The 56,814-nt window shown below is 69.0% G+C and carries 51 protein-coding genes and 1 tRNA gene; 33 read left to right on the top strand and 19 right to left on the bottom strand.

What is annotated here, in order from left to right; all coding sequences use genetic code 11:
- The first annotated feature begins 181 nt into the window (after positions 1–181).
- The 7 genes from ACFW0G_RS27340 to ACFW0G_RS27310 all read left to right on the top strand — a co-directional run bounded on the left by ACFW0G_RS27340 (position 182) and on the right by ACFW0G_RS27310 (position 8,322).
- Entirely contained in the window at positions 182–1,078 is an 897-nt protein-coding gene (locus ACFW0G_RS27340) for a class I fructose-bisphosphate aldolase (RefSeq protein ID WP_378328260.1), read from the top strand.
- A gap of 62 nt (positions 1,079–1,140) precedes the next feature.
- Positions 1,141–2,271, top strand: a complete 1,131-nt coding sequence (locus ACFW0G_RS27335) for a hypothetical protein (protein WP_378328259.1) — start codon at positions 1,141–1,143, stop codon at positions 2,269–2,271.
- Between the two features lie 83 nt (positions 2,272–2,354).
- Positions 2,355–3,329, top strand: coding sequence for an L-lactate dehydrogenase (locus ACFW0G_RS27330; RefSeq protein WP_378328258.1), 975 nt, complete (start codon positions 2,355–2,357; stop codon positions 3,327–3,329).
- Positions 3,330–3,729: 400 nt separating this feature from the next.
- Complete coding sequence (locus ACFW0G_RS27325; protein ID WP_378328257.1) at positions 3,730–5,142, top strand: amino acid permease; 1,413 nt, start codon at positions 3,730–3,732, stop codon at positions 5,140–5,142.
- A gap of 35 nt (positions 5,143–5,177) precedes the next feature.
- Positions 5,178–6,398 carry an arginine deiminase gene (locus ACFW0G_RS27320; RefSeq protein WP_378328256.1) on the top strand — a complete coding sequence of 407 codons (1,221 nt, stop codon included), beginning with the start codon at positions 5,178–5,180 and terminating at the stop codon, positions 6,396–6,398.
- Between the two features lie 29 nt (positions 6,399–6,427).
- Positions 6,428–7,423: an ornithine carbamoyltransferase gene (gene argF / locus ACFW0G_RS27315; protein WP_378328255.1), complete on the top strand. Its 996-nt coding sequence runs from the start codon at positions 6,428–6,430 to the stop codon at positions 7,421–7,423.
- Complete coding sequence (locus ACFW0G_RS27310; RefSeq protein ID WP_378328254.1) at positions 7,420–8,322, top strand: carbamate kinase; 903 nt, start codon at positions 7,420–7,422, stop codon at positions 8,320–8,322. The genes argF and ACFW0G_RS27310 overlap by 4 nt, the downstream gene beginning before the upstream one ends.
- A 37-nt stretch (positions 8,323–8,359) precedes the next feature.
- Here ACFW0G_RS27310 and ACFW0G_RS27305 read toward each other — a convergent pair whose 3' ends face one another.
- Complete coding sequence (locus ACFW0G_RS27305; RefSeq protein ID WP_378328253.1) at positions 8,360–8,668, bottom strand: hypothetical protein; 309 nt, start codon at positions 8,666–8,668, stop codon at positions 8,360–8,362.
- Between the two features lie 13 nt (positions 8,669–8,681).
- Between ACFW0G_RS27305 and ACFW0G_RS27300 the strand changes: the two genes are divergently transcribed.
- From ACFW0G_RS27300 to ACFW0G_RS27290, 3 genes are all read left to right on the top strand, one after another.
- Positions 8,682–10,301 carry a hypothetical protein gene (locus ACFW0G_RS27300; protein WP_378328252.1) on the top strand — a complete coding sequence of 540 codons (1,620 nt, stop codon included), beginning with the start codon at positions 8,682–8,684 and terminating at the stop codon, positions 10,299–10,301.
- 104 nt (positions 10,302–10,405) lie between these two features.
- Positions 10,406–10,864 (top strand): nitroreductase family deazaflavin-dependent oxidoreductase, encoded by a 459-nt coding sequence (locus ACFW0G_RS27295; RefSeq protein ID WP_378328251.1) that lies wholly within the window; start codon positions 10,406–10,408, stop codon positions 10,862–10,864.
- Positions 10,865–11,166: 302 nt separating this feature from the next.
- Positions 11,167–11,547 (top strand): hypothetical protein, encoded by a 381-nt coding sequence (locus ACFW0G_RS27290; protein WP_378328250.1) that lies wholly within the window; start codon positions 11,167–11,169, stop codon positions 11,545–11,547.
- Between the two features lie 42 nt (positions 11,548–11,589).
- Here ACFW0G_RS27290 and ACFW0G_RS27285 read toward each other — a convergent pair whose 3' ends face one another.
- Entirely contained in the window at positions 11,590–12,960 is a 1,371-nt protein-coding gene (locus ACFW0G_RS27285; protein ID WP_378328249.1) for a wax ester/triacylglycerol synthase family O-acyltransferase, read from the bottom strand.
- A 166-nt stretch (positions 12,961–13,126) separates the two neighbouring features.
- Here ACFW0G_RS27285 and ACFW0G_RS27280 point away from each other — a divergent pair, with 166 nt between their 5' ends.
- Both ACFW0G_RS27280 and ACFW0G_RS27275 read left to right on the top strand, forming a co-directional pair.
- Positions 13,127–15,451: a heavy metal translocating P-type ATPase gene (locus ACFW0G_RS27280; RefSeq protein ID WP_378328248.1), complete on the top strand. Its 2,325-nt coding sequence runs from the start codon at positions 13,127–13,129 to the stop codon at positions 15,449–15,451.
- A gap of 406 nt (positions 15,452–15,857) precedes the next feature.
- Positions 15,858–16,070, top strand: coding sequence for a hypothetical protein (locus tag ACFW0G_RS27275; protein WP_378328247.1), 213 nt, complete (start codon positions 15,858–15,860; stop codon positions 16,068–16,070).
- 87 nt (positions 16,071–16,157) lie between these two features.
- Here ACFW0G_RS27275 and ACFW0G_RS27270 read toward each other — a convergent pair whose 3' ends face one another.
- Positions 16,158–18,881 carry a cation-translocating P-type ATPase gene (locus tag ACFW0G_RS27270; RefSeq protein ID WP_378328246.1) on the bottom strand — a complete coding sequence of 908 codons (2,724 nt, stop codon included), beginning with the start codon at positions 18,879–18,881 and terminating at the stop codon, positions 16,158–16,160.
- A gap of 70 nt (positions 18,882–18,951) precedes the next feature.
- On the bottom strand, positions 18,952–19,395 hold the full coding sequence (locus ACFW0G_RS27265) for a hypothetical protein (protein WP_378328245.1): 444 nt from the start codon (positions 19,393–19,395) through the stop codon (positions 18,952–18,954).
- A gap of 208 nt (positions 19,396–19,603) precedes the next feature.
- Here ACFW0G_RS27265 and ACFW0G_RS27260 point away from each other — a divergent pair, with 208 nt between their 5' ends.
- Positions 19,604–21,280 (top strand): SulP family inorganic anion transporter, encoded by a 1,677-nt coding sequence (locus tag ACFW0G_RS27260; protein WP_378328244.1) that lies wholly within the window; start codon positions 19,604–19,606, stop codon positions 21,278–21,280.
- Between the two features lie 222 nt (positions 21,281–21,502).
- On the top strand, positions 21,503–21,682 hold the full coding sequence (locus ACFW0G_RS27255; RefSeq protein WP_378328243.1) for a hypothetical protein: 180 nt from the start codon (positions 21,503–21,505) through the stop codon (positions 21,680–21,682).
- A gap of 37 nt (positions 21,683–21,719) precedes the next feature.
- Here the strand turns inward: ACFW0G_RS27255 and ACFW0G_RS27250 are convergent, their stop codons facing one another.
- Genes ACFW0G_RS27250 through hypF form a run of 5 tightly spaced genes read right to left on the bottom strand, consistent with a single transcriptional unit; the run spans position 21,720 to position 26,745 of the window.
- Positions 21,720–21,971 carry a PLD nuclease N-terminal domain-containing protein gene (locus ACFW0G_RS27250; protein WP_378328242.1) on the bottom strand — a complete coding sequence of 84 codons (252 nt, stop codon included), beginning with the start codon at positions 21,969–21,971 and terminating at the stop codon, positions 21,720–21,722.
- A 30-nt stretch (positions 21,972–22,001) separates the two neighbouring features.
- Entirely contained in the window at positions 22,002–23,060 is a 1,059-nt protein-coding gene (hypE, locus tag ACFW0G_RS27245; RefSeq protein WP_378328241.1) for a hydrogenase expression/formation protein HypE, read from the bottom strand.
- Positions 23,057–24,166: a hydrogenase formation protein HypD gene (hypD, locus tag ACFW0G_RS27240; protein WP_378328240.1), complete on the bottom strand. Its 1,110-nt coding sequence runs from the start codon at positions 24,164–24,166 to the stop codon at positions 23,057–23,059. Before hypD ends, hypE begins: the two co-directional genes overlap by 4 nt.
- Positions 24,163–24,426 (bottom strand): HypC/HybG/HupF family hydrogenase formation chaperone, encoded by a 264-nt coding sequence (locus ACFW0G_RS27235; protein ID WP_378328239.1) that lies wholly within the window; start codon positions 24,424–24,426, stop codon positions 24,163–24,165. Before ACFW0G_RS27235 ends, hypD begins: the two co-directional genes overlap by 4 nt.
- 6 nt (positions 24,427–24,432) lie before the next feature.
- A complete protein-coding gene (hypF, locus tag ACFW0G_RS27230) occupies positions 24,433–26,745 on the bottom strand; it encodes a carbamoyltransferase HypF (RefSeq protein WP_378328238.1) in 2,313 nt (770 codons plus the stop codon).
- Positions 26,746–26,923: 178 nt separating this feature from the next.
- Between hypF and ACFW0G_RS27225 the strand changes: the two genes are divergently transcribed.
- From ACFW0G_RS27225 to ACFW0G_RS27200, 6 genes are read left to right on the top strand one after another with little or no spacing between them, the layout of a single operon-like run.
- Positions 26,924–28,033: a 4Fe-4S dicluster domain-containing protein gene (locus ACFW0G_RS27225; protein ID WP_378328237.1), complete on the top strand. Its 1,110-nt coding sequence runs from the start codon at positions 26,924–26,926 to the stop codon at positions 28,031–28,033.
- A complete protein-coding gene (locus tag ACFW0G_RS27220; RefSeq protein WP_378328236.1) occupies positions 28,030–28,845 on the top strand; it encodes an FAD/NAD(P)-binding protein in 816 nt (271 codons plus the stop codon). Before ACFW0G_RS27225 ends, ACFW0G_RS27220 begins: the two co-directional genes overlap by 4 nt.
- Positions 28,845–29,603: an oxidoreductase gene (locus tag ACFW0G_RS27215; RefSeq protein ID WP_378328235.1), complete on the top strand. Its 759-nt coding sequence runs from the start codon at positions 28,845–28,847 to the stop codon at positions 29,601–29,603. Before ACFW0G_RS27220 ends, ACFW0G_RS27215 begins: the two co-directional genes overlap by 1 nt.
- The gene (locus ACFW0G_RS27210) at positions 29,600–30,892 is read left to right on the top strand and encodes a Ni/Fe hydrogenase subunit alpha (RefSeq protein ID WP_378328234.1); all 1,293 of its coding nucleotides are present in this window, start codon (positions 29,600–29,602) and stop codon (positions 30,890–30,892) included. Before ACFW0G_RS27215 ends, ACFW0G_RS27210 begins: the two co-directional genes overlap by 4 nt.
- Positions 30,889–31,341 (top strand): hydrogenase maturation protease, encoded by a 453-nt coding sequence (locus ACFW0G_RS27205; protein ID WP_378328233.1) that lies wholly within the window; start codon positions 30,889–30,891, stop codon positions 31,339–31,341. The genes ACFW0G_RS27210 and ACFW0G_RS27205 overlap by 4 nt, the downstream gene beginning before the upstream one ends.
- Positions 31,342–31,350: 9 nt before the next feature.
- Complete coding sequence (locus tag ACFW0G_RS27200) at positions 31,351–32,001, top strand: hypothetical protein (protein ID WP_378328311.1); 651 nt, start codon at positions 31,351–31,353, stop codon at positions 31,999–32,001.
- Here the strand turns inward: ACFW0G_RS27200 and ACFW0G_RS27195 are convergent.
- The gene (locus ACFW0G_RS27195; RefSeq protein ID WP_378328309.1) at positions 31,949–32,242 is read right to left on the bottom strand and encodes a Scr1 family TA system antitoxin-like transcriptional regulator; all 294 of its coding nucleotides are present in this window, start codon (positions 32,240–32,242) and stop codon (positions 31,949–31,951) included. The genes ACFW0G_RS27200 and ACFW0G_RS27195 overlap by 53 nt on opposite strands.
- A gap of 52 nt (positions 32,243–32,294) precedes the next feature.
- Between ACFW0G_RS27195 and ACFW0G_RS27190 the strand changes: the two genes are divergently transcribed.
- Together ACFW0G_RS27190 and ACFW0G_RS27185 are read left to right on the top strand one after the other, a co-directional pair.
- Positions 32,295–32,813, top strand: coding sequence for a hypothetical protein (locus ACFW0G_RS27190; RefSeq protein WP_378328232.1), 519 nt, complete (start codon positions 32,295–32,297; stop codon positions 32,811–32,813).
- 249 nt (positions 32,814–33,062) lie between these two features.
- Positions 33,063–33,665, top strand: a complete 603-nt coding sequence (locus ACFW0G_RS27185; protein WP_378328231.1) for a DUF6801 domain-containing protein — start codon at positions 33,063–33,065, stop codon at positions 33,663–33,665.
- Positions 33,666–34,151: 486 nt separating this feature from the next.
- On the opposite strand, the gene ACFW0G_RS27180 is transcribed toward ACFW0G_RS27185, so the two are convergent.
- From ACFW0G_RS27180 to ACFW0G_RS27155, 6 genes are all read right to left on the bottom strand, one after another.
- On the bottom strand, positions 34,152–35,117 hold the full coding sequence (locus tag ACFW0G_RS27180) for a PDR/VanB family oxidoreductase (protein WP_378328230.1): 966 nt from the start codon (positions 35,115–35,117) through the stop codon (positions 34,152–34,154).
- 201 nt (positions 35,118–35,318) lie between these two features.
- On the bottom strand, positions 35,319–36,158 hold the full coding sequence (locus ACFW0G_RS27175; RefSeq protein WP_378328229.1) for a helix-turn-helix domain-containing protein: 840 nt from the start codon (positions 36,156–36,158) through the stop codon (positions 35,319–35,321).
- Positions 36,159–36,263: 105 nt separating this feature from the next.
- Positions 36,264–37,094, bottom strand: a complete 831-nt coding sequence (locus tag ACFW0G_RS27170; RefSeq protein ID WP_378328228.1) for a hypothetical protein — start codon at positions 37,092–37,094, stop codon at positions 36,264–36,266.
- Between the two features lie 17 nt (positions 37,095–37,111).
- Positions 37,112–37,768, bottom strand: coding sequence for a helix-turn-helix domain-containing protein (locus ACFW0G_RS27165; protein ID WP_378328227.1), 657 nt, complete (start codon positions 37,766–37,768; stop codon positions 37,112–37,114).
- A gap of 132 nt (positions 37,769–37,900) precedes the next feature.
- Positions 37,901–38,620 carry a YcnI family protein gene (locus ACFW0G_RS27160; RefSeq protein ID WP_378328226.1) on the bottom strand — a complete coding sequence of 240 codons (720 nt, stop codon included), beginning with the start codon at positions 38,618–38,620 and terminating at the stop codon, positions 37,901–37,903.
- 717 nt (positions 38,621–39,337) lie between these two features.
- A complete protein-coding gene (locus ACFW0G_RS27155) occupies positions 39,338–39,733 on the bottom strand; it encodes a hypothetical protein (RefSeq protein ID WP_378328225.1) in 396 nt (131 codons plus the stop codon).
- Positions 39,734–40,017: 284 nt separating this feature from the next.
- Here ACFW0G_RS27155 and ACFW0G_RS27150 point away from each other — a divergent pair, with 284 nt between their 5' ends.
- The 4 genes from ACFW0G_RS27150 (at position 40,018) to ACFW0G_RS27135 (ending at position 46,327) form a co-directional block, all read left to right on the top strand.
- Positions 40,018–42,270 carry a YncE family protein gene (locus tag ACFW0G_RS27150; RefSeq protein WP_378328224.1) on the top strand — a complete coding sequence of 751 codons (2,253 nt, stop codon included), beginning with the start codon at positions 40,018–40,020 and terminating at the stop codon, positions 42,268–42,270.
- Between the two features lie 179 nt (positions 42,271–42,449).
- On the top strand, positions 42,450–43,127 hold the full coding sequence (locus ACFW0G_RS27145; protein ID WP_378328223.1) for a DUF1775 domain-containing protein: 678 nt from the start codon (positions 42,450–42,452) through the stop codon (positions 43,125–43,127).
- Positions 43,124–44,872: a copper resistance protein CopC gene (locus ACFW0G_RS27140; RefSeq protein WP_378328222.1), complete on the top strand. Its 1,749-nt coding sequence runs from the start codon at positions 43,124–43,126 to the stop codon at positions 44,870–44,872. Before ACFW0G_RS27145 ends, ACFW0G_RS27140 begins: the two co-directional genes overlap by 4 nt.
- Positions 44,873–44,902: 30 nt before the next feature.
- Positions 44,903–46,327, top strand: coding sequence for a PepSY-associated TM helix domain-containing protein (locus ACFW0G_RS27135; protein ID WP_378328221.1), 1,425 nt, complete (start codon positions 44,903–44,905; stop codon positions 46,325–46,327).
- Positions 46,328–46,349: 22 nt separating this feature from the next.
- Here the strand turns inward: ACFW0G_RS27135 and ACFW0G_RS27130 are convergent, their stop codons facing one another.
- On the bottom strand, positions 46,350–47,180 hold the full coding sequence (locus tag ACFW0G_RS27130) for a carbon-nitrogen hydrolase family protein (protein WP_378328220.1): 831 nt from the start codon (positions 47,178–47,180) through the stop codon (positions 46,350–46,352).
- A 1,327-nt stretch (positions 47,181–48,507) separates the two neighbouring features.
- Positions 48,508–48,581 (bottom strand) — tRNA-Leu (locus ACFW0G_RS27125).
- 175 nt (positions 48,582–48,756) lie between these two features.
- Here ACFW0G_RS27125 and ACFW0G_RS27120 point away from each other — a divergent pair.
- The 7 genes from ACFW0G_RS27120 to ACFW0G_RS27090 all read left to right on the top strand — a co-directional run bounded on the left by ACFW0G_RS27120 (position 48,757) and on the right by ACFW0G_RS27090 (position 55,812).
- Complete coding sequence (locus ACFW0G_RS27120) at positions 48,757–49,368, top strand: ANTAR domain-containing response regulator (RefSeq protein ID WP_378328219.1); 612 nt, start codon at positions 48,757–48,759, stop codon at positions 49,366–49,368.
- A gap of 446 nt (positions 49,369–49,814) precedes the next feature.
- On the top strand, positions 49,815–50,984 hold the full coding sequence (locus ACFW0G_RS27115; RefSeq protein ID WP_378328308.1) for a branched-chain amino acid ABC transporter substrate-binding protein: 1,170 nt from the start codon (positions 49,815–49,817) through the stop codon (positions 50,982–50,984).
- A 104-nt stretch (positions 50,985–51,088) separates the two neighbouring features.
- Positions 51,089–52,096, top strand: a complete 1,008-nt coding sequence (locus ACFW0G_RS27110) for a branched-chain amino acid ABC transporter permease (RefSeq protein WP_378328218.1) — start codon at positions 51,089–51,091, stop codon at positions 52,094–52,096.
- Entirely contained in the window at positions 52,093–53,199 is a 1,107-nt protein-coding gene (locus tag ACFW0G_RS27105; protein WP_378328217.1) for a branched-chain amino acid ABC transporter permease, read from the top strand. Before ACFW0G_RS27110 ends, ACFW0G_RS27105 begins: the two co-directional genes overlap by 4 nt.
- On the top strand, positions 53,196–54,116 hold the full coding sequence (locus ACFW0G_RS27100) for an ABC transporter ATP-binding protein (protein WP_378328216.1): 921 nt from the start codon (positions 53,196–53,198) through the stop codon (positions 54,114–54,116). The genes ACFW0G_RS27105 and ACFW0G_RS27100 overlap by 4 nt, the downstream gene beginning before the upstream one ends.
- Complete coding sequence (locus ACFW0G_RS27095) at positions 54,103–54,816, top strand: ABC transporter ATP-binding protein (RefSeq protein WP_378328215.1); 714 nt, start codon at positions 54,103–54,105, stop codon at positions 54,814–54,816. The genes ACFW0G_RS27100 and ACFW0G_RS27095 overlap by 14 nt, the downstream gene beginning before the upstream one ends.
- 183 nt (positions 54,817–54,999) lie before the next feature.
- Positions 55,000–55,812: a prolyl oligopeptidase family serine peptidase gene (locus ACFW0G_RS27090; protein ID WP_378328214.1), complete on the top strand. Its 813-nt coding sequence runs from the start codon at positions 55,000–55,002 to the stop codon at positions 55,810–55,812.
- On the opposite strand, the gene ACFW0G_RS27085 is transcribed toward ACFW0G_RS27090, so the two are convergent.
- Complete coding sequence (locus ACFW0G_RS27085; protein ID WP_378328213.1) at positions 55,778–56,758, bottom strand: LysR family transcriptional regulator; 981 nt, start codon at positions 56,756–56,758, stop codon at positions 55,778–55,780. The two genes, ACFW0G_RS27090 and ACFW0G_RS27085, sit on opposite strands and share 35 nt — an antisense overlap.
- Positions 56,759–56,814: the final 56 nt, after the last annotated feature.

The following is a 56,814-nucleotide window of genomic DNA, read 5'->3' as shown; positions in this document are numbered from 1 at the left end:
TCTGAAGTCCTTTGTGGATGGTCGAGGCCGTTCGGTGCGCCTTTCCTGGGACAGCATCGCCGCGCCGGCCCGGCCCGGCGAGGGTCGTTGGTCCCCGGGACCGGTGCCCTCCGGCCCCGGCGGCGGCCGGTGGCCGGGAGTTCACTGGCGGGGCAGCGCTACCGCCAATCTGGAGGCCGTCATGACGCACCGTCCCCAGCTGAGTGAGCTCGGGCTGAACGCCGGCAAGAAGACCAGGCTCCACCGGATCCTGCACGAGCACGGGCTCCGGAACGGGACGGCGTTCTTCCTGCCGTACGACCAGGGGCTCGAGCACGGCCCGCGCGACTTCTTCGCGAATCCGGCGGCTGGTGATCCGCGGTACGTCGTCAAACTCGCGATCGAAGGCGGGTTCAACGGGATCGCGATCCAGATCGGCTTGGCCGAGAAGTTCTATTGGGATTACGCGGGCGAAGTCCCGTTGGTGCTGAAACTGAACGGAAAGACCGAAATCCCGTCCGACAGCGAGGCGCTTTCCCCGCTGCACGGCAACGTCGAGGAGGCTGTGCGGCTCGGCGCGGACGCTGTCGGTTACACCCTCTATGTCGGGACTCCGGCGCAGGAGCGCGATTTCGCGCAGTACCGGCAGGTGCGGGCGGATGCCCGGCGCCTGGGGATGCCGCTGATCGTGTGGGCGTACCCGCGTGGTTCCGCGGTCGAGGCGAAGGGCGGCCGGGATTCGTTCTACGCCGTCGACTACGCGGCACGGACGGCGGCCGAGCTTGGCGCCGACGTCGTGAAGGTGAACTTCCCTCATCCGGAGAAGACCGCCGGTGTGCCGGAGCGCTACACCGGTGAGTTCACCAGCCAGCAGGCGATCGACGCGGTCGTGCGGTCCGCGGGCCGGACGCTGCTGCTGGTCTCGGGCGGGGGCAAGGCGGGGGACGAGGCGATGCTGGAGAAAGCACGCGAATCGATGGAGGCCGGCGCGACCGGGCTGATCTTCGGCCGCAACGTCTGGCAGCGTGAACACGACGAGTCCCTGCGTTTCGTCTCCGCGCTGCGGGAAATCCTCGCCAAGTACCCGAGCGCGAAATGAGCAGGCCCGTGCTCGGATTCCGGAAAAGGCAGACAATGCTCGCGAGAAGTTCCGGTTCCTTGGTGTTGCTGGCGAGTAGCGTACTCGGCCTGAATTTCCTCGCTCTGCCGACGGCCGAGGCCGCCGCGGTACCTTCCGCCGAGTACGTTCCCCTTCACCTGACGCCGATGCCCGGCGACTCGGGAACCTACGCCAATGCCGTGAACGACGCGGGGACGGTGGTGGGACAGTCCGGCCGGCGCCCGGTCCGCTGGGACCGGGATGACCGCGTATCGGCCCTTCCGCTCCCTCGCGGGTACACGGGAGGCTCACCCACGAGTGTCAACGATTCCGGCGAGATAGGCGGAAACGTCTACCTCGGGGACTGGGAATCGCTGCACCCTGTCCGATGGAATCGCGCGGGGCGCGTCGAGGAACTGCCCCTGCCGCCGGGCGCGATATCGAGTGCCGGTGCGGTGATCAACGCGCGCGGGTCGGTCATGGGCAACGCCATGACCCCGGACTACCGTTATCACGCGGCGCGCTGGGACGCGCGCGGACGGCTTGTCACGCTGGAGGCGCTGGACGGCGGAGAGTCGCAAGCCGTGGCTATCAACGACCGCGATGAGATGGCCGGGATCGCGCGCGACACCTCCGGCTACCTCGTCGGCGTGAAATGGAGCGCGGATGGCAAAATCACGAAACTGCCTCCGCCGGAGGGCTACTACCCGCTGAGTGTGAACAATCGTGGATCGATCCTGGGGACCACGATCGTGTGGGATCGGCGCGGGCACGTGACCCGGCTGGGTACCGATCCCTCGCTCCAGGGTGCCTCCGGTGCCAAACTCAACGACCACGACGAGGTGCTCGGCCAGGGCAGGGACCTGAACCAGCGTGCCCGATGCGTGCGATGGGACCGGCTGGGCCGGATAGCGGTGCTGGGGTCGCTGCCCCAAGACGCCGAGAGCCGCTGTTCCGACCTGAACAACGCGGGCATGGTGGTCGGTGAATCCAGCCGGGCCAACCCCGGAGAGCGCAATCCGCTGCCGGTCTATTGGGACCGCCGGGGAACGATCACCGCACTTCCCCTGCCGCCGGACCTGCCCGACACGTTCGAGGCACAACACGTCAGCGAACGCGGAAACGTGATCATCGGGATCGGCTACGACGGCGCGAGCAGCACCTATCGAGGAGTCGTGTGGCGACGGAGGTAGCCGGGAGATGGCGGCCGGAGCGCGGACGAGGCGCTCGCCCAGGCCGCGTTCGAAGGCTTGGTCCGCCGAGTGAGGAGAACGGAGTGTCCCAGTTGTTCCCCGTACATCGGGCGCCGCATGGCACCAAGGTCGCGATCGTCGGCGCGGGCGCGGTCGGTTCCACGATCGCCTACGCCTGCCAGATCCACGGTGTGACACATACGATCGCGCTGTACGACACCGACGCGGCCAAGGTGCGTGCCCAGGTACTCGATCTGCGGCACGGCAGCATGTTCACCCCGGCCGCCTCGATCGTCGGCGGCGACGACATCGGCGTGTGCGCGGACGCCGACGTCGTGGTGATCACGGCCGGAGCCAAACAGCGGCGCGGCCAGAGCCGGATGGCGCTCGCGGAAGCCAACGTGGCCATGGTCCGGTCGCTGGTGCCCCGGCTGCTGGCGGTGGCACCGGAGGCGATCCTGCTGCCGGTCACCAATCCGGTCGACGTCATCACCCACGCGGTGCTCACCGTCAGTGGCCTTCCGGCGCACCGCGTCGTCGGCTCGGGAACGGTGCTGGACTCCTCCCGGCTGCGCTCGCTGATCTCCGAACGCGCCGGGGTCGGTGTGCCCAGCGTGCGTGCCTACATCGCCGGTGAGCACGGCGACAGCTCGGTGCCGCTGTGGTCGGGAGCGTTCATCGGCTCGGTGCCGGTGGCCGACTGGGTGGTCGATGGCACGCAGGTCTTCACCCCCGCGGTCCGGGACGACATCGCCAGGACTGTGGTCAACGCCGCGTACGAGGTGATCGCGGGCAAGGGCGCCACCAACTACGCCGTCGGGCTGGCGGTGGCCTACGTGCTCGACGCGATGATCGGCGACCAGCGGCTGATCCTGCCGGTCAGCAGCCTGGTCCGCGACTTCCCCGGCATCGGCGGGGTGTGCATGTCCCTGCCCCGGCTGGTGGGCAGGGACGGTGCGGGAGCGGCCGAGCCCGCGGCGCTCTCCGGTGACGAACTCGCCCGGTTGCGCGCCTCGGCCGAGCAGATCGGCAAGGTCTGCCGCGAACTGCACCTGTGAGCCTGCCGGGCACGGCTCGACGGAATCACGGATCGGTGGTCACCGACGCCGCGCGGGCACCCGGCGTCCGTCCACTGTGGTGAGTGCCGCGTCGGGTGGCCGTCAGGGGAGGACGGCCACCCCTTCCCCGGCGGGGGGCGGGGAGCGGTACCCGGGGAAGGTCCAGCGGTGCGGCGGCCCTGGACTGTCTTCAGGATGCCGCGGTGGGTTGTTCACGCACAGGGCCGAAAGGCTCGTCCTCGGGTGACGAAGGTTCTGGTGTGCGCCGGACGGGTTCGCCGACGGACGTAGGGCAAGGCCGGGTGGTTACTTTGGTCCTCGGAGGAGGATCAAAGGTCTCTGGGCGGGGTGAACCCGGTACGGGTCTGATGAGGGCAGCCGTTCTCACCGAGGGAGACCGATGTCCAGATCGAAACCCGCCCGGCCGTCCGCGCCCGCCGGGCGCCGAGCGTGGTCGCTCGGCCTGCCGTCCGCGACCGGACTTGTCGTCGGCAGCGTCATCGGCACCGGGGTTTTCACCATGCCCGCCGTGCTGGCGGGCGCGGGGACCAGCTCACTGGTGGTGCTGTCCGTCATCGCCGCCGGTGCGGCCCTGCTCGCTGTCCTTTTCGGACAGTTGACGCGGCGGGTGCCGGACGCCGACGGCGGTCTCTACGCCTACGCACGGAACGAGTTCGGTGATTTCGCCGGGTATCTCACGGGCTGGTGCTACTGGGTTTCGGCGTGGGTCGGCAACGCCGCGATCGTGTCCTCGTGGGTGCTCTACGTCGATTCCCTGCTGGGGATCGACAATCCGGCCGGCTGGACCAACTGGGGGATAGCGCTGCTCGGCTTGTGGGTTCCGGCACTGGTGAACCTGAGCGGTGTCCGGCAGATTGCCTGGTTCGAGAACCTGACCGTGGCGGTGAAGTTCCTGCCACTGCTGCTGGTGGCCGTGGTCGGCTGGTTCTTCGTTTCGAACGCCAACTTCGGCGCATTCAACGCCTCGGGCGGCAGCCTTTACAGTGCCATCGGCATCACGGCGGGTGTCGCGCTGTTCGCCTTCATCGGCGTCGAGGTGGCCGCCGTCACCGCGAAGCGGGTACGGGATCCCGGTCGCAACGTCGGCCGTGCCTCCCTGCTGGGGACCGCGGCGAGCGCGATCCTGTACGTGGCGGTGTCGGCGGCGGTGATGGGCCTGGTCCCGCACGACGTCCTGGTGAACACCGGAACCCCGTTCGTCCCGGCCGTCGAGGCGATCTTCCCGCACGCGGCCTGGGCGGGGAAACTCGTGGCCGCGCTCGCGGTGGTCTCCGGTATCGGCGCGCTCAACGGCTGGACGCTGGTCACCGCCGAGGTTTCGCGGGCCGCGGCGAACGACGGCCTGTTCCCGCGCTTCTTCACCTGGGCCGATCGCAAGGACACCGCGTGGCTCGGTGTCCTCGTCGCGGCGGCGCTGCCGTCGCTGCTGATGCTGTGGCGGTACACCGCGACCTCGGGGCTGGCCGTTTTCACGTTCCTGGTCAATCTTTCCGTGGTGACCATCGCCGTCCCGTACTTGTTCTCGGCCTGTGCCCAGCTGTCCTACCTGGTGTCCCGGCGCCGACGGGTGCGGGGATGGTTGCTGGTCCGCGATCTGCTGGTCACCGGTGTGAGCGTCCTGTTCTCGCTGTGGGTGACCTTCGCGGCCGGCTACGCCGCCGTGTACCAGGCGATGTTCCTGATGCTGCTCGGCCTGGTGCTCTACGCCTTCGTCAAGGCGCGCCGGGAGCGGCGCCACGAGGCCGGGGACGGCGCCACCGGGCCGGGTGAGCAGTGGCCGCGAGCGGCATGACCGGCGACGGATCGACGAGGAACGGAGTGTCCGTGATGGGATTCGGTGTGGCGTCCGAGGTGGGCCGCCTGAGACAGGTCGTCCTGCACCGGCCGGGTACCGAGCTGGCCAGGCTCACCCCGCGCAATGTCCGCGAGCTGCTGTTCGACGACGTGATGTGGGCGACGAAAGCCAAGGAGGAGCACGACGTTTTCGCCGAAGCGTTGCGTGAGCGGGGTGTGCGCGTGCACTACTTCGGGCAATTGCTCGCGGAAACGCTCGACACCGACGCGGGCAGGGCGTTCGTGCTCGACCGGGTCTGCGCTCCGGACATCGTCGGTCCCGCGCTGGTCGGGCCGTTGCGGGGACTGTTCGGCGACCTGGACGGCACCGGCCTCGCCGCCGCGCTGATCGGTGGCGTGCTGAAGGCCGACCTGCGTCCACTGCGAGCGGAAAGCCTGAAATGGCACACGCTGCGGGCCGACGACTTCCTGCTGCCCCCGCTGCCCAATCACCTCTTCCCGCGCGACAACTCCTGCTGGATCTACGACGGCGTGTCGATCAATCCCATGGCGAAACCCGCGCGGCAGCGGGAAACCCTGCACGCGCGGGCCATCTACCGCTACCACCCGTTGTTCGCCGAGGGCCGGTTCACCGCGTATTACGGCGATGACGACGACGAGCACTTCCCGGCCACCATCGAGGGCGGCGACGTGCACGTCCTCGGCGGTGGTGCCGCGCTGATCGGCATGGGTGAGCGGACCACGCCGATGGCGGTGGAAATCCTTGCCCGCGCGTTGTTCTCGAGTGGCCAGGCCCATACGGTCGTCGCCGTCGAACTTCCGCGCTCCCACGCGATGATGCATCTGGACACGCTCATGACGATGGTCGACAAGGCCACGTTCGTCCTCTACCCCTACTTCGACCGGAATCTGCGGTCCTGGACCGTGACTCCCGGCGAGGAGACCGGCACGGTCGACGTCCGGCAGAACCGCGGCCTGTGGGAAACCCTCGCCGCGACGCTCCGGGTCGGAGAAGTGACCGTGCTGTCGACCGACGAAGACGTCCGCGCCGCCGAGCGGGAGCAGTGGGACGACGGCAACAACTACCTCGCCGTGTCGCCGGGCGTGGTGGTCGGCTACGACCGCAACGTCGCCACCAACACGATGCTGCGCAAGCACGGTATCGAGGTGATCACCGTGCCCGGCGGGGAACTCGGCAGGGGACGGGGCGGACCACGGTGCATGAGCTGTCCCATCGAACGCGACCCGGCCTGACCACTGTCACCGAAGCCCAGGAGAAGCCCATGGACCTGCGCGGACGCAATCTGCTCAAGGAAACCGATCTCACCCGCGAAGAGTTCCTCCATCTGGTGGAGTTCGCCGCGGAACTGCGCCGGGAGAAGCGCTCCGGCGCGCGGCCGCGGCGGCTCGACGGCCGCAACATCGCCCTGGTCTTCGAGAAGAGCTCGACCCGGACCCGGTCGGGATTCGAGGTCGCCGCACACGACGAAGGCGCCCACATCACCTATCTCGGGCCCGAGGAATCCCATATCGGGCACAAGGAGTCGGTCAAGGACACCGCGCGTGTGCTGGGACGCATGTTCGACGGGATCGAGTTCCGTGGTTCGGACCACGAAGCCGTCGAGACACTGGGCGCGTACGCCGGTGTCCCGGTGTGGAACGGCCTCACCGACGCCTGGCACCCGACACAGATGCTCGCCGACGTCCTCACGATGCGCGATCACTCGGCCGCACCACTGGACGAGGTGGCCTACTGCTACCTCGGCGACGGCCGCAACAACGTCGCCAACTCGCTGCTGGTCACCGGCGCGCTGCTGGGCATGGACGTCCGGATCTGCGCGCCACGGGACCTGTGGCCCGCCGGGACGGTCCGGGACCTCGCCGCGTCGCTCGCCCACGATTCCGGGGCGCGGATGCTGGTGACCGACGACGTCGCCGAGGCGGTGCGGGATGCGGATTTCGTCTACACCGACGTGTGGTTGTCGATGGGCGAGCCCGAGGAGACCTGGGGACGTCGCATCGAGCAGTTGCTGCCGTACCAGGTGAACGCGAAACTCCTGGGAGCCACGGGAAATCCCGCCGTCAAGTTCCTGCACTGCCTGCCCGCCCTGCACAACCGGGACACCGCGATCGGGCAGCGGATCGGCGAACGGTACGGGCTCGACGCCCTGGAGGTGACCGAGGAGGTCTTCGAGTCTCCGGCGTCGATCGTGTTCGACCAGGCGGAAAACCGGATGCACACGATCAAGGCCGTCATGGTCGCCACGGTCGCGTCATGAGGATCGTCGTCGCGCTGGGCGGGAACGCCTTGCTGAAACGGGGCGAAGCACCGGAATCCGAGATCCAGGAAAAGCATGTCATGGCCGCGGCCGAGGCGCTGGCCCCGCTCACGCGCGAGCACCAGCTGATCATCACCCACGGCAACGGTCCTCAGGTCGGCCTTCTCGCAGTGGAGAACGAGGACGATCCGGTGCTGGATCACCCTTACCCGTTGGACGTACTGGGCGCTCAGACCCAGGGCATGATCGGCTATTGGCTGGTGAACGCCCTCCGTGCCGCCGCTGGGCTCAGCGCGGTCTGCGTGCTGACGCGTACCCGGGTGCGCGCCGACGATCCCGCGTTCGCCCGGCCGACGAAGTTCGTGGGTTCCGGTTACGACGAGCCGATCGCGCGGGATCTCGCCGCGCGGCGGGGATGGCGGGTCGCGCGGGACGGCACCGCTTGGCGTCGCGTGGTTCCCTCGCCCGAACCGGCGGGTTTGGTCGAGCTGCCCGTGGTGGAGCTGCTGCTCGGCGCGGGACTCACGGTGGTGTGCGCCGGGGGCGGGGGCATTCCCGTCGTCGAGGACGGACACAGCGGCCTGCACGGCGTGGAAGCGGTGGTGGACAAGGACTTCACGGCGGCGTTGCTGGCGCGGGAGACCGGTGCGGACGCCTTGCTGCTGCTGACCGACGTCGATGCCGTCCACGAGGATTTCGGTACACCGCGGGCCCGTCCGATCCACCGGATCACCAGCGCGCGGTTGCGGTCACGGACGTTCCCCGCCGGGTCGATGGGCCCGAAGGTGACGGCGGCGTGCCGGTTCGTCGACGGTGGCGGGCGGTTCGCGGGAATCGGCCGTCTCGAAGACGCGGCAGAGCTGGTGGCGGGCACCGCCGGGACCATCGTGCGGGCGTGAGGTCGTCGCGTGCCCCGCCGCCAGGGGCAGTTCGGCTCTAGTGGCGCGTCGCCGCGTTCCGGCACCGTCGAAAGACGGCGAAGGTTTCGTGGCCCCGCTTGGCATCTAGGAAATCCCAGTGGAAGGGGTAGCTCATGGCGCGTTTGCTCCGGTCTGCCGGTGCGGTGTTGTCGGCGGCCGCACTCTGTCTCGCCGCTTCGGCGGGCCCCGTGTCCGGCGAACAGCTGCGGCCGGAGGTGCCGCCGTCCCCGGCCGAGCGCACGGAGAAGCCGGTCACCCCGACTTCCGGCTCCACGACGAGTCCTCCGCCATCGGTGACCAGAACGGCAGCGCCTTCGTCGAGCACGTCTCCTCCGACAATGCCTTCCCCCACAACGACTTCTCGCTCCGCCAAGGCGGAGCCGCCCTCGTCCGGACCGAGCGGTACAACGTCTCACCTCCCGCGGCGGACCGCGGCCGCGCAGGAGAAACCGGACCTGCGGCTGGCGGTGTGGTTCGACAAACCTTCGTACCTCGGCCACGAGCCGATCACCGTGCACGCGGTCGTCACCAACGTGGGCACCGTGGTGGTGAGCGAGGCCGACGTGGTCTCCACCGGGAACCTGTCGAGCCAGATGTGGACGCCGCTGTTCCCGCCGACCGGCGGCCGGCTCGAGCCGGGGCAGACCGTGGAGAGCAGGAACACCGGTTTGGTGACGACCCCGGCCGGGCCGTTGACCATCACCGTGACGGTCCGGCTGGCCGGCGAGGCCCAGGACGCGAATCCGGCGGACAACACCGTCACCGCGTCGGTCCCGGTCACCTTCGTCCGCGGCGGCTACCACGGAACGGTCTACGGTGACCGCAACGGAAACCACGTGATGGATCCGGGCGAGGCATTGGCCGGAATCCGGGTCGGTACCTCGGGAGGTAATCCGAACGTCGTCCGGAGCACCGTCACCGACGCGGACGGGCGGTTCGCGTTCCCCGACTTGCCGGCGGGCGGTTACTGGATGTGGTTCGACAGCACCGAGTGGTCGCTGGCGCATCCGAGCGTCGAGGTGACCGGTGCCGACGAGCCCGGCGTGCTGGTCCGTGGGGAGCCGTTGCTCAGGGCCTGGCTGGCCGAGTCGGCGGCATTCACGAGGCCGGCGTACCGCGTGAACGACATCGCGCACCTGGCGATGAAATTGACCAACAACGGTACGGCGCTGTTCACGGGACTGACCGCGGACTGCTGGACGAGCGGGGCGGGGCGTATCGATGCCGGAGAGCTGGCCGCGGGCGGGCCGGGCGTCGCGGTGCCCGCCGGTACGACGCGGACGGTGGACATGACGGTCCGGGTCACGGATGACGCGGCCGCGGTGGGGCACCTACGGGTGTGGTGCACGATCCACGGGCCGTCGAACGTCAACTGGTCGGACCTCATCACCGCGACAGCGCGGATTCCCGGGGGTGTGGCGCCCCGGGCCATGGGCGGCCTGGCGCGCTTCCGCTACAAACCCCAGCTCGGCCTTCCGGTCGGCGATCCCCTGCCCGGTGTGAAGGTGTACCTGCGCAACCAGGTCACGGGGAAGGTCGTCGCGCGTGCGGTGACCGAAGCCAACGGCAGCTTCACGTTCTACAACCTGCCCGCCGATCTGTACGACTTCGGCATCGTCGGGCCGTGGCGGCTGGTCTATTCCGAGCCGGAGTTCATCGCACGGGACGGGGAGACCGAACCGGACCGGAGCCTGCCCTGCCATCGGTGCTACTACGTCGTCCCCGGTCCGGAGCAACCCGACCCGGACCCCGTGACCCAGCCCGGCGGCGATGTCCCGGAAGGGCCCCCGGCAGCCGGGTCGCCGCAGCCGGTGGCCGCGCGACCGACCGGACCGGTCAGGACGGGAGACCTGGCCACGACCGGGTTCGAGGTGACGTGGCTGGCCCTGGGCGGGCTGCTCACACTGGCCGTCGGTGCGGGGCTGGTCCTCGGTGCGGCACGGCGGCGGTGGCGGTAGCCAGTATGTCCGAAGTAGACAGACGCGAGGAGGGCCCTGGTTCGGTGCTCGCGACGCGAACTCCGCGGCGTATGGCCCACTGGTGGGCACGGTATCACCGGTGGATGTACCGGGGCGGCCGCCCGAACCGGTGGGCGCGGTGGCAGAACCGGCTCTCCGCCACGCTGTTCGCGGCCAGGCCCGGTGGACGGGGCCGGTTGGTGACACTGGAGGTGCCGGGACGCCGCACCAGCCGTGTCGTTGCGTTCCCCTTGGTCGTCGCGGACTACGAGGGCGAACGTTACCTCGTGGCCATGCTCGGCGAGCGCACGAACTGGGTGCGTAACGTCCGCGCGGCGGACGGCCGGGCCGTGTTGCGACGCGGCCGCCGCGAGGCCGTGCGCCTGTGCGAAGTCGATCCCGGTGTGCGGGCACCCATTCTGCGCCGGTACTTGGCCGTCGCGCCGGGTGCCCGCCCGCACGTGCCGGTGGACCGGCGTGCCCCGCTTGCCGAGTTCGAGCACATCGCGGCACGGATTCCCGTCTTCCGTGTCATTCCGTATTTCACGTCCGCCGGGCGATGAAACACCGTCGGCGCGGATAGTTCCTTTCGGTATAGGTATTGACAGACCATTGCGGCCGGTTTTCCGGGGCGCCGGAAAACCGGCCACTGGCGGCGGCATCGGTATTCCTGGCAAGCTGGTCGCTGCCCGTGGACGCACCCATGGCGTCCCTCGGACTTCCCGCCCACGTCGACAGCATCGCCTGACGTCGCGAACGCTCCGTTGCCGACGATTAAAATGCCGAACATAGCGGTGGGGGCCATCCCAGGAAGATACAGTTGGGGGGGATATTCGGTGGGGAACGGAGAACTCTTCTTCTGGGTATGCTGGTTTTCCTGGTACTCGGCCTCACCGGAGCGACCGGTGGAACCGCCACCGCGGCCGCCAGGGAATCGGTGCACGGTCCCTGGGTGGAACCCGCGGGTGTCGATGGCCAGCAGATCGTCTTCGTCAACGATCTCCGTTTCGTCATCATGGCGTGCCTGACCGGGGTCAACCAGGAGGGCAAGACCGTGACCGATTGCCGGATCACGCCGGACCGGATCACCCGCTTCACCGGCTGGCGGTGGGTCGGCACAGTGACGGTCAGCCAGTACATCAGTGGCTTGATGTACTTCACAACTCAATACGCCCACGTGCCCAGGGCTTCGCTGACGGACTGGTGGTGCTTCAGCAACGTCTTCGGCGATCTGGGCCCCTGCTGAGGGACACGTCCGGTTCGCCGGCTGCGCGATGCCCGGTCCGGATCAGTCCGTCATGGCGAGCAGGGCGGCCAGTTCGTGCTCGACGGCTTTGCCGAGGTAACCGCGCTCGGGCGCGCTGTCGAGGTCGGTGGTGATCCCGAACGTCAGCCGGTCGCAGTAGGTCAGTACCGCGACGCCGGTCCGCACCCGAAGCGCGATCGGCACGTACGGGTAGAGGTCGACGAGGGGCCGGCCCAGGACGGACAGCGGCGACCGCGGACCGGGGACGTTGGTGGCGACGGCGACGACACTGCGCTGGGGGAGGCGTGCTGCGGCGCGCATCCCGAAGGACAAGGGCGCGAACGGCACGAGGCGGGCGAGGCCGGTCAGCGCGATGCCACCAGCGGTCTCACCGCTGGTTTTCAGCGCTGACATCCGGTGGTGGACCGCGGTCAGCCGCGCCGCCGGGCTCGGCAGGTCGACCGGGAGGCGGGGAAGCATGACCGAGATACGATTGTCCACAATGGCCGGTTCGGTACCGGTGCGCGCCGAAACCGGGACGAGCGTTCGCAGCGAACCGGGCCGGGGACGCTCGCCCCGGCGTCGCAGCAGGTCCCGGAACGCGCCGGCGACGGCGGCGAGCACGACATCGTTGACCGTGACGCCGAGGGCGGAACTCGCCGCGTGGACCTCGGACAGCCGGGCATGGGCGAGCTCGTAGCGGCGGTCCGTGCCGAGCGGGCCGGACAGGGACGACGCGGCGGCGGGCACCAGTGCCTCCGACAGCGCGCCGAGTCCTCGGGCGGCGTCGGCGAGCCGCCGGGCGAACCGCGCCGGGCGACGGAGTTCACCGGTGAGCGACCACAGGAGGTCCGCCGGGCCCCGCGCCATGTCCCGCACGGCGTCCAGCAGGAGGGGGAACACGCCGGAGTCCGGCAACTCGCTGGGAACCGGGACCCCTCGCGGCGAGCCGGTGAGCAGGGTTTCCAGCAGCGTGGCCCCGGAAACCCCGTCGGCGAGGCAATGGTGGATCTTGGACAGGATGGCCCAGCGCCCGTCCGCGAGGCCTTCCACCACCCAGGCCTCCCACAACGGACGCGCGCGGTCGAGCCGCTCGGCCATGAGCAACGCCACCAGTTCGCAGAGAGCGTCCTGGTCGCCGGGAGCCGGAACCGCGACGCGGTGGATGTGCGCGGCCGGGTCGAACCGGTCGTCGTCGACCCAGATCGGGGCTCCCAGGTCGAACGGCAACCGGCGGATCTTCTGGCGGTACCGGGGCATCAGCGGAAGCCGTGTGGTGAGCGCGTCGACGAGTTCACGGTGCGGCGGCACGGGTCCGTCGAGCACCGCGACAGAGGCGATCGCGAGCGAGACGTGCGGGTCGGCGTCTTCGAGTTCCAGGAAGACCGCGTCGAGCGGGCTCAGCCGGTCCATCGCCTTCTCCTGTCCACTGTGGACTAACGGCGGCTCCGCCGCGCCGCATGCTCCGGAGCCGCCCACTCCAGGTTCGTCCCGGGCCGGCCACTGCGTAAGGGCAGAACGTCCCCGTCGTCGGGGGCTCGATGCCCTGGCGCCCCTCCACAGCCGTGGGGAAGCTGAGATGCGGGGGCCCGGGGAAGAGACGGTGGTGTCGGTGGGTGAGACGCGGCGACGGATTCCGGCCGAATGGCTGCTGCTCGCGGGTGTGGTGCTGCTCCTGGCCGCCGGTGGCGTCGCCTGGTGGTGTTCCGTGCCGTCGGCGGCGTCGATCCTGTGGGCTGTGGCCGCCGGGGCCGCACTCGTGCCCACGGTGGTGTGGGTGGTGGCCGACCTGCGAGCCGGGCGCTGGGGCGCGGACCTGCTCGCGGTCCTGGCACTCGGTGGCACGGTCGCGGTCGGCGAATATCTGGCGGGCGCCATCATCGCCGCGATGGTCGCGACCGGGCGGGTGCTGGAATCGAACGCCGCGCGGCGGGCGGGTCGTGATCTTTCGGCGCTGCTGGAGCGGGCACCGAGCCGTGCGCATCTCCGTGTGGGCGACCGGGTGGACACCGTTCCGATCGCCGAAGTGCGTGCTGATGATGTCGTGGTTGTCCTGCCGGGGGAAATCGTGCCGGTGGACGGTGTCGCGCTCGCGGACGGGCAGTTCGACGAGTCGGCGCTGACCGGTGAAGCGGCTCCGGTCCAGCACGCCGCGGGGGCCGCGGTCCGCAGCGGCGTGCTGAACGCCGGTGGCGTGGTCGATCTCCGCGCCACCACGACGGCGGAAGGCAGTACTTACGCGGGGGTGGTCCGGCTGGCGGAGCAGGCGGCGGCGGAAAGCGCCCCGGTGGCCCGGCTGGCGGATCGGATAGCGGCCTGGTTCCTCCCGGCGGCGCTGCTGATCGCCGTGGCGGCCTGGGTACTCACCGGAGATCCCGGACGCGCGGTGGCGGTGCTGGTGACCGCGACCCCCTGCCCGCTGCTGCTCGCGGTTCCCGTCGCGGTGACCGGCGGGTTGTCGAGGGCGTCGCGCTCCGGCGTGGTGGTCAAGGGCGGGGCGGCGTTGGAAACGCTCGGGCGGGTGCGCAGCCTCGCCATGGACAAGACCGGCACGGTGACCGCGGGACGGCCGGAGGTGGTCGACATCGCGTGCGCGCCTGGTGTCCGGCCGGAGGAGGTCCTCGCCGAGGCGGCGGGTGTGGAGCGGTATTCGCCGCATGTGCTGGCGGATGCGGTCCTGCGCGCCGCGGGGCGCGCGGGCGTGGAGCCCTTGGCCGCGGAGTCCGTCGTGGAGCGCGCCGGGCTTGGCGCGAGTGGCGTCGTCGGAGGACGCCTGGTGCGGGTCGGCAAGTTCGAGGACACCGCCGCGTTGCCGCTGTGGGCCGCCGGTGCCGCACGGCGCGGAAGGCTTGATCTCGCCACGGTGATCTGGGTGATGGCCGATGGCGTGCCCCAGGCCGCACTGCTGGTTCGCGACCGCTTGCGCCGGGACGCCGCCCGTACGATCCGCCGGCTGCGCGCGGCCGGGCTCTGGCACATCGTGCTGCTGACCGGCGACCGGGTGGACAACGCCACGGAGGTCGCGACGCTGCTCGGCCTGGACGAGGTCGAGGCCGAGGCGACCCCGGCGGACAAGGTCGCCGTGGTCCGCGCCGAGCACGAGCACGGCACGACCGCGATGATCGGTGACGGGGTCAATGACGCCCCGGCGCTGGCGGCGGCCGACATCGGGATCGCGCTCGGCTCCCGGGGATCGACGGCCGCCGCCGAGGCGGCGGACGCCGTCATTGTCGACGACCGCCTCGACCGGCTCGCCGACGCCGTCGAGATCGCGCGCCGCGCCCGGCGGCTCGCGGTGCAGAGCGCCGGCATGGGAACCCTGCTCTCGGTGGCCGCGATGGTGCTGGCCGGGCTCGGGTGGCTCGTTCCCGTCGTGGGAGCGCTCGTACAGGAGGCCATCGACGTCGCGGTGATCCTCAACGCGCTGCGCGCACTGCACGGGCCGCTGTCGTGGCATCGCGCGTCGCAGCCGACGGTGCTGTTGCGCCGGTTCGCGGACGAACACGAGACCCTGCTGCCGACGCGTGCCGCGGTACGGCGAGCGGCGGATGCCCTCGCCGACGGTGCCGGGCCCTCGGCGGAGGCCGCCGTGCGGGAAGCGCACCGGCTGCTGACCGAGCAACTGCTGCCCCATGAACTGGCCGAAGAGACCCAGCTGTACCCGGCGCTGGCCGGCGTGCTGGGCGGGCCGGAGGGCACCGTGACCATGAGCCGGGCCCACGCCGAGATCGACCGGTTGGCGCGGCGGCTCGGCAGGCATCTGGCCGAGTCGCCGGCGGGTGTCCAGCCCGACCAGGTCGACGATCTCCGGGCCACCCTTTACGGGCTGGACGCGATCCTCACGCTGCATTTCGCCCAGGAGGAGGAAGCCTACTTCACGCTCGCTCCGCCGGTCCGAGACTAGCTCGGAGACCGGTGCGGACGGGGCTTCCCAGGTCTCCGCGGCCCGTCCGCACCGGCGTGTTCAGGGGTGCCGGGCGCGCGGTGAAGGCGGCGAGCGCGGGCGAAAACTCCCAGCGGCGAACTGTCGCATGACGAGTCGGGTTCCCTTCGTGACCGCCCGGTTTCTCATGCTGCGCCGGAAAAGATCGGCTCACAAGGGGCCAATTCGCGCACGGGAGGTGCCACGGGAGACGACCGTCCACAGTGTCCTGTCGCTCAGCGCGAGCAGCGGACGGATCGCGGCGTGTCCCACGGCGAAAGGCTGTTCGCCCCTATCGGTCCGCCGGTGCGTCCGGCAACGTCGAAGTGGGCGACGCAGTTTGACGGCTCTGCCTGGTGTACCGGAAAACTCAGCGGGAGGGAAGCTCATGTCACCATCGGTTCGGCTGATCGGAGCGGCGTTTTCGGCCATCGCGTTCTGTCTCGCCACATCGGCGGGACCGGCATTGGGCGAGGATGCCCGAGCGTCGTCCTTCGCCGAGGGCCGGCCCGAGATGAGCTGGCAGATTCGGGTCGGCCTGTTCGCGCTGGCCATCGGCATCGGACTCGTTCTCGGGATAGCGCAACGGCGACGGCGATAGCCTTGGCCCCCGGCCAATTCTGCGGTGGACTCAACGGGTGATCGGTGAGCTTCGGGTTCCTCGGTGAGGACATCGGTGCGTCACGGCTCAGACAAAGCGCCGTTCTTCGCGAAGGCGGCGATTCCGGCGCCAGAGTTCGTCGGCTCCCCACACCAGGACCGGGAACAACGGCAGGATGGCGAGGTCCCGCGCCGAGGGAAGCGCGGTGCCGAAGACGTGCCGCAGCGGTGGGAGGGTGACGACCGCCGCCGCGAACAGCACCTCGAACGCGATACCCCAGAGCAGCAGCCGGTTGCTGAAGGGTCCGATCGCCCGCAGTGACGCGTGCTGGGTGCGCGCGGCGAACGCGGTGCCGAGCTGGCAGGCGACGATGCCGAGGAAGGTCATGGTGGTCGCCTGCTCCCAGACGTGGTGCAACGACTGGCCGTCGCCGACGGGCGCGCCCGGATACCAGCCGCCGCTCAGGAGCGTCAGGAAGAACCCGCCCAGGACGAGAACGGCGGAGATGCCGCCGAGCAGGCCCCAGGCCCTGCCGAGCATACGGGCGTCGATGACGCCGGCGGTGCGTCGTCGTGGCGGGCGGCGCATCAGCCCGGGTTCGGCGGGTTCGCGGCCCAGTGCGAGCGCGGGCAGTGTTTCGGTGCCGAGGTCGATCGCCAGAATCTGGAGGACGGTCAGTGGCAAGGGGATCTGGCCGCCGGACAGGGCGAACAGCAGGAACGGGACGACTTCGGGGGTGGCGTGGGCGAAGATGTAGACGATGAACTTGCGGACGTTGTCGTACACCCGCCGTCCCTCTTGGACGGCGGACACGATGGTCGCGAAATTGTCGTCGGTGAGCACCATCGTCGACGCCTCGCGTGCGACGTCCGTGCCGGCGCGTCCCATGGCGACCCCGATGTCCGCCCGGCGCAGCGCGGGCGCGTCGTTGACGCCGTCACCGGTCATCGCGACGACGTTGCCCTGGGCGCGCAACGCGTCGGCGATGCGCAGCTTCGCCTCCGGTGACGTCCTCGCGAAGATCAGTTCCTGGCCACCGCCGAGGAGTTCGTCGAGTTTCTCTTCGCTCATCGCGTCGAGGTCGGCGCCGGTGAGCACGGTGCTGCCATTGCGGGCGATGCCGACCTGCCTGGCGATTTCGGCGGCGGTCAGCGGGTGGTCTCCGGTGACGACGATGAGCCGGACTCCTGCGGTGTGGCAGCGGGCGACCGCGTCGGCCACCTCGGGGCGCGGCGGGTCGAACATCGCCACCACGCCCAGGAGGACCAGGTCGCGTTCGGCGTCGTCCCGGTTTTCGGGGAGCGGGTCGTCCGGGTGGAGGTCGCGCCGGGCGATCGCGAGAAGCCGCAACCCACGCGAGGCGTACTGGGAGATCAGCTCGGTGGCCTCGGCGCGGTCTGCGGGGCTCAGCGGCTTGGGGGTACCGTCCGCCGTGACGATTTCGGTGGTCCTGGCGAGTACTTCTTCGGGAGCGCCCTTGACGTTGACCGTTCTCCCTCGCTCGTTACTATCCACAGTGGACATGAGACGCAGTGCGGGATCGAAGTGGAACAGCCGCAGGCGGCGCTCGTCCCGGTGGGCGACGGAGACATCGGCGCCCCACTCCGCGGCGATGCGCAGCAGGGCGATCTCGGTCGGATCGCCGGTGGCTTTCCCGGGGTGGTCCGGGTCGAACTCGGCGCTCGTGCACGAGGTGAGGACGTCGGCGAGCAGCCTGGCGGCAGGGGAATCGGGAGTGTCTCCCGGTTCGATAAGACCGTCCGGAGTCCAGACTTCGGTGACCCGCATGCGGTTCTGGGTCAGGGTCCCGGTCTTGTCGGTGCAGATCACCGACGTCGAGCCGAGTGTTTCGACGGCGGAGAGCCGTTTGACCACGGCCCCGCTTCTGGCGAGTACCCGGACACCGACGGCCAACGCCAGCGTGATGGTCGGCAGTAGTCCTTCCGGGACGTTCGCGACCAGCAGCCCGATCGCGAAGTTGACGGCGTCGGCGATCGGCAGCCCGGCGAGGAAAGCACCGAGCGGCAGGAAGGCGATGCCCGCTCCCACCGCGACGATCGCGATGAGCCAGGCGACGCGTTTGACCTGTTTTTCGAGCGGGCTTTCCTCCCGGCCGACGCGCTGGGAGAGCGCGGCTATGCGACCCAGTTCGGTCTGCATGCCGGTGGCGAAGACCACGCCGGTGGCTTCGCCGCCGGTGCAGCTGGTTCCGCTGAACAGCAGATCACGGGCGTCGAGCAGGGAACCGTCCACATCGGTCAGATCCGCCGCGCGGTACGCGGGCAGCGATTCACCGGTCAATGTGGACAGATCGACCTCGACGGCGCCCTGGAGCATCCGGACATCGGCCGGGACACGGTCGCCTTCCTCGACGAGCAGGATGTCGCCGGGCACGAGGTCGCGGGCTTCCACCACGGTGCGCGCACCGTCGCGGATCACCTTGGCCTTGGTCGAGAGGTAGCCCGCCAGCGCCTCCACGGCCCGTTCCGCCTGGCGTTCCTGGAGAAACGCGAGCGCCGCGTTGAGCACGATGACGGTCACGATCGCGATACCGAGCGCCGTCGTGCCGGAGACCATCGCGAGCGCCGCCGCGAGCCACAGCAAAAGGGCGAGCGGGTGAGTGAACTGCCGGAGCAGCCGCGTCGCCCAGTTGCCCTGGCGGCGTCGGGACAGTTCGTTCGGCCCGTGGACTTCGAGTCGCCGGGCGGCTTCCCGGTTCGTGAGTCCTTCCGGACGGGTTCGCAGGTCTCGCAGCAATCGGTCGGTCGGTTCGCGGGGATCCTCGGCACGGACGTCGGTGTCGATCGTCATGTGCCGAGAATCCCGGTGATCCGGCCCTGCCGGATAGGGACCAAGGCCCATCCGACTGTGCCGGAGTGCCTTATCGGCAGGGGGCCGCGCTGTCGTGTGCTGCGGCGAGACTGGCGCGGCAGGCACGGACGATCTGTTGTGTCGGCCTGGTGAGCGGGGCCGGTCCACAGCGCGGGCAGGAAAGGGCCACGTCACCCGCGAGTTCGTCCACGGCGACCGTGAGCGCCCGGGAGCACATGCGGCACCAGCGATGGCCGGTGACCACGATGACGTGCAGCGGTGAGGAGACGCAGTGGTGCAGCCAGCTGCGGTGCGCTCGGCAGGTGATGCGTTCGAAGGGATCCAGGCCGTTCGCCTCGGCATGGTCTTCGGCGGACAGCGTGGCGGCGAGCCGCCGATCGCGCAGATCCGCGTATCGCGGCTCGACGTGGTCCGCCGGACGCAGGGCGAGCCGGTCATGGCGGTTTCGTCGCAGCGAGGCCGTGGTCACCGGTGCTTCGGGTGGGCGGGACATGGCGGCCTCGTCTCAGTCGGGTGGTTGACCTCTCCAGCGTGCCGCTGCGTGTGGCGTGGCTCACAGAGGCGTACTGCCTGGTTTCGCCGCCGACAGGCCCTGCGGTCCGGGCAGCGCAGCGGGGCCGAAAGTCCCGGTGTGCTGTTGCCGCCGGCGCCGGGACTTTCGGCTCTGGGCCGCCGGGAACGGCGCCCGGACACTGCGAGCTATGCGATGGTCCGCGGTGGTGCCTGGTGTCGTCCGCCTGCGCGGCTATCGGCGCGGCTGGATGCGCGCCGATGTCGTCGCGGGTGTGACGGTGGCGGCGTATCTCGTGCCGCAGGTGATGGCCTACGCCCAGGTCGCCGGTGTTCCGGCGGCGTCGGGATTGTGGGCGGCCGTGGTCGCACTGGGCGTGTACGTGGTGTTCGGCTCGTCTTCGCAGTTGTCCGTCGGCCCGGAGTCCACGACGGCGTTGATGACCGCGGCCGTGCTCGCTCCGTTGACAGTGGGCGATCCCCGGCGGTACGGATTGTTCGCGGCCGTGCTCGCGGTGCTGGTCGGTTGCCTGTGCCTGCTGGCGGGGCTGGCCCGGCTGGGCGTGCTGGCGGAGTTGCTGTCGAAACCGGTGCTGGTCGGCTACCTCGCCGGGATCGCCCTCATCATGATCGTCGGGCAGCTGGGCAGGGTGACCCGGGTGCCGCCTGGCAACGGCGAATTCGTGGACCAGTTGCGGTCGTTCGTCGCGCGGGCGGGTTCGGTGCACGTGCCGACCCTGGTCCTCAGCGGCACGGTTCTGGCGTGTCTGCTGTGCGCCCGGCGCTGGGTTCCCCGCGTACCCGCCCCGTTGCCGGTGTTGCTGCTCGTGACCGCGGTCGTCGGCGTGTTCGGGCTGGCGCGGTACGGGATCGACGTGGTCGGGGAGGTTTCGCGCGGGCTGCCCCCTGTCGGTGGGAAGATCGGCATGGGCGAGGTGGGCGAGCTCGTGTTGCCTGCCGCCGGGATCGCGATCGTCGGCTTCTCGGACAACGTGCTGACCGCGCGGGCGTTCGCCGACCGGCGTGGCGAGGTGATCGACGCGCAGCAGGAGCTGCGGGCACTCGGCATCGCGAACATCGCCGCCGGACTGGTGCACGGCTTTCCGGTGAGCAGCAGCGGAAGCCGGACCGCGCTGGGCGCCGCCGCGGGCAGCCGCACCCAGCTCCATACCCTCGTCGCGCTACTGGCCGTGCTCGGCGTGCTGGTCTTCGCCGGACCGGTACTGGCGGCATTCCCGACCGCCGCGCTCGGCGCGCTGGTCGTCTACGCCGCGTTGACGCTCATCGACGTCCGGGAGTTCCGGCGGATCGCCCGGTTCCGGCACAGCGAGTTCGCGCTCGCGGTCCTGACCACGGCCGGGGTACTCGCGCTAGGTGTGCTGTACGGCGTGCTCGCGGCCGTCGGACTGTCCATTTTGGATCTTCTGCGCCGGATCGCCCGTCCGCACGCGGCTGTCCTCGGCTACGCGCGCGGGGTGGCGGGAATGCACGACATCGACGACTACCCCGAGGTGCGGACGGTCGCGGGGCTGGTCGTCTACCGCTATGACGCTCCGCTGTGCTTCGCCAATGCCGAGGATTTCCACCGTAGGGCATTGGCCGCCGTCACGACGGCGGAGGGGCCGGTGCGCTGGTTCGTACTCAACGCCGAAGCGATCGTCGATCTCGACGTCACCGCGGCCGACGCCCTCGACCGGCTCCGGACCGAGATGACCGCCCGCGGTGTCGTGTTCGCGCTGGCGCGGGCCAAACAGGAGCTGTGCCACGACCTGGCCCGGTTCGGGATGATCGAGGCGATAGGCACCGACCGGGTCTTCCCGACCCTGCCGACCGCCGTCGCCGCTTACGAGCGGTGGGCTGGCGGGTGAAGCCGCCGGTGCCGGACGTTTGCCACGGACACCGGCCGCGGGCCTCACTCGGCCGGTGTAGGTAAACCCACTGTCGGTGGCGGTGGCGGCCATCGCTACTGCCCGGCTGCCGTATCCACAACACGGTGGGTCTCCCGCTACCGTCGGAAACGACTTCCGAGCATCCCGCCCTGGCCCCCGGCGGCGCCTGTACCAAGCAGCGACATCAGCCGAAGGGGGATCATGGGGAGGTATTCGCGAGGTGTGGCGGACGAGGTCGATGTCGCGGAACTGAGCCAGGAACAGCGCCGTCGCGGCGTGCGTACAGTCGCCTCGGCGGCGCTCGACGCGCAGGACTGCGCACTGTTGCTCGACATTCTCGGTCTCGACGCCGCGGACGGCGTCGTGAAGGACACGGGGTGATCGGGCAGCCGTCCCTTTCGCTTCGTGTCTTGTGGGGTCAGGCAGGAGACCTTCCCGGCGCGGTGGGATCGATCGGTCGCCTGCCGTAGGTGAGGTAGGCCAGCGGGCCCGCGAAGTTGATCGCGATGATCCACGCCCACCGGCGTTTTGGCCCGCGGATCTCGGCGGCGGGCCGCAGCGCGAGATCGGTCCAGGCGACCGCGGCGAGAGTGACCTGGATTCCGGCGGCGAAGGCCATTCCGAGGTTTTTGCGGGTGAGCTGTTTGGACGACCTGGTTCGGGCTGTCATGACACCTGCTCGGGGTGGGAGGGGATGGGGTCAGCAGATCCGGGGGAGTTGTTCGCCGATGAGCATGTCGACCACGCGCGTCGCGCCGACCAGGGTGCGCGCGGTGACGCGGGGCAGGTCACCGGCGGTTTCGCGGACCACACCGATGGCGCGGGCGTGCCGTCCGGCGGGATGCGTGCGCATCGCGGCGAGGACTCTGTCCGCGGCGGTCGGTGCGACGAAGGCGACGAGACAGCCTTCATTGGCCACGTGCAGGGGGTCGAGGCCGAGCAGTTCACAGGCCGAGGCGACCTGGATCGGCACCGGTACGTCGGCGTCGTTGATCTCGATGGCGACATCGGACGCTTCGGCGAGTTCGTTGAGCGCGCTCGCCAGCCCGCCCCGTGTCGGGTCCCGTAGCGTGTGCACCTGCGGACCGCCCGCGGCGATCATGGCGGCCACGAGGTCGTGCAGGGGACGGCTGTCGGAATGGATCTCGCTCTCGAAGCCGAGCCCTTCGCGGGCGCTCATGATCGCGGTGCCGTGGGCGCCGATCGGCCCGGAGATCAGGACGATGTCGCCGGGGACACCGCTTGACGCCGAGGGGTAGGCGTCGAGCATGCGGACGCCGATGCCGGTGGTGGTGAGGTAGACGCCGTCGGCGGCGCCGCGGCCGACGACCTTGGTATCGCCCGTGACGATCCGGATCCCGCAGTCCCGGGCGGCGGTGGCGACCGAGGTGGTGATCGCGCGCAGCTCGGCGATCGGCAGGCCCTCCTCCAGGATGTAGGCCAGCGCCAGCGCCACCGGACGGGCGCCGCGCATCGCCAGGTCGTTGACCGTGCCGTACACGGCGAGCGAACCGATGTCGCCACCGGGGAAGACACGGGGGGTGACGACGAAACTGTCCGTGCTGAAGACGAGCTCGGTGTCGCCGACGCCGACGAGTGCCGCGTCCTCCAGCGGTCCGGTTTCGCCGAGCCCGCCGGACACGACGTCGTCGAGCAGTTCGGCCATCAGGCGGCCGCCGGAGCCATGGCCGAGCAGGACCCGCTCGCTCTCGGCGGCGGGGACAGGACAGGTGGCCCTCAGCGGGTCGATCGTGCTCATCGTGTTCCCTCCATTGTGGATGGTCGGCGGCCGGCGGCGAAGAAGGCGGCGCAGGTGCCCTCCGCGGACACCATCGGCGCGCCGAGCGGCGTGCGTGGCGTGCAGGTGGTGCCGTACGCGGTGCAGCCGGTGGGCTCGGCGGTGCCGCGGAGGATGTCCCCGGCGATGCAGTCCGGGTGCTCGGCGGCCCGGAGGCCGGTTGTGGCGAAGCGGGTGTCGGCGTCGAACGCGGCGAACTCCGGTGTCAAGGCGAGCCCGCTGTCCGCAATCGGCCCGATCCCGCGCCAGTTTCGTTCGGTGACGCGAAAAACCCGGCGGACGACGTCCTGCGCGGCGGTGTTCCCGGAACGGCGTACCGCCCTGGCGTACTGGTTCTCGACGGTGGCGCGGCCCTCCTCGAGCTGGCGTGTCGCCATCACGATGCCCTCCAGCAGGTCGAGGGGTTCGAACCCGGTGACGACGATCGGGACCCGGTAGCGCGCCGCGATCGGTTCGTACTCGGTCCAGCCCATCACCGCGCACACGTGACCGGCGGCGAGGAACGCCTGGACCTGGTTGTCGGGGGCGTCGAGGATGGCGGTGATCGCGGGAGGTACCAGGACGTGGCTGACGAGCACGGAGAAGTTCCCGATCCCGGTGCCGGCGGCGTGGGCGACGGCCATCGCGTTGGCCGGTGCGGTGGTTTCGAAGCCGACGGCGAAGAACACCACCTGCTTCCCGGGGTTCTCCCTGGCGATCCGGACGGCGTCGAGCGGGGTGTAGACGACGCGGATGTCGCCGCCTCGCGCTTTCACCCCGAGCAGGTCGCCGTGGGTTCCGGGCACGCGGAGCATGTCGCCGTAGCTGGTGAAGATCACGTCGGGCAGCGAGCCGATGGCCACGGCCTTGTCGATCATCTCCAGCGGGGTGACGCACACCGGGCAGCCGGGCCCGTGGATCATCCGCATCCCGGCGGGCAGCAGCTCGTCGATGCCCTGCCGGACCAGGGTGTGCGTCTGCCCGCCGCACACCTCCATGATCGCCCACGGCCGGGTCGCGAGGGTGCCCAGCTCGGCCAGCAGCCGCCGCGCCAGGATCGGGTCCCGGTACTCGTCGAGGTATTTCACGCGGTCACCTCCGGTCCCAGTTCGCCCGCGAGCGCGTCCGGGATCGCGCGCAGCACGGCGAGGGTCTTCTCGGCTTCGAGCTCGTCGACCACGCTGATCGCGAAACCGACGTGCACGATGACGTAGTCACCGATATCGGCCTCGGGCGTGTAGGCCAGGCACACCTCGCGGCGGACACCGTCGAAGTCGACCGTGCCCATGCGCGGACCCTCCCCGGTCACGGACACAGCGGCTATCCGGCCGGGTATTCCGAGGCACATCGCGGCTCACCTTTCGCGCAACCGGGCGCAGGCGATCGCCGCCTGGCCGTAGCTGATTCCGCCGTCGTTCATCGGAACGCCTTCGCCCGCCAGCGGATGCAGGCCCGCATCGTCCAGCCCGTCGAGGACGAGCGTGGTGAGCAGAGCGTTCTGGAAGACTCCGCCGCCGAGACACACCACGTCGGTGCCGAGCGCGGCCGCCGCCTTCGCGGCGAGCGCGACCACGGCCTCGGCGACGCTCCGGTGGAATCGCGCGGCGATCTCGCCGACCGTTGTGTCCTTTGTGGACTTCAGGGCGGCACGCAGGGTGGGCGTGGGGTCGTAGACCCACAGGCCGTCGCGATAACGCAGCTCCCATTCCAGTGCGCCGGATGCGGTTTGCCCGGTCGCGGCGGCTTCGAGGCGAGCGGCCGCTTCGCCTTCGTAGCCGTTGTCGTCACACAGACCGAGCAGGGAACCGAGCGCGTCGAACAGCCGTCCGGCGCTGGACGCCCTGGGGCAGTTGATGTTCCGCTCGATCATCGTGCGCACGACGGTGATCTCGCGTTCGCCCATGCGTTCACGGAGGCTCTCGGGAAGCGGCAGCTCGCCGCCGTCGAAGTTCTCGGCGCCGTAGAGGTAACCCAGCGCCATCCTCGCCGGGCGGCGCACGGCCGCCGCGCCGCCCGGCAGCGGTGCTGTGGCGAAGCGGCCGAACCGCCGGTAGCCGGTGTAGCTCGCCAAAAGCACCTCGCCACCCCAGAACGTGCCGTCGTCGCCGAGCCCGAGCCCGTCGAGCGCGACGCCGACGAACGGGCCGGTGACGCCGTGCTCGGCGGCGGTCGCGGCGACGTGCGCGTGGTGGTGCTGGACGGCGATCCGTTTCCCGGCGGGCCACCGCTCCGCGTACTGCGTCGACAGGTAACCGGGGTGGAGGTCGTGGGCGCAAAGGCCAGGGTCGGTGTCGTGCAGGCGGCACAGATCGCGCACCGACTGGCCGAACGCCGCCAGGGTCTCGGCGTCCTCCAGGTCACCGCCGTGCGGCCCGAGATACGCCAGATCGCCGCGGGCGAGGGTGATGGTGTTCTTCAGCTGGGCGCCGAGCCCGACAACGGGTTCCGGGCAGCTGGAGGGCAGTCGCAGCGGGGCGGGCGCATACCCGCGTGCCCGGCGGATCATGCTCGTACGACCGGCCGCGGCGCGCACGACCGAGTCGTCGTAGCGGGACCAGATCGGCCGATCATGACTGAGCAGGCCATCGGTGATCGGGCCGAGCACGCGGTGCGCGACCGCGTCGTGGGTGACGATCGGCCCACCCGCCCGGTTGCCGCTGGTGACCACCAGCGGGCGGCCGAGGTCGGCCAGCAGCAGATGGTGCACCGGCGAGGTCGGCAGGAACACGCCGACCTCGCGGAGCCCCGGCGCGATCCCGGGGGAGAGGGCCGCGTCCTCGCGCAGGGGCAGCAGGACGATCGGCGCGGCGGCGGAGGTCAGCAGGCGCTCGGCCGCCTTGTCCACAAAGGACAGATGACGGGCCGTGGACAGGTCCGGCACCATGACCGCCAGCGGTTTCGACGGCCGGGGCTTGACCTCTCGAAGCCGCCGTACGGCCCGATCGTCGCCGGCGTCGCACACCAGCTGGTAGCCGCCGAGGCCCTTGACCGCGACAAGACCGCCGCCGTCGATGACCTGGCAGGCCTGGGCAAGGGCATCCTCTCGGTGCGCGGTCGCCGTCGGGCCCGGGAACCACGAGAGCCGCGGTCCGCACTCCGGACAGGCGATCGGCTCGGCGTGGAACCGGCGGTCCGCGGGATCGCGGTACTCCGCTTCGCAGGCCGGGCACAGCGGGAACGCCCGCATCGCGGTGCTCACCCGGTCGTAGGGGAGCCTTTCGATGATGGTGGCCCGCGGGCCGCAGGCGGTGCAGTTCAGGAACGGGTAGCGGTAGCGGCGGTCGGCCGGGTCGAACAGCTCCCGCACGCACTCCGGGCAGGTCGCGAGGTCGGGCGGCACCTCGGGAGCGGCCGCGCGGCCCCGGACGCTCTCGACGACCCGGAAGCCCGGCAGGAGCACGACTTCCCCGGGCAGCGGCGCCACGTCGACTCCGGTGACCTTCGCCTGCGCCGGGGCGGAACCGGTGAGCGCTTCGACGAACCCGGCGAGCCGGGGGTCCGGGGCCTGGGCGCGGATCACGACGTATCCACCCGCGTTGCGCACGTCGCCGTCGATACCGAACCGCTCGGCGAGGCGGTAGACGAACGGGCGGAAGCCGACGCCCTGCACGGTTCCGCGCACCTCGACGAGTGCCCGGCGCTTCCCAGGCTCCGGCCGGATCTCCATGCCACCTCCCACCCGTTCGCCGATCACCACGGTGCCGTCCGCCGGTCCGGTACGGACAGGGCAGGACGTACCGCGCGTGGAGTCTTTGGTCCCTATTCCCGGGTCGGCGGGCTGCCGGTGACCTTCGGCCCTAGGGCGGACCGCCGCGCCCTCGGTTCAGTGGAACCGGAGGTGGGCCATGACGAGCCGGGAACCGGCGATACTGGATCGGGCAGGACTGGACGGCCTTGTCGACGTGCTGATCGGCGCGGGGTACCGGGTGATCGGGCCGACCGTGCGAGACACCGCGATCGTGCTGGACGAACTCACCTCGGGCAGGCAACTTCCCGCGGGCTGGGGCGTCACCACCGGCCCGGGACACTATCGCCTGCGCCGCCGTGACGACGCGGCGGTGTTCGGCCATTCGGCGGGCCCGCAGTCGTGGAAACGCTACTTGCACCCACCGCGCCGTAAGCTGTTCGACGCCGATCGCGACGGCGTCTTCACCCCCGCGCCGGACGAGGCACCGAAGTACGCGTTCCTCGGCGTGCGTGGCTGCGACCTCGCGGCGATCGCCGCGCTCGACAAGGTGCTCGGTGCCGGGCGGCACCCCGACGGCTCGTACGCGCGACGCCGCCGGTCGTTGTTCGTCGTCGCGGTGAACTGCACCGAGCCGGGGGAGCTGTGCTTCTGCGCGTCGATGGGCACAGGGCCCGCCGCCGGGCCCGGCTACGACCTCGCCCTGACCGAACGCCTCGACGACGCCGGGCACCGCTTCCTCGTCGACGTGGCGACCGATGAGGGCGCCCGGATCCTGGGCCACGTGCCCACCATCACGGCCGCGTCGGCGGAGGTGACTGCGGCACGCAAGGACGTCGCCGCGGCCGCCGGGCGCATGGGCAGGGCGATGCCCGACGCCGATCTCCCGGCGGTGATCCGCGACGCGCGCGAATCCCCGCAGTGGGAGGAGATCGCGAGCCGTTGTCTCACCTGCGCCAACTGCACCATGGTGTGCCCGACCTGCTTCTGCACCACCACCGAAGACGTCACGGAGCTGACCGGCGACCACGCGGAACGGTGGCAGCGCTGGGTTTCCTGCTTCGAGCTCGACTTCTCCTACGTACACGGCGGCAGCGTCCGCACGTCTGGTTCGAGCAGGTACCGGCAGTGGTTCAGCCACAAGCTCGGCACCTGGCACGAGCAGTTCGGCGGCTCCGGGTGTGTCGGTTGTGGACGGTGCATCGCCTGGTGCCCGGCGGGCATCGACATCACCGAAGAGGCGGCGAAGCTGGCAGGGGGCGCGCGATGACGTGCGCCGAACCGATGATCCCGACGCCGTACCGGGTGGCCGCGCGTGCCGTCGAGACGGCCGATTCGGTCACCCTGCGGCTGGAACCGGTCGCCGCGCCGCTGCCTCCAGCGCGGCTCGGGCAGTTCATGATGCTCTACGCCCACGGCGTCGGGGAGGTGGCGATCTCGGTCAGCGGACCGGGTCCCGCGCACACGATCCGCGCGGTCGGCGCGGTGAGCCGCGCGCTGCACGCCATGACGCCAGGCACGGTGCTCGGCGTCCGCGGGCCGTTCGGGACCAGCTGGGACATCGAGGACGCGGCCGGGAACGACGTCGTCATCGTCGCGGGCGGGGCCGGACTGTGCCCGCTGCGTCCGGTGCTGCTCGACGCGCTCGCGCACCGGGGCGACTACCGGCGGGTGATCGTGGTCGCCGGTGCCCGTACACCCGAGGACTTCCTGTTCCCGCGCGAACTCGACGCGTGGGCCGGGCGGCACGACGTCGAGCTCGTGCGCACGATCGACCGCCCGGCGCCGGGCTGGACCGGGCCGGTCGGCTTCGTGACCGAACCACTGTCCGGGCTCAGTCTCGAACCGGAGCGGACCCGCACCTTCCTGTGCGGCCCCGAGCCGATGATGTGGTTCTGCGCGGAAATCCTGCTGGACAAAGGAATTCCCCCGAAGGCCATCCGGGTTTCCCTGGAACGGTCGATGAAATGCGGCATCGGGTTGTGCGGTCACTGCCAGCTCGGCCCGCTGCTGGTCTGCCGTGACGGCCCGGTGGTGGACTACACGGTCGCCGGCCCACTGCTGGCGGTGAAGGAGCTGTGATGGGAAAGCCGACGCTCGCCGTCTGGAAGTTCGCCTCCTGCGACGGCTGCCAGCTGACCTTGCTGGACTGCGAGGACGAGCTCCTCGCACTGGCCGATCGAGTACGGATCGCCCATTTCCTGGAAGCGTCCAGCGAGGTGCTTCCGGGGCCCTACGACGTGTCACTCGTCGAAGGATCCATTACCACGCAAGCGGATCTGCGGCGTATCCGGCGGGTGCGCGAGGAGTCGAAGGTGCTCGTGACGATCGGCGCGTGTGCCACGGCGGGTGGTGTCCAGGCACTGCGCAACTTCGCCGACGTCAACGAGTTCGCTTCCGTCGTCTACGCCAACCCCGAGTACATCGACACGCTCGCCACCTCGACACCGATCGCCGCCCACGTCCCGGTGGACCACGAACTGCACGGCTGCCCGATCGATCGCGGGCAACTGCTCGAAACCCTCAGCGCACTGCTGGCCGGGCGCAAGCCGGATCTGCCCGGCACCAGTGTGTGCACCGAATGCAAACGCCGCGGCCTGAGCTGCGTCCTGGTCGCCGAGGGCACGCCATGCCTCGGGCCGGTCACCAGGGCGGGCTGCGGCGCGCTCTGCCCGTCGGTGCGTCGCGGCTGCTTCGGCTGCTTCGGGCCGATGGCGAAGCCGAACACCCCGGTATTGATCCCGCTCCTGCGCTCGCGTGGCATGTCCGGCGACGACGTGGACCGCGTGTTCAGCACGTTCACCGTGACCGAAACCCACCGCGGAGGGGGACAGGGATGAGCCACCGCAGCAGGCAACTGCGGGTCAGTTCGCTCGCACGGGTCGAAGGCGAAGGTGCCTTGCGGGTGATCGTCGAGGACGGTCGCGTGGAGCGGGCCGAGTTGAACATCTACGAGCCACCGCGGTTCTTCGAGGCGTTCCTGCGCGGCCGCGCCCACACCGAACCGCCCGACATCACCGCGCGGATCTGCGGCATCTGCCCGGTCGCGTACCAGACCAGCGCCTGCAACGCGATCGAACAGGCCTGCGGCGTCACCCTCGATCCCGCGCTCGCCGAAGTGCGCCGACTCCTCTACTGCGGCGAATGGATTTCCAGCCACGCCCTGCACATCTACCTGCTGCACGCACCCGACTTCCTCGGCCATCCCGACGCGGTCAGCCTCGCCACCCGGCACCGTGACGTCGTCGAACGCGGCCTGGCGCTGAAGAAGGCGGGCAACACCCTGCTGGAGACCATCGGCGGCCGGGCGATCCACCCGGTCAACGTCCGCGTCGGCGGCTTCTACTCGTTACCGGCCCGCGCCGAGCTGCGGCCGCTGGCCGAAACCCTGCGCCGAGCCCTTGACGACGCGCTCGGCACCGTGCGCTGGACCGCCGGCTTCGAGTTCCCCGACCTGGAACTCGAGCACGACTTCCTCGCCGCCCGCGAACCCGGCCGGTACGCGATCGCCGACGGCGTCCTCCACTCGACGTCCGGCGCCGCGTTCGCCCCCGCCGAGTTCTCCCGGCACGTCGTGGAGAACCAGGTCCCGCACTCCACCGCGTTGCAAGCGGCCCTCGACGGCCATCGGTATCTCACCGGACCACTGGCCCGCTACACCCTGAACTCCGCCGAACTCTCCGAGACCGCCCGCCAGGCCGCCACCGAGGCCGGGCTGGGGCCGGTGTGCCGCAACCCGTTCCGCAGTCTGCTGGTCCGTGGTGTCGAACTGGTCTATGCGATCGACGAAGCCTTGCGGATCATCGACGCCTACGAGCGACCCCCGCGCCCGGCTGTCGACGTTCCCGCGCAAGCGGGAATCGGCCACGGAATCAGCGAAGCGCCGCGAGGCACCCTCTACCACCGCTACGAACTCGACGCCGACGGCCTGATCCGTTCCGCGACGATCATCCCGCCCACTTCCCAGAACCAGGCCGCGATCGAGGACGACCTGCGCCGGGTCGTCGGCGCGAACCTCGACCTCCCCGATCCCGAACTCACCGCGCTGTGCGAGCGCACGATCCGCAACTACGACCCGTGCATCTCCTGCTCGGCCCACTTCCTCGACCTGCGGCTGGAGGGCCGATGACACCGCGTCGCGTGGTGGTGATCGGCGTCGGCAACGAATACCGCCACGACGACGGCGTCGGCCTCGCCGTCGTCACCGAGCTCGGCAGTGACCCGATCCCGGGCGTCACCACGACGATCTGCGACGGCGAACCCGCCGCCCTGCTCGATGCCTGGACCGATGCCGACCTCGCGATCGTGGTCGATGCCGTGCTCTGCGAACCGAGCACCCCCGGCCGGATCTGGAAATCCACAGTGGACGGACAGCCACCCGGGCGCGGCGCCGCGAGCTCACACGCCCTGGGCATCCCGGACGCCGTCCGGCTCGGCGCGGCACTCGGTCGCGTGCCCGGCGAGCTGATCGTCTTCGCCGTCGAAGCCGCGAACCTGGACCTCGGCGTAGGGCTCTCCCCGACGGTCACCGAGGCGGTTCCCGCGGTGACCAAGGCGATCCGGGCCCTGCTGCGCTGAACTGTCAGGGTGGCCGCGGCGAGCTTAGCTGCAGGGCGGTGTGGTGGCTTCGTCGAGTGCGGCGATGGCGACGGCGAGGTGAACGTGTGCCCAGTTCGTCGCCATCGCTTTGTTGGCGAGCACGACGACCAAGAACTCACCCTCGGCGCCCTTGACCAGAACGTCATCGATCGGTGGGTGACCACCGGCGGCAGTATGCGTTACGAGGCTCGGCATTTCCTTTGCTGGGCAACCGAACGCCGCTTGGTGTCGAAGGTGGAGGTTCCCGTCCGCCCGAAAAACACCACCGGCTACCGTGCCCTCGAAGCCGACGAACGCTGGAGCCTGCTGCACCGGCTCTGGCACGACGGCACTATCCCGCTGGACATTCGCGTCGGTGGCAGCCTGGTTATCCTGTTCGGGCAGCACCTCAGCCGAATCGTTCGCCTCACCATCGACCGCATCGCCGACGACGATCATTTCCATTGCGCTCCTTCACTTTTCGCTTTCTTTCGGGTGGCTGCGGTTGGTCGATACCGGGCGCCATGTCAGCATGGTGACGTGGACCGCGTCGTACTCTTCGATGAGGTCACCGATGCGTGCCACCAAGGCTTCTCCGAACGCCTGGTCATGTGGTGGGCGCTGCATGGTGATGTTGTCGGGTCTTGTCCAGTTTGGTGAGTGCTTCGCTGATGTGGGCACGGGAGTTTCGCTCGCGGAGCGCGCGCTGTGTCAGGTGGTCGGCGACGTTCTCGTATCGGTCCACATAGGACGGTTCGGTGAGGTAGGTGTGGATGTGGTCTTGGCAGACAGCGACCACGGGGGTGCTGTGGGGGAATCGCGCTACATTCGCGTCTGGACCGGAACACCGTCGGCCGACTTCACGGTGAAGGACCTGCTGAGCAACGACTCCGGCCGCCACCGGCGACAAGCCCGCCGACTACGCCAGGAAGAAACTCCTCGACCCGCTGGGCATGAGGCACTCGAAGATGACCCAGGACCAGGCGGGCAACACCAATACGTTCATGGGCCTGCAGTCGACCTGCCAGGACATGGCCCGCTTCGGCTATCTCTTCCTGCGCAAGGGACAGTGGAACGACACCCAGGTCGTGCCCGCGCAGTGGGTCGGTGATGCCACCGGAAAGCCGTCACGGGACATCAGCGCCGCCTACGGATATCTCTGGTGGCTCAACCGGCTCGGTCCCGTCGCCACCGTGCAGCACTCCATGACCCGCGACGAGAGCACGAAAGCCCCACGTACCCAACTCGTCCCGTCGGCCCCGCAGGACATGTACTGGGCACTCGGCCTCGGCGGTCAGATCCTCCAGATCGACCCCGGCTCGGACACCGTCGTCGTCCGCCTCGGCCCCGCCAACCTGACCGCCGCCTTCCCCGCCCCGGCGAAGACCGCCAGGATCGTCACCGAAGCCCTGGTCCGGCCTAAAACGCGGTTCGGCAGCCGGGCACTTCACGAGGGAAGAAAACGCGAGTAAGATGAACTCGGCTCATATTTCGCTCCCGAAGAGCGCGTCGTCCACGCCGATGATCACCCGCGTAATAATTCGGCATTCGATGATTCGTGTACGCGTGATAATTATCGGTCTTGTCTGCCGGACACCGTCTGCGACCCTTGTCCGTAAATCGGCAACACCTTAGTGTTCCCGTCAGTGGGCGGTCGGTCATCCGGATCGCGGCCACACTTTCCCATTCTCTGTGTTCCTTCAAAGAAGAAAGGGCCGGAAATGACCTCAGCCATGCTGAAAGCCGCCGTGCGTCCCGTGGCGAGGGCAGGCATCATCGCCGCCGTCGCAGCGGTCACCGTAGGAGTGTTCGGCGCCGGGATGGCCAGCGCCGCGGACAAGGAACTGACCTACAAGGGCGAGTTCCCGATCATCGGCGCGCAGCCGGTGAAAGTCGTCGTGCACGCGGACATCCCGAAGAACGTCAAGGCGGGCGAGGCACTCGACGTACCGTTCAACCTGGACGTCGACGCCGGTGCCGCCGCCGGTGACGGCCTGCGGCTGATCGGCACCAAGAACCTGTCCGGCACCATCAAGTCCGCGATCAAGGCCACCCTGAGCGGCGGCCAGTCCGTCCCGATCGCCATCGAGCTGCCGATCCCGGACACCCAGGTGCCGCCGCAGGGGCCGCTGACCTTCAAGGCGCACGGCGCTGTGAAGTTCACCGTGCCGAAGGGCACCCCAGCCGGTGAGGCGAAGATCAACGTCGACCCGAAGGCCACCTCGCACGTCAAGACCGACAGCGCGCTCGGTGAGTTCGACGTCAACCTCGAGCTGGACCCGCCGAGCCAGGACACCCTGCTCGGCAGCACCCAGATCGGCTGACCGAACGGAACTCCGGTGTGGTGGGGCGCTTCGCCGAAGTGTCCCACCACACTGCCGTCGTCGGCAGGTGACGGCGAAGAACGCTCGCTCCACGGTGGCCGGACAGTGATCAGCGCTCCTTACTGTCCACATCAGACAGTAAGGAGCGCCGACGCGAGAAAGGGAAATGATGCTCAGATCCTTCCGGCGAGTCACACTGGTGGCGGCCCTCATGGCGGGTGTGGCGACGGGCGCGACGACCACCGCGGCACACCGGCCGCCGCACTGCCGGACACCACCGCCTTCGTCCGCACCCTGTTCGCGAGGTGACCCGGCCACAGCGGCCGAACACCCCGGCCATGTCCTCAATGGACAGTGCGGCGCCGGGCCGCTCGACCGCCTCGCAACCTGCGCCTGGTCACACCGGCGCCGACGCCATCAGCACCGAGCCCAACAAGCCCACTACCAGCGAAGACACATTATCAATCACGAAGTGCGGCTGGAGTACTAGAGGTCCAGGAGGAGCCGACGTCCGCACGCACGGGACACACAGATCATCATCGTGTCGTTCGCAGCCCGTTCTTCCTCGGTGAGCACCGAGTCCCGGTGCTCGGGGACACCCTCGAGCACCGCCGTCTCGCACGTTCCGCAGACGCCTTCCTGACAGGACGATGGCACGAGCACTCCGGCGTCCTCGAGTGCCTCGAGGATCGAGCGGCCGGTCGGCACCGTCAGCGTGATCCCCGAGCGCGCGAGTTCGACGTCGAAACTGGTGCCGGGGCCGTTGCTTTCCCGGGGTGAGAACCGCTCCAGGTGCAGGTCGACGGAGGACCGCACCGCGTGGCATCGCTCGGCATCGGCCAGCAGGGCTTCGGGTCCGCAGCAGTACACGCTGGTGCCGTCGGGCGCGTCGGCGAACAGTTCCGACAGCTCGGGCAGGCCGGTTTCCTCACGCGGGCAGATGGTCACGCGATCCCCGTACTTTTGGCCGAGTTCCTCATGGAATGCCATTGACGAGCGCGTGCGCCCGCCGTACATCAGCTGCCATTCGGCACCCGCCTCGTCCACGGCCGCGATCATCGGGACGATAGGTGTTATTCCGATGCCGCCCGCGATGAACAGATACCGCTTCGCGGCCACGAGCGGGAAATGGTTGCGCGGCCCACGGATCCGGACCAGATCGCCGGCGCGGAGGTCGTCGTGCACGAACTCGGAGCCGCCCCGGCCGGCACGTTCACGGAGCACGGCCACCTGCAGCGTGGAACGATCGCCGGGATTCCCACAGAGCGAGTACTGCCGCACCAGGCCGGGGCGGAGCACGAGGTCGACGTGCGCGCCGGGCCGCCACGGCGGCAACGGCTCTCCTGCAGGGTGCCGGAAGGTCAGCTGGACCACGTCGTCCGCGATCGTTTCCTTGCGTGCCAACAGAACCTCGAGGTCGATTTCGGTCTGGGCAAGTGAGTTGACGGTCATGACTCTCCCGCTCGTCCATATCGTTCCAGGAGAAGTAAAACCTCTTGCCAAAACAGGCGAGTGACTCGAATGTCACTTCCCTGTATCGCGATTCTCACGTTGCTCGGTTGATCCGGTGAGATTCTCGATGGTGGTGAAGGCAAATACCTTCCATTTTCGGGGAAATAATACCGGAAAGTGCGATGCTCGCGCATGCCGCGCTCAGCCGAGCGTGAACCGGAACGAAACCCGGCCGAGGTCGCTGCGTGACCACAGGCGGAGTATCGCGTAGTGGTCCCGGGGCCAGACGCACACGACGACGTTGAGTCCACGGGCGAACTGGGCCATCAGGTGCCGGAGGAACTCGCCTGCCTGGTCCGCGTCGAACGGTCCCTGCTGGGCCTGGAAGAACATCGTGCCGCGCGTCGACATCGCGAGGAGGACGTTGACGTCGCCGAAGTAGTCACGGAAACCGGTCATCAGGTTCTGTCCGCTCGCGACCGGGCCAGGCCCGGAATCCGGCGGCTGGTGCGGTCTGGTCCAGGCGACCCAGACCGCGTCGGCGTCGCTCAGCCACTCGTCGCCGCGTATCGGCGTGCGCTGGCGGGGTGCGATCTCGGTGACGCGGCCGCGCATCAGGTCCATTAGCCGTGATTCCTCGATCAGCCCCCAGCGGACCAGGTACTGCGAAACCGTCGTGGTGCTGATCAGGACGCCGAACTCCCGGTTGATCAGCTCGGCGATCGCCTGCCGGTTCCACAGGCGATGCGGCAGGCCGTGACGGTCCGGACGACCATCCACAATGGTCCGTACCGTCCAGGCCTGCTGGGCGGGGGTGAGGGCGTACTGCTCCCCGGGACGCCGGCCTCGCCGTTTCGGGCGGAACGCCTCGTCGCCCAGGCGCTGATAGGACGACACCCAGGCCCCGACCGTCTTTCTGGACACTCCGAGAAGACGCGCGACAGCGGCTCGGGTGCCCCCTGCCTCGACTGCCGCGACGGCACGTCGGCGGAGCTCTTCCAAGGCTTCCGCGGACAGGCTCCGTGCGTCACTACCGGCCATGTTCAAGCCCCGAATTGTGGCGAAAATCCGGTCTGCGCCGGATATCTTCGCGTAAACGAATCGTCACCGGTGACCGCTGGATCCGACGGGTTCGTTACCGCTCGATTAACGGGATCGGTGTCGCGGGCTCAATGCGCACCTGCGTGCGAAAAACGCGCTGACAATGCTGAGCGAGATGAGTGCGGCCAGTGCGGCGGGGAAGAGTTCGTCCTCCTTCACCGGCAGCGTCTCCGCGGAGCCGATGACGGGACGCGACGGCGCCGAGGCCGCCGCCGGCGCCGGGATTTCGGGCGAGCCCGGCACACCACCGGTGGTCGTCGGGAACAGGGCGGCGCCCGGCGTCGGCTCCGCCGGCAGCGAGCCGAAGACCGCGCCGGTCCCCGCGTCCGGCTGCGGCAGGCGCAAAACGCCTCCGGCTGTGACCGCTCCGCCGGCGGCCGGGTTCCCGCCGTCGCCGCCACCAGGTCCGGCGGGGGCGGGAACAGGGGGAGTGGTCCCGTCCGGGAGCGGCGGGTGCGTGGCGCGGAGCAGGATGACGCACACCGAGGCGAGCGTGTTCCGCACGGCGGAGCCGAGCGGCCGGAGTACCGGGCCCAGCACCGCGATATCGCCGAGCCGTGCGATGACCGCGTCGGCGATCCGGGTCCCCGTGACCTCGGCCCGCCCATCGGGCACAGTGCCGACCGGGATGGGCGCCGTGCCCGTCCACGCCGTGCGAAAGGCGGGCGTCAGCAGGCCGAGCGGATCCAGCTCCGCGAGCGCTCGCACCACCGGTTCGGCCACCGACGCCGGGTCCAGCAGGACCGGTTGTCCCGGCGTGCCCTCGACGGTGCTCGAACAATTCGGTGCGGTCACGGGTTCGGCCGCGGCTATCGGGGCGTCGATCAGGCAAATCAGTGTCACCGCGCTCACGGCGAGAAAATGTCGTCCTCGCATGTGACTTCCTCTCCGGTTCAGTTCGACCAGCATCCGGTCAAGGCCGCATGAGCGTCGGGCCACTCTCGGGCGAGCAGCCGGACTTCCCGGGAGAGTTGCACCCGTAACCGCCTTCTGAACTCGATGAGTGCGTCCGGGGTGAACGGCCGTTCCCCGGCGAGGAAATGCAACAGGCCACGATCGCTGAGCGCGACCAGTGCGTGGCCGTGACCGGCTTCGGTCGCCGATCGAGGATGAGTCCAGGTCACCAGGAGCGCTCCGGGTGGGCAGTCACACCACCGCGTGAACACGCCCTCCCTCCTGATCAGCTCCCAGCGAATCAGGTAGTGGTCGATCGTGGATCCCGCGAGCGAGACGCCGAACTCGCGGCGGATCAGGTCCGTGACCGCTCTCCGTGTCCACAGTAGATAGGGAAGCCCGAGGTCGTCGGGTGTTCCACTCGCGATGACGGTGAGTATCCGGGTCTGTTGCGGCCAGGAAAGCGCGAGGCGCTCACCAGCCCGCCTGCCGCGTGTCTGCGGACGGAGAGCGGGCTCGCCACCGGTCCGGTAGGAGCGCACCCAGCTGCCGACCGCCTTTCGCGACACCCCGAACGAGCGTGCCACCTGGGTCTGCGAAACGCCGGACCGGACGGCGGCGACCGCCTGTCGCCTGAGCTTCTCCAACTCGTCCACCGCAAGGCTCCTGGCATCGACCGTGCCCGATCGGCGCTGAGTGTTCACCTGTGCCACCCCTTTTGGTTCTCGGGCACCGCCGGGTACCCGTACGACGGTCTGCTCGGCCTGTCGAAGACAGCGGTGGCGCGGCTACGATCGCGTGACGTCCGGTTCCCCTGCCACGTCGGTCATCCGCGCCTCGTGCACCGGACGCCTTCGCAGGACTGCCGCGGCCGCGGCTGCGAACCCGGCGGCGAGACCGGCACCTCCGAGCATGCGCGCCGGTGTGTCCGAAGTGGACTTCTCCGGTGCTGTGGCGGAGGTCGGCGGCTCCACCGTGACGGTGGGTGCGGGATGTGCCGGCTCGGGCTGTCCTTGGCGTACGGGATCGGACCAGAGAATCGTCTGGCCGTCGGAATAGGTTTGCCGGACGACGAAGCCGAGTGTGCCCGAGCCGGGCATCTTCGCGATCCGGACCGGGAAGTCCTCGAACGTTCCGGCCGGTATGACACCGCTTTCCCACACGATCGACGACACCGTGCCATCGGTCATCTCGTCGGCGTGGGCGGATTCAGCCCGCTGAGTGGTCGTCTGCTTCCGCACTTCGATCTTCCAGCCCGGCAGTGTCCGGGGGACCACGGAGCCAAGCGGATGGTCGGCGGGGAAGGTCACCTCGAGGCGTGTGGTGGTCACGTCGTCGCGTTCGCTGGGCACTCGGAAGGAGAGCACTGCCGGAACCCCTGCCGGAGTGCTGTCCGGACTGACCGAGATGTGGGCGGAGGCGATGGGCTGACAGGCGAACGTAGCGGCCGCACCGGTGAACACGACCACCGTGATGCGACGGGACCACCGGGAACGCGGTGCTCGCATGACTGTCCTTCCTCGAGATTGTCGGCACACCAGGGCGGGTAATCGCCGAGTAACCACCGGGACACCGAGCGGAACCGGGTTCGAACAATAAAGCGAACATGTGTAATCGACTGATTACGCGTCTGTTGCCTGTTCATTGCAGGAAGGCGGCCCAAGATTTTCCTGGCTGTGACTTTCCGGGAAGGCGATACGGTGCATCGTATGCCGTCCCGGCTAAGGTAACACACAGCGGCTCGTAGTGGTGATCCATTTTGGCGGGGTTTGAGCACTTCACCGCCGTGATACTCGCTCCGTTCACTCGATCGGGCGAGTAACCTATTTGCGTCGAGGAGCATCATCCGGGCTATGGGAGGTGTTCCGGGTGCCACTGTAACCACAATTGTCGAGGGTGCGTGCGCACGCTGGGGATATGTCGAAAAATCTCGTGTTTCGCCGAGATGAAGGAAAATGTTCGGCAGTGCGGTGAGGCTGCCCGGCGTGCTCTGGTCAGCTTTCCTCCTGCCATGCCATGATGACCGTCCGCTGGAACAATTTCCGCACGAGCGTCCGAGGGAAAGGTGTGAAAAATCGACCCGTGTCCACTGATGGAGTTCGGCGGCCGCCGATGAGGACCGCGCCTGGCAAAGTCGCGACGTACGGGGCGGCTCTGCTGGCAGCGGTGTCGTGTGTCTGGTCTTTGGGAGTCGTGCTGAGGGGAATGGCCGGCGACTCCGGAATTCAGGTGGCCGAGGTCCTGGTGCCACCGCCCGCCGCCGCACCGCCCGCCGAGAACGCCGGCCCGGTGTCGCCGGCGAATCCGGTTCCCGTCGCGCCATCCGGCCCGATTCCGGTGAGCGCTTTCCCGCCCGTCACGACGGGTGCGGGGCGCGATATCGACGCCCCGGTCGGTGCGCCGCCGTCCACAACGCCGAGCTCGCCGAGCCGTGAAAGTCCTCCTGTGTCAACGGAATCACCATCGCCGCCCGTGTCGTCCGCGCCGTCCGGCCCCACGCGGCCACCCGTGCCGCCGGACCCCACGATGCCACCGGCCCCCGCCCCGACGGCCCCTGTCCCGCCACCCGCTCCCGCGCCCCTCTGTACGCCGGACGACGTGGTCTCCTCTCTGCTCTGCACGGTGCTCAAGCTTCTCGCCGGCAACTGAGAAACATTTAATGAAGACCCTTCTTCGACAATTATCTCCACTTGTCTCACCGTCGGATTCGGCGCGAGGAAATAGATTTCATCACCTCGTAACAAGCCTTGGTCTCGCGTTGACCAGGGTTCGTGATTCACTTTCCTTCGTTCGGTCAAGCGCTGTCGATGCCTGGCCTCCCCGCCATAAGAGAGAAAGGAAATCCATGTCCGCTCCAGCTCCGCCGGGAATCCCGGTGAGGCGAACACGATTCAAGGTGGTGGCCGTGTTGGCCGCCATCACGATCGGTGCCTCGGCGGTGGCCGCGGCGCCGGCAACGGCCCAGCAGCCGATCGGTGTCGGCCCGGTGCCGATCACCTTCCACCTCAGGGACGACAACGGCAAATGGTTCGACTCCGGGCTCAACCTGTTCGGTGACCAGTCGCTGGCCGTGGCGGAGATGCCGCGGCTCGGCACGCTGGGCGGCCTGAAGACCGGTGACGAGCTGGCCAGCCTGCTCAATTCCGATCTCGGTGGCGCGCTGAACAATCTGGTGCGCAACGTCCTCGGGCAGGTACCGCTGCTGGGCGCGCTCGGCACCCAGCTCTGGAAGGCGCTGAACCTCGACAACACCTTGTCCGCGGTCCAGTCGATCGGAGCGTCCAACCCGGCGGCGACGCCCGCGGCCACCAAGGCCGCGGGGCTGCTCGGCCAGTTCGCAGAGAAGCTCGCCGTGCTCCCGGCGGACCAGCCGATCAACCTCAACTCCCTGCCGGTCGGCGTCGACCTGCAGGGCGCGCTGAACGATCTGGCGAAGTTCGCGGTCAAGGGCCCGCCCGTGACGGTGAACTTCGTGGTGGACCCGAAGGAATCCACCGGCATCCGTGACCCGATGGGCCTGATCGCTCCCGCGGGTGCGCAGAACTTTCCCTACGAGAACCCCGCGGGCGCGTTCTTCGGCGAGCGGTCGATCCAGCTGACCGAGCCGGGCCTGTACGCGTTCACCGACATGGTCACGCCGTACATGCTGGGCGCGGTGGTGGTCGACGACCCACTCACCATCGGCCTCGACTTCGGGAAGAGCATCCAGGTCAACTCGCGGAACCTCGTGGTGCCGTCGAACTCCGACATCGTCAACCGGTTGGTGAACACGTTCTTCAACATCACCAACCCGAGGAACTGGCAGCAGTACAAGGCGGATTCGGAGAACTCGTTCGACGCGTTCCAGCCGCCGGTGCCGATCCTGCAGTACGACGCCGCCGGTAACCCCGTGCTGATCCCGAACCTGGACGCCTACTTCGACAAGAAGTTCTCGTATCCGAAGACGCTGCCGAAGGGGAACCAGCCCCCGGCGACGCCGGGTGTCGGGGAAGTGTGGATCGACACCGAAGTGGAGGAATGGAACGGCAAGGACAAGGTCGGTTCCGCCACGAAGGTCGACGTAGGCAACTGGACAGTCGACCGGAAGATCGGCGCACCGTCGATCAACATGAACAATCCGCACAACATGTGGACCGACAAGGACTACAAGTACCTGTACCAGACCGAATGGTTTGCCGACAAGGTGGACGTGTTCGACCGCCAGACCGGTCAGTTCATCCGGACCACGCAGGTCGGGCACAACCCCGCGCACGTGATGACCGAACCCGGTAGCGACAAGCTCGTCATCGGCATCAACGCCGGGAACGAGATCGTCGAGCTGGCCCCGGGCGGTACCAACGTGCTCCGCAAGATCTCGGTCAGCCCGACCGGCGAGGTACGGCACCCGCACGCGCACTGGACCAGTTCCGACGGCAAGACGGTGGTCACGCCGAACGTCCTGACCAACAACGCGTCGGTGATCGACATGCCGACGGGGACGGTCAAAACCGAGCCCACCGGGCAGTTCCCGATCGCGAGCAGCATGACACCGGACTCGTCGAAGTTCTACACCGCGGACTTCCTCGGCGAGTCGATCACCTGTGTCTCGCTGGCGGCGAACGCCTGCGACGACAACGGGAAGAAGGTGCACAGCAAATCGATCGACCTGTGGGCGAACTACAGCCCGCAGAACGGGCCGAAGAGCGGCGCTCCGTTCGGTGGCCTCACCATCCAGCTGCCGGTGACGCCGGACGGTAAGGCGCTTCTCGCGGCGAACGTGCTGTCACAGACGGTTTCGGTCGTCGACCCGAAGACCGACAAGATCGTCAAGGACCTGCCGTGCTCGGCGGGCTGCCACGGCATCAACTTCGGTGCCAAGAAGGGCGGTGGCTACTACGGCTACGTGTCGAACAAGTTCGCCAACGTCATGCAGGTCATCGACGTCGACCCGAACAACGACGGCGACATCTCCGACGCGAAGGTGGCGGGCCAGCTGATGCTGGATCCGGTCGCGACGACCAAAATGGACGGTTCGATCGCCGGCAAGGCGGGCTACGGCGGCCAGGGTGTGCTGCCGATCCCGCTGGTCTACAACGGCTGGGCCCAGCAGAACCAGGGTAGCTGGCGGAACCAGCTGACCTGTCAGCAGCTCAATCCCATCACCCCGTCGGCCTGCTAGCCCGACGGACCGGCAGATCGTGGCCCGGGACCGGGTACCACCACGCTCAGCGGCCCCTGCGTCGCGGAGTACTCTTGCACCTCGGCCGATCTAGCATAGACCGGGGGCTGGTCACGCTGTCGACCGTCACGGCCTGCCTGCTGACCGCGTGGGCGCCGGCCACGGCGCAAGTGTCCATCGTGCCCGATCGGACCTCCGGCGGTGGTACCAGGACCTTCGCCTTCCGGATGGCCAACGAGCGGAAGGACACCAGGAGCACGCGGCTCGAGCTGGCCTTCCCGGAGACACCGCCGATCGCCTACGTCCGGGTCGATCCCGTGCCGGGGTGGACGGTGAACATCCGTCCCCGGCCGTCGAGCCCGCCGCCGAGGGCAGGCGACCGGACGGCGGGCGAGGTCGCCGCGTCACTCGTCTTCGAAGGGGGCGCGGTGCCGCCGGGAGAATTCGAGCAGTTCCTCGTCACGATGGGACCTTTGCCCGCCGACGGACGGCTGGTCTTCGACGCGACGCAGAATTACGCCAACGGCGCGGTCGCCCGCTGGACCGGGGCCTCCGCCGGACCGGCGATCCTGCTCGGTTCCGGTGCTGTGGCCGGTGCCCCTTCGGTGTCGGCCACCGGAGGACTGGGGCAGCCGCCCACGGTGCCCGCGGCCGAGCACCCGGCCGCTTCCCGCGGAACCGCCGCCGGCGGTGGCTCGCCGTTGGTCCTGTTATGGGGTGCGCTCGGAGTCGCGGTGGCAGTGATCGCCGGAGTCTGGCTCCAGGCGCGCCGCCGCAAGGCACGTACCGCGGAGTCCAGCGTGGATCTCTTCGACGAACCCGGGCAGACGGACGACACCAGGGCGAGCACCCGATGACCACGGTCCAGGATCGTCCACAACGGACAGTGAAGCACCGGAGCGGTTCCTGGGGCCGGGTCGCCGCCTTGCTGTCCCTGGTCGCGATCTGCTGGGGGACACTGCTCGCCACGACACCCGCGGCGACGGGGAACCCGGTGCTCACCACGACCTCGCCCGGCAACGGGCAGCTCGTCAAGTCACCCGATCACGTGCTGCTCACCTTCGACCGGCCGGTGCCCGCTGGACTGGCCACGGTGCGCGTCCTCGACCCGGCGACCGGGCGCCAGGTCGTCTTCGAGCGGCCGGTCCATCCCGGTGGCGATCGGAACACGATCTCCGTGCCGATGCCGAAGGAACGGCACCAAGGCACGTACGCGGTGTCATGGTCGCTGCCGTCCAGCGGACTCCAGCCCATCAGCGGCTCGTTCACCTTCGACGTGTTCGCCTCGATCCCACCCGAGGGCGTGCCGGAAATCGAGACCACGCACGACGTCACGGTCACGGTGGTCCACGCGGCGAGCCGGGCCGCGGCGATCGTGGCGATGCTGCTCCTCATCGGCGCGGTGTTCTTCGTGGCGGCCATCGGACCGTCCGCCGCAAGGTCGCGGATTGTCGTCAGGCTGGTCAAGTACAGCTGGTGCGGGCTGGTCGCCGCCACGCTCGGTACCTTCTTGTCGTTCGGGCCCTTCGCGTCGTGGGCGACGCTGAGTGGCGCGTTCGATCCCAGGCTGCTGACGGCCACCGCCGAATCGGATGTGGGCGGCGCCTTGCTCGCCCGGCTGTACCTCTTGGTGCCGGTCGCTCTCGGCATCGCGCAGCTGATGACCAGCCCGCCCGCCGGGACCTCGCGGGAACGCTGGGTGCGTGGCGGGACCGTATTGGCGTGCGCGGCGGCGTTGTCGGCCACCTGGACGTTCGCCGATCCTCGTCCGGAGGGCGCCCCGTCACCACTCGCGCTCGCCGTGGACGCGCTGTTGTTCACGACGATCGCGGTGGCGGTCGGCGGTCTCGTCCTGCTGCGGATGTCAGGCGGCGAAGAGAGCGATGTCGTGTCGCGCTTCGCGCGCCTGGCGATCGGGTGTGCCGGAAGCCTCGTCGTGGCTTGCGGATATCAGGTGTGGCGTGGCCCGCGCGAGTTCGGCTGGCTGCTCACCGGGACGCTCGCGCTGATGCTGGTGCTCGTAGCCGTCGCCGCGCTCTGCCGAGCCTGGGCAGGCCGGCTACCGGTGGGCGGGAAGACCGCCGGCCGGGAAGTGAGGCCGCGGCTACGCCGGGTTCGTTCCCTTCTCCTGGCCGTGAATGGAGTCGCCGTTCTGGTGCTCGCCGGAACGGCGACGCTGGTGACCGTCGTGCCTTCGCAGGCAGCGCACGCGCAGGGCGTCACGGCCACGATTCCCGCGGCGGTCCGGCAGCAGGTGGCGCCGGCCAGGCTCGCGTTCGACACCGGGAAACCGGGCGGCCAGGGCTCCCTGGATCTGGTCCTGATCCCCGCCACCGGCCAACGGGGCCGGGTCCGGCTCGACGTGCACGTCACCGTGCTCACCGACACCGGGAAGACGAGGGACGACACGGCGCTGACGGGAGTGTTCACCCTGCCGGATCAGCGTGCCCCGGCGGTGCCCGTCGTGTTCGGGCGTCGTGCGAGCGGCTTTTCGTCGGGCACGGCGAGCCTTCCCGAACGCGGCCGGTGGAAGCTCGCGATCACCCTCCGGACCGCTGACGGGGGCACGCAAACGGTCGCCCAGCCCATCGACGTTCGCTGAACGGCGCGTCCCGGCCGACGAGGAGTTGCTTTGCACGCACCGGAAACCGAACCACGGGTGGAGGCACAGGGCCGCCGGGCCCACCGACGGAATCCCTCGCCGGGGCTGAGCACCACGATCCAGACCGTGGCCCGGCGCGTGCACTTCCTGGCGGGCATCCTGGTCGCGCCCTTTCTCGTCGTCCTGTGCCTGACGGGACTCGTGTACGTGTTCAGCCCGCAGATCCACGAGAACCTGTACCGGTCGGACTTGTTCGTCAACCGCGCCGAGGGCACACCGCGGTCCTTGACCGACCAGATCCGGGCGGCGCTCACGGCCCATCCGGAATCGAAGCTGAAGTCGGTCGTCACGGCACCGAGCCCGGATCGCACCACACGGATCGTGCTTTCGGTTCCGGGGCCGGCAGGGACCCCGGACCGGACGGTATTCGTCGACCCGTACACCGGTTACCTCAACGGCGAGCTTTCCACGGTCGAGAACCGCCTGCCCGCCAACACATGGTTACGTCAGCTGCACAGCAACCTGCACCTGGGCAACCCGGGTCGGCTCTACGCGGAGCTCGCCGCGAGCTGGTTGCCGATCGTCGTCGTCGGTGGTCTGGTCCTGTGGCTCGCCAAGACCCGCCGCAAACGCCGTCCGCGCGAAGTGTTCCTGCCCGCGGTGCGTGACAAGAAGGGCTGGCCACGGGTACGGGCGATGCACGGGGCGCTCGGTCTGTGGCTCACCGTCGGCCTGGTGGCCGTCGGCGTGAGCGGTCTGACGATGTCCCAGTTCGCCGGCGGCCGGGCGAACGGGGCGGCCGATCCCCTTCACCTGCGGGCACCGGTGCTCACCGCGACACCCGTGCCGATACCGGCCGGTGTTCGCCAGATCGGTATCGATCAGGCGCTGGGGATCGGCCGGGCCGCGGGACTGAGTGGCGAGTTGGTCGTCACCTCGCCGACGAGTCCTGGCGTGCCGTTCACCGTCACGGAGATCAGCGAGGGCCTGCCGATCCACCGCGGTGCCGTCGCGATCGATCCGTTCACGGGCACGGTGACCGAGCGGATCCGCTGGAGTGATTACCCGGTCCTGGCGAAGCTGAGCACGGTGGCGGCCGAGTTCCACACCGGCTCCCTGCTCGGGCTCGCGAACCAGATCATCCTCGCGGTGCTGGCCGTCGCAACGCTCGTGCTGATCGCTTGGGGCTACCGCATGTGGTGGATTCACAACCCGTATCGGGGGCGGTGGGCGTCGTTGCCCCGGCCGGTGGCACGCCGGCTACCCCGTCCGGCGCTGATCACGACGCTGCTGGGGATCGCCGTACTGGGTGCGATGCTGCCCGTGTTCGGCGCCAGCCTCGTGGTGTTCCTCCTCGTCGACGCCGGCGTCGGCAGGATCAAACGACCCAAGAAGCCCGTCGCGGCAAGGGTGTCACCGAGGCCGGCCCCGCGGCCGGCGGGATCAGAGGGATGAGGACGAGGCGGGGAACGGCCCGTCACACCGATGCGTAGCTGTCGGGCCGTCGTTCGTCGAGGTGCCGTGGGGCGTGCCTGGCGCCCGTCGGCTGGGCGTCGAGATCGAGTTCCGCGACCGCGAGGGCGGGCCTGGCGCCGGTGCGGGCCCTGATCACACCTCCGGAGTCGACGACCTTGGCCTGACCGACGAACCGGACGCCGTGCAGCGAACCGGTCTGGTTGGCCGAGACGAACACGATCTGGTTCTCCGCGGCGCGGGCACAGTCGTACAGGTCGAACAGACGGGCTTGCCGATCCCTCGACTCGGTTGTCCGCCCGCCGGCCGCCGGCCACGCCGAAAGGCAAGCCACCACCCGTGCCCCGTCGAGGGCGAGCGTTCGCGCGGATTCGGGGAACACCTTGTCGTAGTCGATCACCATGCCGAATCGGCCGACCGGGGTGTCGAAGGCGGCGAACCGATCACCGGCCGCGTGGATGGACGGTTCACCGGAGGGCTGGTGCACTTGGCGATGGCGGCCGAGTATCCCGTCCCCGGTCACGCAAACCGCCGAGTTGTACCAGTTACCGTCGTCGGCGGCCTCGTGATAACCGGCGCAGACCACCATCTCCGCGGCGAGCCCCGCGATCCGGTGCAGGTGCTTGTCGTCCGAGCCGAGCGCGGGCGGCAGCGTGTCACAGCCCGTCCTCGGCAGGGTGAAGTGGCAGCCGCCGAGTGTCCCGTCGGGGAAGACCAGCACGGAAGCACCCGCCCGGCGTGCGTCGTCGACGAAAAACGCGATCCGCCGCATGTCGAACTCCAGATCTCGGCCGAAATGCGCGGCTACGGTCGCGATCCGCACGAGACTGCTCATGTGGCGTTCTTCCTTTCCGTGATCGCTCGAGCCAGGTACCTCTGAACAGGACATGGCGCTCTCGCTCTTCTTGGCGCCCTACCTGATACTCGGTGCCCGGACAGTGACCATCGAAATACAAGAGATGCGACGAGTTCGAGTGGTCTCCAGGCGACACGATGGCACGCCGCCCGGCTTTTGACCAGCGGCTGCCGAAATGGGCCGCGTTCGCTGCGTAACCTGGCCGAAACGACGCGTCGTGTCGACGGTATGCACAGTTCCCGATCCTGGTGGGGCAACTGCGTACCGCGACAGCGGGCCTGTCATCCCCGGTTGTGTCCGGCGAGTGGTTAAGCGGCTCCCCGGCAAATATGTTACGCCCGCCCGACGCTCACAACCTGGCGCGCATCTCGTTGAGCTGCGGGTGGGCGAGCGTCGATACCGGCGACGCGGGTGCGTCGGCTGGCATGTATTTGAATTGCGACCCTGATCGAATGGATCGAAGAACCCGGATTGCCCGCCGTGAAAAGTAATGTCGACGGAACTTTGGTTATATGGTGGTAACGCTGTCGCAGGATCGCGCAAGCAGGACCGCGATCTCCTTGCACGGACACTGCCCGTGGCCGGAACGAGCTGGTCATCCGAACCGTCCAGTCCGGCCTCGGGCTCCGATTTCTCAGCATGAGCGATGAGGGAAAGGTGCCCGTGAGGTGTCAGATGGGGACCAGGAAGACGAACGCGAGTGAATCGTTGCGGACGTGTCGAAACAGATATGGATGACATCGAAACCGGGGTGTCAAACGGATCCCGGGATGAGCCTGGCGGGTGTTCCGCTTACCGGTCAGGTGGCGTCCGGCATGGAGACGACGTGAGCCTGGTCTGTGGCTTCCGAGCGGAACAGGAGAAGGCGTGTCCGGATACGCCCTGCCCGCGAGGGTAACGGGGGGTGGGACATGGGCCGGCTCCTGCGAGAGCGGGCGACCGGGCGAGAGTGGTGCGTCGAGAACAGTGACCTGGCCTGGGAAGCAGGCGGCTACGATCCGACCCGCTTCGAGGTGCACGTGATCGGCGAGCAAGTGGTCGGTGCACCGGACGGCTATCCCGACTCGGTGTCGCCGACAGGCCGTTCCGCCGAGGCGCCCGAGCCGCTGCTGCGGTCGCTATTCGAGGTCACGCAACTGAGCATCCACTTGCATGACGACGGCGATCACGCGACGATCACTATCCGGCTTCCAGCCGAGCAAGTACCCCAGATCAGCCACATGGCGGAGAGGATCACGGAAACCATGTCCGACTCACAAGCCAAGCCCGCGCGCCGCGCCGGCCAGCCTTGTGAGGATGCTGTACGTGCCCCCGGAGAGATTCGAACTCTCACTGGACGGGTTTTGAATCCGTTGCCTCTGCCAGTTGGGCTACGGGGGCCGCGACGGGAGAAACTCTACGGGATCACCCGGTCGCGGTGATGAGCGGGCCCAGGTGTCGGCTGGGCCACTACGTGGTGAACGCCATCTCTGCCGACTGGATCGTTCCCGGTAGGCTTCGGATTCGCGGGTAAGCCGCGAACCAACCGTCCCGCCGAGTCGTCAGGAGGACCCCGGTGACCGAGCAGGCTGCCGAGGCCAACGGTGCCGTCACCGTGCCGCAGCGTCGGGTACTCGTCGCGGAGGACGAAGCGCTCATCCGGCTGGATCTGGTCGAGATGCTGCGTGAAGAGGGCTACGAGGTCGTCGGCGAGGCCGGCGACGGGGAGCAGGCGATCAACCTGGCCGCCGAGCTGAAGCCCGATCTGGTCATCCTCGACGTCAAGATGCCGAAGCTCGACGGGATCGAGGCGGCGTCCAAGATCACCGGCGACCGGATCGCACCGGTCGTCATCCTCACCGCGTTCAGCCAGCGTGACCTGGTCGAGCGAGCACGCGACGCCGGCACGATGGCCTACCTGGTCAAGCCGTTCGCCAAGCGTGACCTGGTGCCGGCCATCGAGCTCGCGGTCAGCCGGTTCGCCGAGCTGCAGGCGCTCGAATCCGAGGTCGCGGGGCTCACCGAGCGGCTGGAGACCCGCAAGGTCATCGACCGGGCGAAGGGACTGCTGATGAGCCGCCAGGGGCTCACCGAGCCCGACGCCTTCCGCTGGATCCAGCGGACCGCGATGGACCGCCGGACCACGATGAAGGCCGTCGCCGAGGCGGTTGTCGAGAGCATCGGCTGATCCTCCCGAAACAGTGACGGGCGCGACCTGCTTGGTCGCGCCCGTTTTTCGTGCCCGCTTCCCGTTCGCCGGGGCAACGCGGCCTGCCTCTCCGGGCATATTTGCTACCTTCGATTCCCCGATCGGCCGGATCCGGGACCGGACCCGCGTGAGAGTCCTAAACTTTCGCCACGATTCGGTCGGCTCGTTCCTGTTCCGCCCGAAGTGCCGGTGCCTACTCAGCGTTATCACCCGATTGTCACAGTACGACGATCGGGTGTAAATCGTCCGTTAACGCTCGTGACGACCGTCACGATGTGGATACAAGAGGCTGAGTGACTCTGTGCAACACCGCCACCGGCGGCTACGTTCAGCGCCCAGTCAGGTCCTACGGGACTGCCGCTCATCGGGGCGGCTGGTCGGCATTTGGAGGAAGAGTGTCAAGAGCACGACTCACGCGGATCATCGTGCTGGCAGCGGCCGCATCAGTGGCACTGACTGCGTGCGCGGCGCGTGACCAGGGCGGTTCCAGCGGCAACACCAACTCGTCGGCGGCCGCGCCGCAGCAGGCCGCCAACGCGGCCGACCCCAAGGGCGACGGCAAGGCCCAGTGCTCGGGGGCGACCATGGCCTACATCGGGACGATCAACGGCGCCAACGCCGCCCTCGGCCAGAACATCCTCTACGGCGTCGATCTGGCCGTGAAGCAGCACAACACGGCCAACCCCGGCTGCCAGGTCCAGCTCAAGCAGTTCGACAGCGAAGGCAAGCCGGACAAGGCGCCCGGTGTCGTCTCCCAGGCCATCAGCGAGGCCTCGATCATCGGCGTGATCGGCCTGCCCTTCTCCGGCGAGTCGAAGGCCACCGGCGACCTGTTCGAACAGGCCAAGCTGGTGCACATCACGCCGTCGGCGACCAACCCGGCGCTGGCCGACCACGGCTGGAAGACCTTCTTCCGCGGCATGGGCAACGACAGCGTGCAGGGGCCGGCCGCGGCGAAGTTCATCACCGAGAAACTCCAGGCCAAGAAGGTCTGCGTGATCGAGGACGACTCCGAGTACGGCACCGGTCTCGGCTCGCAGGTGAAGCAGGCGCTGGGCGCCAAGGCCGCCTGCACCGACAAGGTGAAGACCGGTCAGACCGACTTCTCGGCCGTCGTCAACAAGATCGCCAGCGAGAAGCCGGACGCGATCTTCTACGCCGGGTACTACAACGAGGGCGCGCCGTTCGCGCAGCAGCTCAACGACAAGGGCGTCACCGCGAAGTTCGTCGGCCCGGACGGTGTGAAGGACCAGGAGTTCGTCAAGAACGCCGGCAGTGCCGCGAGCAGCGCCTACTTCACCTGCCCCTGCGTGCCGGAGGACAACTTCAAGGACTTCACCGCCGCCTACAAGCAGATCGAGGGGCACGACCCCGGCACGTACTCGCCCGAGGGCTACGACGCCGCGACCGTGCTGCTCAAGGGCATCGACAAGGGCATCAAGGACCGGGCCGGTCTGCTCGACTTCGTCAAGAACTACGACGGCCAGGGCCTGACCAAGAAGTTCAAGTGGAACGAGAAGGGCGAGCTCTCCGACGTGCCCGTCTGGAGCTACAAGGTCGAAAACGGCAAGATCGTCAACAACGGCCAGATCTGATTTCCGTCAACCTTGCCTGTCCAAGCAGGTGACTCGGGCATGCGCGTGGGGGCCGATCGTCCCCGCGCGCATGCCCGAGCCGTACCCGGAGAGAACGAGAATCCGTGCACCCCACGCTGACTCCGTTCCTGGCTGAATCCGGTTCGTGGATCCATTTCGATGTGGACACGTTCCTCGGACAGTTCTGGAACAACACGTTCGACGGGCTGACCCAGGGGGCGATCTACGCGCTGATCGCACTGGGCTACACGCTCGTCTACGGTGTCCTCAAATTGATCAACTTCGCCCATTCCGAGGTCTTCATCGTCGGCACGTTCGCCGCTTGGGTGACGTTCTATCTGCTCGGCTTCCGGCCGGGCGCCGACCCCGTGCTGGGCGTCGGGGAACTCATCCTGTACCTCGGGCTCGCGCTGATCGCCGCGGTGGCGGTGTCCGGCCTGACCGCCGTCGGCCTCGAGCGCGTGGCCTACCGGCCGCTGCGCAATCGCAACGCGCCGAAACTCGTCTTCCTGATCACCGCGATCGGCGCGTCGTTCGCGCTGCAGCAGACCCTGAAGCTCATCTTCGGGCTCAACGCGCAGCGCTCGATCCGGCTGCTCACCCCGCAACCGCTCTTCGAGATCTTCGGCACCAAGATCACCGACCGCGACATCCTGATCGTCGTCGCGTCGGTCCTCGCCTGGCTCGTCGCGGACTACTTCGTCAACCGCACCAAGGTGGGCCGCGGTATCCGCGCGGTCGCCCAGGACCCGGACACCGCGACGCTGATGGGCGTCAACAAGGAACGGGTCATCATCGTGACGTTCCTCGTCGGCGGCCTGCTCGCCGGCGCGGCGGCGTTGTTCTACCTGATGAAGATCCCGTCCGGCGCGATCTACAACGGTGGCTTCCTGCTCGGCATCAAGGCGTTCGCGGCGGCGGTGCTCGGCGGTATCGGCAACCTGCGCGGCGCGCTGCTGGGCGGGCTCATGCTCGGCATCGTCGAGAACTACGGCCAGTCCCTGTTCGGTGGCGAATGGAAGGACGTCGTCGCGTTCGTCGTCCTGGTGCTGGTCCTCATGCTCCGCCCGACCGGCATCCTCGGCGAATCACTCGGGAAGGCACGGGTATGACCACGCAGAACACACCCGCGCGCCCGTCGATCCGGGAGCGCTGGAACAGTCTGAGCCGTCCCGTCCAGTGGGGCATCCTCATCCCGCTGGTCGTGCTCATCTACTTCCTGCCGTGGCTGAACCCGCCACTGCTGGCGACCACGGGTACCGACTTCCCGACCGCGATGTTCGACGTCGCCCGCTACGCGCTGGTGGCTGTCGGCCTCAACGTCGTGGTCGGCCAGGCCGGGCTGCTCGACCTCGGGTACGTCGGGTTCTTCGCCGTCGGCGCCTACGTCGCGGCGTTGTTCACCAGCCCGAGTTCGAGCCTCGCGAAGCTGCCGTACATCTGGACGCTGCCGCTGGCGATGGCGATCACGATGATCTTCGGCGTCATCCTCGGCACACCGACACTGCGGCTACGCGGCGACTATCTCGCCATCGTGACGCTGGGCTTCGGCGAGATCATCCGGCTCATCGCGGACAACGTCGGCCCGTTGCGCGGGCAGTCGGGGTTCGAGCGGGTCGGGACCGACACCGCGGGCAAACCGTTCCTGGCCAACGCGAGCCTGTGGTACGTCTTCACGGTCACGATCATCATCGGCATCCTGCTTCTGGTGGGGAACCTGGAACGCAGCCGGGTCGGCCGTGCCTGGGTCGCCATCCGGGAGGACGAGGACGCCGCCGAGATCATGGGCGTGGCGACGTACAAGTTCAAGATCTGGGCGTTCGTCATCGGCGCCGCGATCGGCGGCCTTTCCGGTGCCCTGTACGCCGGGAAACTGCAGTTCGTCAACAACCAGTCGTTCGACGTGGTGACCTCGATGCTGTTCCTGGCGGCCGTGGTGCTCGGCGGCGCCGGTAACAAGGTGGGCGTGCTGCTCGGCGCGGTCGTCGTGGCCTACCTGCCGCTGCGGTTCGTGCAGATCGCCGAGTACAACTACCTCATCTTCGGTATCGCGCTGATCATTCTGATGATCTTTCGCCCGCAGGGGCTGCTCGGCGCGCGCCAGCGGTTGCTGGCGCGGGGGAGGCAGGCATACCAGCGATTGCTCGGCAAGAGCGAGCAGATCAGCGGGGACAGCGCGCTCGCCGCGGAACCGACCCCAGGGGGCAAGGCATGACGCAGCCACAGGACGGCGCCAAGCCGGTCGAAGGCGGCCTGGTGGCCGAGGTCGAGCAGATGACCGAGGAGGAGCGCGCCGAGCACTTCGCCGAGGTCGCCGAGGTGGTCGCGCCCGACCGTGACATCGCGGTCGACGTCGGCCAGACCTTGCTGGAACTGCGGGACGTCACGGTGCGGTTCGGTGGTCTGGTGGCGCTGGACTCGGTGTCGTTCGGGATCCGCCGCGGCGAGATCCTCGGGCTCATCGGGCCGAACGGCGCGGGGAAGACGACGTGCTTCAACGCGATGACCGGTGTCTACCGGCCCACCTCGGGCAAGGTGCTGCTGGAGGACAAGCCGCTCGGCAAGGCGAATCGGCACACGATCACCCAGCGGGGGATCGCGCGCACGTTCCAGAACATCCGGCTCTTCGCCGAGATGACCGCGCTGGAGAACGTCGTCGTGGGGGCGGACGCCCGCCACAAGACGAGCGTGCTCGGCGCGCTGCTGCGGCTCCCTCGGCATCACCGTGAGGAACGCGAAGCGGTGGACCGCGCGATGGCGCTTCTGGAGTTCGTGGGCATCGCCGACCGCGCCGCGGAGAAGGCGAAGAACCTGCCGTACGGCTACCAGCGCAGGCTGGAGATCGCGCGGGCACTGGCCACCGAGCCGAAACTGCTCTGCCTCGACGAGCCGGCCGCCGGGTTCAACCCGGCGGAGAAGGAAGAGCTCATGGGGCTGATCCGGACGATCCGCGACGACGGCTACACCGTCCTGCTGATCGAACACGACATGAAACTCGTCATGGGCGTGACCGACCGGATCGTGGTGCTGGAGTTCGGCAAGAAGATCGCCGAAGGAGTGCCGGCCGAGATCAGGGAGAACCCCGCTGTGATCGCCGCCTATCTGGGAGTGCCCGACGATGACGTTGCTTGAGCTGTCCGATGTGTCCGTCCACTATGGCCGGATCCAGGCCGTGTCCGGACTGTCCATCACGGTCAACGAGGGCGAGATCGTCACGCTGATCGGCGCCAACGGCGCGGGCAAGTCCACCACGATGCGGGCGATCTCCGGGATCCGCCCGGTGTCGAACGGGACCATCACCTTCGCCGGGGAGAACATCACCAGGTTGCGGGCCGACCTGCGGGTGGTCCGCGGGATCTCGCAGGCGCCGGAAGGCCGCGGGATCTTCCCCGGCATGACGGTGATGGAGAACCTCGACATGGGCGCGTACGCGCGCAAGGACCGCAAGAACCTCGGCCCCGATCTGGACCGCGTGTTCGAGCTGTTCCCGCGGCTGGCCGAACGCAAGAGCCAGGCGGGCGGCACGATGTCCGGTGGTGAGCAGCAGATGCTCGCGATCGGCCGCGCGCTGATGGCGAAGCCGAAGCTGCTGTTGCTGGACGAGCCCTCGATGGGGCTGGCCCCGCAGTTCATCCAGCAGATCTTCCGGATCATCACCGAGATCAACAAGCAGGGCACCACGGTGCTGCTCGTCGAGCAGAACGCGCAGCAGGCGCTTTCGCGGGCGCACCGGGCGTACGTGCTGGAGACCGGGCGCATCACGAAGTCCGGTACCGGCAAGGAACTGCTGGCCGACAACAGCATCAAGGAGGCCTACCTCGGCGTCGGCTGAGGTAGGTCGAAGGTCCGTGAAGGCCTCCTTACCGGCGCTCAGCGCCGGTAAGGAGGCCTTCACGGCTTTCCGGGGGTAGCACAACCGGTGGTTGTGATCGGCGCCGGAAAGGCTGTTGGACCCGCCGGGGGTGGACGCGGTTTGCTTATCCCGTAAGGAAAACAACGCACTGGGAGGCAGACCGTGGGAACCACCGCACAGCAGGAACAGATCGTCGGCGAGGCGGCGGGCGTGCCGTTCGTGGCGCTGCCGCCGGCGGGTGACGCCCCGGCGCCGCTGGTCGTCACCTGGCACATGATGTCGCCGCCGTGCACCGAGGTCGCGATGGCGGCCGCGGTGCCGATGCGCGGCCTGCGCGCCTGGCGTGTCCACTTCGGACTTCCGATGCACGGACGCCGCCTGCCGCCCGGTGGCTACGAGGAGTTCTTCCGGCTCGCGAGCGAGGACAACGTCCTCAACGTCGTCGAGCCGGTCACCGAGCAGGTGGCGCAGGAATTCCCGGCGGCGGTGGCGGACCTGCGCTCCCGGCTGTCCATTGCGGACGGTCCGATCGGGATCGCCGGCGGTTCGGCGGGTGGTGCGGCGGCGATGGAGGTGCTGGCACGCGGTGAGGTCCCGATCGCCGCGGCGGCGCTGGTGAACCCGGTGGCCCAGCTGACGCCCGTGGTCGCCGCGAACGAGCGGCGGTACGACGTCGTCTACCACTGGTCCGCACGTTCGCGTGCGGTCGCCGAGCGTTACGACTACGTGCGGCGGGCGGACGAGCTCAAGGCCGACGTGCTGCTCGTGATCGGCGAGCAGGACGACGTCGCCATCCGCGAGCCCGCGGCGGCGCTGGCCAAGGCGCTGGGGGAGCGGGGCGAACAGGTGATCATCCCCGGCATGGCGCACGAACTGGCCGAGGCACCCGGAATCGAAGCGGCGCCGCAGACCGAACACGCCCGCGCGGTGGACGCGGAACTCACGAAGTGGTTCGCGCGGCGCCTGAGCGTATGAGCATTTTCGTGTCGGCGCGCGGCAGCCAGGTGCGCGCCGGGTCGCGGGCGCACCAGTCCTCCTCACGGCTGGTGCGCCCCGCCAGCGCGAGCAGCCGCCGCAGGCCGGGGCTCTGCTTGCCGCGGCGCCAGGCGAGCGACCACGGGAACAAGGGAGACGGCTCGAATGGCAGCACCCGCAGCCCGAGGTCGGACGCGAGTTCCATGTCGGCACCGGCCAGGGTGACCCGGAGCTTGCCGTAGCGAGTCTGCTCCAACGTGTGCCGAAGGTCGTAGGTGACCCCGGAATCGTCGATCGGCACGTCGAAATCGGCGCAGAGTTCGCGGACGTAGGAAACCCATTCGGCGGGGCCGCCGAACTGGGGGAGCCAAATGCCCTCGGTCCGCAGATCGCTCAGCCGCACGGCCTCGCCCGCCGCGAGCGGATGTTCCGGGGCGAGCAGCGCGACCAGCGGTTCGAGCCGGACGACCCGATGCTCCAGCTCGTCCGGCAGCATTCGGCCGCAGCCGCCGACCCGGCCGAACGCGGCGTCCAGCTCACCCCGCAGCAGCGGATCGACCGCACTCACGAAACCCGGGCCGCTGATCCGGTCGACGCGCAGACCGGGTTCGCGTTCGGCGAGCCTGCGCAGCAGGAACATCGGGGAGAGCCGCGGGTCGATCACGTGCAGACGGAGCGGCCGCTCCTCGGCGTTCATGGCCGCGACGGCGGCGTCGGCCGCGCGGATCAGCTCGCGGGCGTGGGGGAGGAACCGCTCGCCGTCCTCGGTGAGTTCGACCGCGCGGTTCGAGCGGACGAACAACGTCGTGGACAGGGCGTCTTCGAGCTTGCGGATGCGCTTGGACAGCGCCTGCTGGGTGAGGAACAGCGACTCCGCGGCCCGGCTGAAGTGCCGCAGGTCCGCCGTCACGACGAACGCCCTGACCTGCGCGATATCGAGGTCCATCCCGCCTCCCCGAAATGCCCTTAAGGCCACCTTACGGGCGTCTGACGCCCGTAAGG

It is taken from the genome of Amycolatopsis sp. NPDC058986, from assembly GCF_042741125.1.
GTDB lineage: Bacteria > Actinomycetota > Actinomycetes > Mycobacteriales > Pseudonocardiaceae > Amycolatopsis.
Note: the sequence above shows the minus strand (reverse complement) of the source record. Positions and strands in the feature narration are given on the sequence as shown.

Bases quoted from the DNA above. Each gene is read 5' to 3' on its own strand.
- ACFW0G_RS27340 (WP_378328260.1), top strand. From the start codon at position 182: ATGACGCACCGTCCCCAGCTGAGTGAGCTCGGGCTGAACGCCGGCAAG.
- ACFW0G_RS27325 (WP_378328257.1), top strand. From the start codon at position 3,730: ATGTCCAGATCGAAACCCGCCCGGCCGTCCGCGCCCGCCGGGCGCCGA.
- ACFW0G_RS27320 (WP_378328256.1), top strand. From the start codon at position 5,178: ATGGGATTCGGTGTGGCGTCCGAGGTGGGCCGCCTGAGACAGGTCGTC.
- argF (WP_378328255.1), top strand. From the start codon at position 6,428: ATGGACCTGCGCGGACGCAATCTGCTCAAGGAAACCGATCTCACCCGC.
- ACFW0G_RS27310 (WP_378328254.1), top strand. From the start codon at position 7,420: ATGAGGATCGTCGTCGCGCTGGGCGGGAACGCCTTGCTGAAACGGGGC.
- ACFW0G_RS27300 (WP_378328252.1), top strand. From the start codon at position 8,682: ATGCCTTCCCCCACAACGACTTCTCGCTCCGCCAAGGCGGAGCCGCCC.
- ACFW0G_RS27295 (WP_378328251.1), top strand. From the start codon at position 10,406: ATGTACCGGGGCGGCCGCCCGAACCGGTGGGCGCGGTGGCAGAACCGG.
- ACFW0G_RS27290 (WP_378328250.1), top strand. From the start codon at position 11,167: ATGCTGGTTTTCCTGGTACTCGGCCTCACCGGAGCGACCGGTGGAACC.
- ACFW0G_RS27285 (WP_378328249.1), bottom strand. From the start codon at position 12,960: ATGGACCGGCTGAGCCCGCTCGACGCGGTCTTCCTGGAACTCGAAGAC.
- ACFW0G_RS27280 (WP_378328248.1), top strand. From the start codon at position 13,127: ATGCGGGGGCCCGGGGAAGAGACGGTGGTGTCGGTGGGTGAGACGCGG.
- ACFW0G_RS27275 (WP_378328247.1), top strand. From the start codon at position 15,858: ATGTCACCATCGGTTCGGCTGATCGGAGCGGCGTTTTCGGCCATCGCG.
- ACFW0G_RS27270 (WP_378328246.1), bottom strand. From the start codon at position 18,881: ATGACGATCGACACCGACGTCCGTGCCGAGGATCCCCGCGAACCGACC.
- ACFW0G_RS27265 (WP_378328245.1), bottom strand. From the start codon at position 19,395: ATGTCCCGCCCACCCGAAGCACCGGTGACCACGGCCTCGCTGCGACGA.
- ACFW0G_RS27260 (WP_378328244.1), top strand. From the start codon at position 19,604: ATGCGATGGTCCGCGGTGGTGCCTGGTGTCGTCCGCCTGCGCGGCTAT.
- ACFW0G_RS27255 (WP_378328243.1), top strand. From the start codon at position 21,503: ATGGGGAGGTATTCGCGAGGTGTGGCGGACGAGGTCGATGTCGCGGAA.
- ACFW0G_RS27250 (WP_378328242.1), bottom strand. From the start codon at position 21,971: ATGACAGCCCGAACCAGGTCGTCCAAACAGCTCACCCGCAAAAACCTC.
- hypE (WP_378328241.1), bottom strand. From the start codon at position 23,060: ATGAGCACGATCGACCCGCTGAGGGCCACCTGTCCTGTCCCCGCCGCC.
- ACFW0G_RS27235 (WP_378328239.1), bottom strand. From the start codon at position 24,426: ATGTGCCTCGGAATACCCGGCCGGATAGCCGCTGTGTCCGTGACCGGG.
- hypF (WP_378328238.1), bottom strand. From the start codon at position 26,745: ATGGAGATCCGGCCGGAGCCTGGGAAGCGCCGGGCACTCGTCGAGGTG.
- ACFW0G_RS27225 (WP_378328237.1), top strand. From the start codon at position 26,924: ATGACGAGCCGGGAACCGGCGATACTGGATCGGGCAGGACTGGACGGC.
- ACFW0G_RS27220 (WP_378328236.1), top strand. From the start codon at position 28,030: ATGACGTGCGCCGAACCGATGATCCCGACGCCGTACCGGGTGGCCGCG.
- ACFW0G_RS27215 (WP_378328235.1), top strand. From the start codon at position 28,845: ATGGGAAAGCCGACGCTCGCCGTCTGGAAGTTCGCCTCCTGCGACGGC.
- ACFW0G_RS27210 (WP_378328234.1), top strand. From the start codon at position 29,600: ATGAGCCACCGCAGCAGGCAACTGCGGGTCAGTTCGCTCGCACGGGTC.
- ACFW0G_RS27205 (WP_378328233.1), top strand. From the start codon at position 30,889: ATGACACCGCGTCGCGTGGTGGTGATCGGCGTCGGCAACGAATACCGC.
- ACFW0G_RS27190 (WP_378328232.1), top strand. From the start codon at position 32,295: ATGAGGCACTCGAAGATGACCCAGGACCAGGCGGGCAACACCAATACG.
- ACFW0G_RS27185 (WP_378328231.1), top strand. From the start codon at position 33,063: ATGACCTCAGCCATGCTGAAAGCCGCCGTGCGTCCCGTGGCGAGGGCA.
- ACFW0G_RS27180 (WP_378328230.1), bottom strand. From the start codon at position 35,117: ATGACCGTCAACTCACTTGCCCAGACCGAAATCGACCTCGAGGTTCTG.
- ACFW0G_RS27175 (WP_378328229.1), bottom strand. From the start codon at position 36,158: ATGGCCGGTAGTGACGCACGGAGCCTGTCCGCGGAAGCCTTGGAAGAG.
- ACFW0G_RS27170 (WP_378328228.1), bottom strand. From the start codon at position 37,094: ATGCGAGGACGACATTTTCTCGCCGTGAGCGCGGTGACACTGATTTGC.
- ACFW0G_RS27160 (WP_378328226.1), bottom strand. From the start codon at position 38,620: ATGCGAGCACCGCGTTCCCGGTGGTCCCGTCGCATCACGGTGGTCGTG.
- ACFW0G_RS27140 (WP_378328222.1), top strand. From the start codon at position 43,124: ATGACCACGGTCCAGGATCGTCCACAACGGACAGTGAAGCACCGGAGC.
- ACFW0G_RS27130 (WP_378328220.1), bottom strand. From the start codon at position 47,180: ATGAGCAGTCTCGTGCGGATCGCGACCGTAGCCGCGCATTTCGGCCGA.
- ACFW0G_RS27105 (WP_378328217.1), top strand. From the start codon at position 52,093: ATGACCACGCAGAACACACCCGCGCGCCCGTCGATCCGGGAGCGCTGG.
- ACFW0G_RS27100 (WP_378328216.1), top strand. From the start codon at position 53,196: ATGACGCAGCCACAGGACGGCGCCAAGCCGGTCGAAGGCGGCCTGGTG.
- ACFW0G_RS27095 (WP_378328215.1), top strand. From the start codon at position 54,103: ATGACGTTGCTTGAGCTGTCCGATGTGTCCGTCCACTATGGCCGGATC.
- ACFW0G_RS27085 (WP_378328213.1), bottom strand. From the start codon at position 56,758: ATGGACCTCGATATCGCGCAGGTCAGGGCGTTCGTCGTGACGGCGGAC.